A 50885-nucleotide genomic window follows, 5' to 3' on the forward strand; every position below is an offset into this window, starting at 1 on the left:
CAAACGTAGGGTGCTCGACGGCGTCGACATCGGTGTGGCGCAGGGGGAGGTGGTCTCGCTGATCGGCCCGAGTGGGTCGGGCAAGAGCACCTTGCTCCGGTGTATGAATCTTCTCGAGAAGCCCACCGGCGGCAGCCTCGATATCCTTGGAGATCGCGTGGTGGAGGGTGGCCGTTGCACGCTCGACCGCGCCGGCATGCAGCGCATGCGTACACGAGTCGGGATGGTCTTCCAGTCCTACAACCTGTTTCCGAACATGACGGCCAGGCAGAATGTCGTCTTCGCGCAGATGAGGTCGCTGGGTCGATCCCGCGGCGAGGCGGAGGAACGGGCCGACGATCTCCTGCGCCGGGTCGGACTTGCCGAGGTCGCCGGAAACCGTCCTGCGCAGTTGTCCGGCGGGCAACAGCAGCGGGTGGCGATCGCGCGATCGCTGGCGATGGACCCGCAGGTGATGCTGTTCGACGAGCCGACGTCGGCGATCGATCCAGAACTCCGCATCGAGGTCCTCAAGGTCATGCAGGATCTGGCTCTGGGAGGAATGACGATGGTCGTTGTCACCCATGAACTCCGATTCGCCGAACGAGTCGCTTCGAAGATCGCCTTCCTCGCCGATGGCCACATCGTCGAGACAGGTTCGCCCGAACAGATTTTCGGGGATCCGACGCACGAGCGGACGGCGAAGTTCATCGCTGCGATCAGTGAGACAGAGCTATGAACATCCTGGCAGGCCTATGGGAAGGAATCCCGGTGGCGCTTGGTGTCTGGGCCGGTGCGCTGGCCATCGGCATCGTCGTCGGGACGGTGTGCTCGGCAGCTCTCGGGTCAGGGCACCGGATGCCGCGTGGCATCGCACACGTGTGGGTCTCCCTCTTCCGCGGAGTGCCGCCGTTGGTGGTGCTCTTCATCTTCTTCTTCGGGATCGCCACCGGAGAATGGAGTCCGAGCGCGATGGGTGCCGCGATCCTCGGGCTGGGGTTCGTCGCCTCGGCGTACCTGGCGGTGGTCTTCCGCGAGAGTCTCGACGCGGTGCCGACCACGCAGGTCGAAGCCGCACATGCACTCGGCGTCGGGCGGATCGACACGCTGCGGTTCATCATGATCCCGCAGTCGATGCCGCTCATCGCGGCCTCAGGCGGGTCGTACGCGATCCACCTGCTCAAGGACACGGCCCTGGCGTCGCTGATCGGTGTCGTCGACATCACCTACCTGGCGAACTATCACGTCGAGCGCGGCGCGAACGGGATCACCGAGTTCCTCGTCGTGGGCTGCATCTACCTCGTGATGAGTCTCGGTATCGCGGTGATCGCCCGGCTGATCGGCGCGCGACGTACTGAGGTGGCGGCCCGATGACCATGTCGATGATCGCCAACCTGCTCCCAGGACTGGCCACCACCCTGGTCTTGTGGATCTCTGTGCTGCTCATAGGAATTCCGATGGGCCTGTTCGCTGGTCTCGCCCTCCAGTCAGGACCGCGGGCCCTGCGGTGGCCGATCATGCTGGTGACCCAGATCGGCCGCGGATTCCCCGCTCTGGTGACCTTGTACCTGGTCTACTTCGGACTCCCGGAGTTGAACGTCACGGTGACCGGGTCGGTCGCGCTCGTGGCGGCGTTCAGTCTCACGACGGCGAGCTACTTAGCCGAGGTATTCCGGTCGGCCATTGCGGCCGTGCCCGGCGGGCAGCGGGAAGCCGCAATGGCACTGGGCGTCCCGGTCTGGAGCGCAACGACCTTCGTCGTCCTGCCACAGGCCCTCCGCATGGTCATCGCCCCGGTCCTCGGCTTCGCCGTCCTCGTCCTCCAAGGGACATCGCTGGCATACAGCATCGGCGTCCAGGAACTGCTCGGCGTCGCGTACAGCGAGGGCACGATGAACTTCGACGTCTTCGACTACCTGCTGATGGCGGGGGCGTTCTACCTGATCGCCTATCTCCTCCTGATGTGGGCTACCTCGGCCGTGCGGCGAAAAGCAATGTCGTTCCAAGACAAGAGAACCCGCGTTCTGACGTGAATAACCGCATCTCGAGAAAGAACATGATGATGAAGAAACTCCCCCTCGTCGGCGCGGTGTGCGCCGCAACGCTCATGGCAGCCGCGTGCAGCAGTACCGAAAGTCAGGTTCCCGATAACTGCAAGTCCGAGTGGAACTTTCCGACTGTGTCTTCGGGAGTGCTCAAAGTTGCTGCCGTCCAGCAACTACCGTCAGTCGACGTATCGCCGAACGGTGATGTCCAGGGTATCGACTCGACACTGCTACCCGATTTCGCGATGCAGGCATGCCTGACCATCGCCTGGCAGCCGCTGGCCGGGCCGGCCGCGGTCTCGGCGTTGAGCGAAGGCAAGGTCGACATCGGTGCCGGAGGTTGGTACAAGACACCGGCCCGCGGCAAGGTGGTCGGACAGACCGACACCGTCTGGTACGACAGCCCCGCGATCGTGTCGAACTCCGGTTACCGCAGCATCGAGTCCCTCTCGGGCAAGAAGATCGGTGTGGTGGGCGGCTCGTTGTTCGAGGCGCCGATCAAGGAGGCGGTCGGCGACAACAACGTCGTGGTCTTCCAATCCATCGACGCGGTGTTCCAGGAACTGGCGTCAGGACGGATCGACGCGGGCCTGGGCAGCGGGGCGGTACTGACGCACCAGGTCTCGACGCGAAACTCCGACGCGAAGGTCGAGACGCTGAGCCCGGACGCGCGGTATCCGAAGCTTACGAGTCCCGGTGAACCCAACTATCCGTACACCAAGTCGAACACGGAGCTCGGTGCGGCGCTGAACTCCTTCATCACCGCTGCCCGAGAGGATGGCACGGTCCGCGACGCCCTCGAGCAGAACGGACTGTCTGCGCCGAGCTACTTCACGGGACCGCAGTCATGACGACGGCCACGCCGGGTACCTCCCTCACCGGACGCATCGCGCTTGTCACCGGCGCCGGGGGCGGAGCGCAGGGCGGGATCGGTGCCGGAATCGCGCGGTGCCTAGGTCTTCGTGGCGCCGCGGTCTGCGTCAACGACATCTCGGATGAGACGGCCCAGCGCACCGTGGACTGGCTGACCGACGACGGTATCCCGGCGTTTCCCGTCGTCGGGAATGTCGCGGACTCGGACGATGCCAGCGCCATGATCGGACGGGTCGAACGGGAGGTCGGGCCGATCGACGTCCTGGTCAACAATGCCGGCATCGTCGGGCGGAGCTCGGTGCTGAACACAACCGACGACGAATGGAGTCGGGTGCTCCGCGTCAACCTCGACGGCCCCTTTGTGATGTCCCGCGCCGTTCTGCCGCACATGCGGTCCCGCCAACACGGCCGCATCGTCAACATCTCGTCGATCGCCGGGACCCGCACCAGCTATCTCGGCGGAATCGCCTACACCTCTTCGAAATCCGGCCTGCTCGGGCTGACCCGGCACTTGGCTGCCGAGGTCGCGCAGTACGGGATCACCGTGAATGCGATCCTCCCCGGCATCACCATGACGCCGCTCGTGGAGTCGGCGACGACCGAGGAATCCATCGCCGCGATATCGCAGATGGTGCCGTCCGGCCGCGTCGGGCGACCGGCGGACATCGGGTGGACGGTGTGCTTTCTGGCCTCCGACGAGGCCGGCTATGTGTCGGGGACCGCAGTTCCCGTCGACGGGGCCCTCACCGTTCTCCCCGGCGATTTCAGTGGATACCGAACCAATTCCGGCAAAGATGTCGGCTGACCAGATCGCGAGTACACAGAAGATGAACGACACACTTCACCAATCCCATCCGTGTCCGACCGTCCAGCTCCGTGACGGGGAATGGACCATTCCCGGGTACCGCTGCACGTCGTGCACATACGCCAGCGTCCTCGACACCCGGCGCTGCCCCGCGTGTGCAAGTGAGGTCGTACCCGCGGCTTTCGGGCCCGAGGGTGAGATCTGGAGCCACACGGTCGTCCGGATTCCGTTCAACCACCGTCGGCCGCCCTACGCGATCGCCTACGTGGATCTCGATGGCGGTCCCGCTCGGGTGGTGGCGCACATGGCGTCGGACACCGACGCTGTCAGCGTCGGTGCCCGGGTGCGGCTCAGCGCGCCCGCCGACAACGGGGACGTCATGGTCGAGGTGATCGCATGACACCGGAGGTCGTCATCGCCGGTGTCGGCACGTCCGGCTTCGGCAAACAGGAAGCCGGTCTCGAAGAGCTTGCGTGGCAGGCGATCAGCGAGGCCCTGGATGCAGCGGGCACCGATCCCGGCGAGATCGATGCCGTGGTGGTCGGTACCGTGTTCAGCTACCCGGGGGTGGCCCATCGAGTGCTCCGAGCGGCGGGAATCGCCGCGACACCGATCATCACCGTCGAGAATGCCTGCGCCAGTGGGACACTTGCGGCACACACCGCGATCGAGGGAATTCGTAGCGGAACCTACACGACCGTTCTGGCACTCGGGATCGAGAAGATGTCCGATTCCATCTCCGGGGCCATACCGTCGGATCCCGGTGACGCCGACGGGGCAAGTGGGCTGGCGCTACCCGCGATGTATGCGATGACCGCCCAGCGCTACCGGGCGCAGTACGGCGTCACACCGGAAGAGCTGGCAGCGGTCTCGGTCAAGAACCACGAGCATGCGATCGCCAACCCCCGGGCCCAATACAGCGGCTCGTACTCGGTGGACGACGTACTCGACTCCCGGATGATCGCTGACCCCCTGACCTTGCTCCAGTGCAGCCCCATCTCCGACGGTGCGGCAGCGGCGGTGTTCCGTGCCGGTCGCCCCACCGACGGGCCGGGCACGGTGAAGGTCCTGGCCAGTGCCCTGGAGAGTGGGAGCCCATGGCCGGGCAGCGACGGTCACGTGTGGAACTACGAGCTGATCCAGCGCACCGCCCAGACGGTGTACTCCGCGGCGGCGATCACCCCCGAACAGATCGACGTCTTCGAAATCCACGACGCCTTCACGATCGGTGAGATCGTCACCATCGAGGCCCTGGGCATCTGTCCGCCGGGTACCGGAGCCAAGGCCGCGGTCGAGGGCACCACATGGCGGGGTGGCAGAGCTCCGGTCAACCCGTCCGGTGGCCTGCTGTCACGGGGGCATCCACTCGGCGCAACGGGAATGGCGCAAGTCGCCGAGATCTTCTGGCAACTGACCGGTCGAGCGGATAAGCGTCAGCTCACCGACCCGCGTATCGGCGTGGTGGAGACCATGGGCGGCAACGTCACCGGGTTGAACGGAAACGGTTGCGTGGTCATCGCATTGAGCGCGAACTGACAATCGACAACACAATCGAAAGAAGCAGAAAGCACCATGACCATCCTCGATCGTCCCTGGAATCTCCTTCGCCCCGGTCTCACCGAGAACTCACAGCGGGTCGCAGCCCGGTTCGGTTCGGACACCTACACCTACCGGGCTCTTGACGACGCGTCCGCGGCGCTGGCCGCGGGACTGTCGGCCGAGCTCGCGGTCGGCGACCGCGTGGCCCTGCTGTTGGGAAACCGATTCGAATATCTCGCCGCAGACCTTGCCATCATGCGCGCCGGTCTCGTCAAGGTTCCGCTCAACCCGATGCTCCCCGCTCGGGACATCGTGCACATCCTGGGCCACAGCGGCTCGCGCATCTTGCTGGTGTCCTCGGCCCTCACCGCAGTGGATGAGGACCTTCTGACAGAAGTCGCGACTCAATGCCCTGACCTCCAGGTCATCGACGTCGACACCGAACGCTACGCCGAACTCGTGACTCCGAGCCGGTCCGCCGCCGAGCGTGAGGTCGGACCGGGCGACGCTGCCGCCATCTACTACACCGGCGGCACCACCGGAAAGCCGAAAGGCGTTGTCCACTCCCAGAGCTCGATCGCGACCAATCTCCTCGCCCATATCCTCGAGCCCGAGATCCGGCGAGACGAGATCATGCTGCTGTCCACGGCGCTCTCGCACTCTGCGGGCGCGTTTGCCGCGGCGGGCCTGGCCAGAGGGGCGACGCTGGTCATCCTGGACAAGTTCGCGCCCGAGGAATTCTGTTCTGCTGCCGCTACCTTCGACGTGTCGTGGGCCATGGTCGTGCCCACCATGCTCTATCGGCTTCTGGACCACATCGAACAGCACCAGGTCGATGCGCCGGCACTCGACACCTTCGTCTATGGATCGGCACCCATCACTCCCAGTCGGCTGAAAGAGGCGATCGATGTCTTCGGACCGATCTTCATCCAGCTGTTCGGCCAGACCGAATGCCCCAACTGGGGAACAACACTGACCAAGGGCGATCACCGGAGCGCGGCCGACCAGCCCACCCTCCTCGAGTCGGCCGGTCGGCGCAGCACCATGGCCGAGGTCCGGGTGATCGACGACCAGGGACAGCCGCTGCCATCAGGGCAGGTCGGCGAGATCTGCCTGCGAGCCCCATACGCGCTCATCGAGTACCACAACAATCCCGAGGCGACTGCCGCAACCATCGTCGACGGGTGGGTCCACACTCGCGACGTCGGATATCTGGATGACAACGGTTACCTCTTCCTCAAGGACCGAACGTCGGACATGATCATCTCCGGGGGGTACAACGTGTACTCCTCCGAGGTCGAGTCCGTGATCGCGACCCTGCCCGGCGTACGGCAGGTCGCGGTGATCGGTATCCCCGACCCCGATTGGGGGGAGGCCGTATGCGCCGTGGTCGTCCACGATCAGGCCGACAAGCTGACCGAGGACCAGTTCCGAGGCATCTGCCGCGACGCGCTCGGCGGGTACAAGTCACCCAAGTCCGTCCGGTTCGTGCAGGACATCCCCATGACGCCGTTCGGCAAGGCCGACAAGAAAGCGTTGCGGGCGCCGTTCTGGGCAGCCGAGAGCCGGGCGATCTGACATGGCGCACGCACCGACCGAGCGACGCGTCGTCTGTGGAAACGTACCCGTCTTCCTCGCCGACTCCGTGTCCTTCCTCTCCGAGGACGACCGCGGCGGATATGTGGTGTCCGCATCGCACGGTGGGATCAGCGCGGCGGAGCACGCGCTGATCTTCGCTCCCGCGGTGATCTCGTTCAACGATGCGGGTGGCGGCAAGGACGATGCCGGGTTCCGGGCACTGGACATCCTCGACGGCCACGGCATCTCTGCCTTCTGTGTCAGCCACGAGACAGCCCGGATCGGAGATGCCCTTGACCATTGGGAAAACGGAGTGGTTTCCCGGGCGAACCGGTGTGCCGAGAGCATCGGGATTCGATCGGGCATGACGACCTTCGACGCGATCGCTGCGGCGGTGTCCGTGCCCGGTCAGGCCGCCGGCGTCGGGCGGTGACGCCTGCAGCCGAATCTCACATGTCGGGCCACGGGTTCACATGCGGGGCGCGGTTCGCTACGGTTCTAGTATGTGGGCTCACCGTTTCACTATGTGAGAAATGCACGTTCGGGGATCAACGAGGGAGGTGGAGGGATGGTGGCGACCCCCACGGTGTCGGCCGCGCGACGGTGGAGCATTCTCGGCTGTTCGCTCATGGCGGCGTTGGCGACCGCCTCCATCGCCGGCGGAGTCGCCTTCCTGATCCCGGAATTGCAGAGCTCGGCAGGTATGTCCCTGCCGCAGGCCTCCACTCTCGCGGCTGCCGCCGGCGTGGGTCTGTTGCTCACGACGGTGCCCTGGGGATGGGCGCTGGATCGACGCGGCGAGCGGGAGATCCTGCTCATCTCGCTGTCGGCGACGGTGGTGGTGACCGGTGCGGCCGTCGCCGCGGCTGCGACCCACCAGGCCTTCTGGATCATCGGACTGCTGTTGCTGCTTGCCGGAGCCGTTTCGGCCTCGACGAACGGGGCCAGCGGACGGATCGTGGTCGGCTGGTTCCCGCCGGATCAACGGGGGACCGCGATGGGCATCCGGCAGATGGCCCAGCCGTTGGGCATTGGTGTGTGCGCGCTGACGGTTCCCGTGCTGGCCGAGCAGTTCGGCGTGGCCGCCGGACTCTCGGTCTTCTTGGTGGTGGCCGTGGTCGCACTGCTCGGGACGGTCGTGGGGATCATCGATCCACCGGTGCACGCGCCGGTCAGGAAGCCCGACGGCTCACCGGCTGTCGCCGAGAACCCCTACCGGCGAAGCTCGTATCTCATCCGTATCCACCTCGTCAGTGTGTTGTTGGTGATCCCGCAACTGATGCTGTGGACGTTCGTCCCGGTGTGGTTGATCGACGATCGGGGCTGGGCGGCGGCGACCGCAGGCGTGCTGGTGACCGTCACCCAGATCCTGGGTGCGCTCGGACGTATCGGGGCAGGCCGCTGGTCCGACGTCTGGGGTTCGCGGATGCGGCCGGTGCAGGTGATCGCCATCGTGGGCGCGATCCTGATGGCCGGTCTCGCGGTCACCGATCGGATCGGGAGCCCTGTCGCGGTGATCTTCATGGTCGCCGCCTCGATCGTGGCCGTCGCCGACAACGGACTCGCCTTCACCGCGATCGCCGAGTACGCCGGACCGAGGTGGAGTGGCCGGGGTCTCGCGATCCAGAACACCGGGCAATACCTCATCGCGTCGCTCAGCATCCCGGCGATCGGCGCCATCATCGCCGCGGCCGGCTACCCGGCGGCGTTCGGATTGGTAGCGCTGGCACCGCTGCTCGCCATCGGCATCGTCCCGGTCGCGCTCGAGGTCCGTGACGACGCCAACGACTGAGGGCGACGCCGCTGAGGCAACGACTGAGGTCGACGCCCGCCGAGGCGGCCGTCGGCGGACCGGATGCGGAAGTCCTTTCGGCCATGGTCACGCTGCGTGACCCGGTCTTGGGATCCTCCTGGATCGTCCTCAGGGAACGAGTCGGAGCTGATGCCGGGTGGCATGTCGCCACGGTGCAATAAGTGTCTCGAAGTGTGCAGGGGTGAAACTCGAGCCGACGAGATCGCCAACCGACAGCGCTGCCGCCGCATCCCTTATCGTCGCCACTGCTTCGGGCGTGATCAGGTCCTCGGGTCGCGGTGCCGCGAGGTTTCCGAATCGAGGTTCCCAAGCCGCGGCCTGCGATCGATACCACTGGTCCAGGCGACCTGATGCGGCAGCGACTTCGCGGGCATGCGCCCACGCGCCGAGTCGTCGGTGACTATCGGCGCCGAGATCGAACGTTGCAGACCCGGTGTCATCCATCTGCTCGGAAACCTCGAGTGCGTGGATGACCACGGCGCGCCAATTGGGTCCGAACGCGCGATGACACTCGACGTCGGAGATCTCGAACCGGTCCAAGAGGTCGAGCACATCGGCGACCGTGTCCGGACGGAGGTCGTAGCTGCCGGGCAGATGTGGTGAGAGAAGCTGGAAGACGACGAAGGCTTCCCCACGTCGCGGAGTGCTGCGTAGGAGAAGATCGAGAACACCCGTGTGGACGTCGGTGATGAAGACACCCCGCGGCGACGTCGACTGCCGCAGAAACCGTGCGGCGTTTCCCGGCAGCGACCATAGTCGGTCGATCATCTCGGCGTCTGCAATCATCGGGCCTCTCATTTCTGGATGGGTGCACGATCAACGTTCGATGTGTGGACGGGTCGTTCAGGGCGACTCCCACGGTCGAGGTCTCCGTACACCTCCGGCGCAAACAGCTGCGATCGACTGGGGATACGGCCCCTCGGCTTGGCGCTGATGCGCTTATGATATATGAGTCGTGTATCGACGATAGTTCAGGCGTTCCGGGAGGTCAAGGGATCGGCCGCAGTCTGGTGCATTGCGCGAATTCATTCGGCGTGACGCTTGACCGATGCGTGTGGGTGACATACCTTGCAAGCAGAATGATGTGTTAGAGGGCACATCAAATATTTCAGAAGGTCGGACCGGAATGTCACACCAGCTCATCGACCCGCTGCTTCAGCCCTTCACCTTGAAGAACGTCACCCTGCGCAACCGGGTGGTCAGCACCTCGCATGAACCCTCCTACACCGAGGAGGGCATGCCCAAGCGGCGCTATCGCCTCTACCACGAGGAGAAGGCGAAAGGCGGGCTCGGGCTGACCATGATCGGTGGTTCGGCGGTTGTGGCACCGGACAGTCCCGCGGCGTTCGGGAACCTGCACGTCTACAAGGACGAGATCGTGCCGTGGTTCCGCGAACTCGCCTACGGAGTGCACGAACACGGCGCGGCGGTGATGTGCCAGATCACCCATCTCGGGCGTCGTACGAGCAACTATGACGGCGACTGGCTTCCGGTGATCGCGCCTTCGCCGATCCGGGAACCGGCACACCGTTCCTTTCCGAAGGCGGCCGAGGAGTGGGATATGGACCGCATCGTCCGTGCCTATGCCGACGCCACCGAACGTTGTCGCGAGGCCGGCCTCGACGGCATCGAACTCGAGGCGTACACGCACCTCCTGGACTCCTTCTGGTCGCCCTTGACCAATCATCGCGACGATGAGTACGGAATGGCCAGCCTCGAGGACCGGCTGCGCTTCCCGCTGCGGGTCATTCGCGCTGTACGTGAAGCTGCCGGACCGGATTTCGCCGTCGGCATCCGGATGTCGCTCGACGAGGACATGCCCGGCGGGCTGCAATGGGACGACGGCGTCGCGATCGCGCAGCGCGTCGTCGAGGAGGGCGTCGACTTCATCAGCGTGATCAAGGGATACATGGCCAGCGACGAAGCGCTGTCGCGAGTCATCCCTCCGATGGGCACCCCGGTCGCACCGCATCTCGAGTTCGCGGGCGCGGTCAAGCAGGCGGTCTCGGTCCCGGTGATGCATGCCTCGCGTATCAACGACGTGGCGACTGCCCGTCACGCGATCCGCGACGGACTCGTCGATCTCGTCGGCATGACCCGCGCGCACATCGCCGACCCCCACATCGTCGCGAAAATCCAAGCGGGTCAGGAAGATCGGATTCGTCCCTGCGTGGGGGCGAGCTATTGCCTCGACGAGATCTACCAGAATCGCGATGCGAAGTGTGTCCACAATCCGTCGACCGGACGTGAGGATCGGATTCCGCATGATGTCCCAGCGGCCACCTCCCCGGCGAAGACCGCAGTGGTCGTCGGGGCCGGCCCTGCCGGACTCGAGGCCGCGCGCGTGCTGGCCGAGCGTGGGCACCGCGTGGTCGTGTTCGAGGCCGCCGACGCCGCGGGTGGGCAGATCCGTCTCGCCGCGTCATCGCCGCGCCGCCGCGATCTGATCAGCATCGTCGAATGGCGGCTGGACGAGTGCAAGCGACTCGACGTCGATATCCGCACGAGCACCTATGCCGAGTCCGACGACATTCTTGCCGAGAACCCGGACATCGTGGTGATCGCGACGGGCGGAATGCCGAACAACGAGTTCCTCGCCGAAGGGTCCGCGTTGGTGACCGACGCCTGGGACATCCTCTGCGGTGCGGTTCGGCCGCGCGGTGAGGTCATGTTCTACGACGACAATGGCGGGCATCCCGGCCTGGACGCGACCGAGATGATCGCGCGCACCGGGACCCCGGTCGAGTTCGTGACGCCCGAGCGAACGTTGGCGCCAGACGTGGGTGGGGTGAACTATCCCGGCTATTTCAAGGTCTTCGCCGAGCACGACGTCCGGGTCACCCTCAATGAACGCGTGACCGGGGTCCGGCGCAAGGACGGCCGCCTCGAGGTCGACCTCTACAACGAGTACGCGCATGCGACCCGCCAACGCGTGGTGGATCAGGTGGTCGTCGAGCACGGCACGCTGCCGCTTGATGACCTGTACTTCGAATTGGTGCCGGGATCGACCAACCTGGGCGAGGTCGACCAGCAGGCACTGATCGATGTGCAGCCGCAGGAGGTCACGCGGAACCCGGAGGGAGGCTATCAGCTCTTCCGGATCGGAGATGCCGTCGCCAGCCGCAACATCCATGCCGCGGTCTACGACGCGTTCCGTCTCTGCCTGGTGCTCTGAACCTGTTCCCCACTGACCGGATCGCAGCATCAGTCGACCCCGGCGCTCGTCTTCTCGCCCCGAGGGAGAAGACGAGCGCCGGGGTCGACTGATGTCGTCAGAACATCTGTCGGATGCCGTCCTCGAACTCGCGGACATGTGTCTCCGCCAGGAGTCGGGCCCGCTCGCCATCGCGATCCAGGATCGCCTGTAACACCTCGGACTGTCCGTGGACGTGGTGATTGAGGTCCGGAAGTCGCTCGAGGGCGAGATTCCACATCCGGACCGAGAGGTCGAGGCTCTGACTGAGCATGTCCAGCAGATACGGGTTGTGTGACATGCGATGGATGGCCCGGTGCACGTCGACGTCGAGTGCGAGCAGTTCTTCGGGGTCAGTTGTCGCGTCGAGTTCGTCCACCAGTGCCTGGAGTTCCTGACGCTCCTCATATGTGGCCTCGGCGGCGGCGCGCTCAGCCGCCAGCCCCTCGAGCCGCTCACGGATGTCGCAGATGGCCTGCAGGTCGGCGAGGTGCAGGTCGGCGACATAGCTGCCGCTCCGCGGGTAGACGACGACGAGACGCCCGTAGGCGAGGCGTTTGATCGCCTCACGGACGGGAGTGCGTCCGACGCCGAGTTCGGAGGCGAGTTGTTCCTCCTCGATCGGCGCACCGGGCGGGAGTTCGAGCGACACGATCTTGTCTCTGATCGCGTCGAAAGCCCGATCTGAGAGCAGCCGTGTCCCGGCAGGCCGACGGTGGTCCGAATGAGCCGAACGTGCACCTGTCATGCTCAGGCCTTCCTTGCGAGAAACACAATGCAGTCCCACTGAGATGTCAGTGTGTATCGAACGTACATCAGTCCGGCGAATTGTCGAGGGCTGCCGCTCCTCCGACCGTGTGATCGGCTATTAATATATCAACTATGTGCCAAACGTGGTATGCGCAGGTCCGCCGGCACGTCCCGCGGCCCCCGTGGTCGGTGCGGTGGGGCGGTGGGGCGCGCGACGACGTCTCCGGGGTTACCCCGGGCGGCAGGCTTCATCGACATTGATATATCATTGTTCGCGCAGAACACTGCCAGCTGGTGAGAAGCAGGATCCACTACGTACGGAAGGGGCAGGTGATGACAGTTCTGGGAGCGGACATGTTGGACGTCGATCCGGAGACCATGTCGTTGGCGGACCGCGCGTACCTGACCATTCAGGACAAACTGATCATGCTCGACATCCGGCCAAACGAGGCGGTCGTCGAGAGTGAACTGGCCAGTCAGCTCGGTGTGGGACGTACGCCGGTCCGCGAGGCGCTGAAGCGACTGGAGGCCGATCGGCTGGTCGTGTCCTTCCCCCGGCGAGGAACCTTCGCCACCGGCGTCGACGTTGCCGACCTGCGGCACATTTCGCAGATCCGCATGAGCCTGGAGCCGGTTGCAGCACGAACTGCCGCCGAGTCTGCCTCGTCCGCTATGCGTCAACAGCTGATCGAGCTGGCTGACCGGACCGAGGCCCTCGATCTCGAGAACATCGAGCGTCATGAGCTGATGCGCTGGGATTTGCGCGTGCATCGCGCGATATACCGCGCCACGGGCAATCCGCACCTCGAGGATGTGCTGGTCCGCTACGACAATCTCGCCAGCCGAATCTTCTGTCTGTTCCTCGACCGGCTGCCAACGGTCGCCCAGCATGTGGCAGAGCACACCGAACTCTTGCGCACCATCGCGGCGGGCGATGCCGATGCCGCTGCGCAGATCGCTCTCGACCACGTGACCGGCTTCGAGGAATCCGTCCGCGCGATCGTCTGAGCGCGGCACCGCCCCACCCGCACGCCGAAAGTCCGAGCCGGTCGCACCAACGGTGTCCATCCGGACTCTTTCCACGCCGGCGATCCCTGTGTCGGGCATGCGTCGTTTGTCGGATTATGGCTCTCGCCAGTGATCGACAGCTGGTATATCTTCTGGTAGTTTGGCAGCCAGCCGCTGGTCAGCCACTTTTGTGCGATTTGACGCACCCCGTGCGACGTGTTGCCGTTTGAGCGACGTGGCGCAATGTGCGTATGGTTGCGTTATGAGCAACCCGAGTTCTGAGGCCACCGGCGGTGGCGTGCAGTCGGTCGACCGCGCCATCCAGGTGCTCGAGATTCTGGCCCGACTCGGGGAGGCCGGTGTCACGGAAGTCGCCGCCGATGTCGGGGTGCACAAATCAACCGCCTCGCGGCTCCTGTCTGCTCTCGAAGAGCGCGAGATGGTGGAGCAATCGCAAGACCGAGGTAAGTACCGGCTGGGTTTCGGAATCCTTCGTCTCGCAAGTGCCGTACCCGCCCAGCTCGACATCACCCACCAAAGCCGTGTTGTCACCGAGCGACTCGCCGCCGACCTCGGGGAAACCGTCAATGTTGCCGTTCTCCGCTCGCACTATGCGGTCAACGTCGATCAGGCCAAGGGTCCTTCCGCGGTGTCCACGCAGGACTGGCTCGGCGAGCTGACGCCGTTGCACGCCACGTCCAGCGGAAAGGTCTTGTTGGCCTATCTTCCGGAAGGCTCCCGGCATGCGCTCCTCGAGGCGGGTGGCCTGGAGCGTTTCACGAAACGAACGATCACGTCGATCGATGATGTCGATCGGGAGCTCGAGTCGGTGGTGGGGAATGGCTTCGCCGTGTGCATCGAGGAGTTCGAAGAAGGCCTCAACGCGGTTGCCGCTCCGGTACGTGATCATCTGGGCGAGGTGATCGCGGCGATCAGTGTCTCGGGTCCCGTCTACCGCCTCAACGAGGCGAAGGCCCGGGAGTGCGCGCCTGCGGTCGTGTCGGCCGCGGCCGAGATCAGCTGGCGGATGGGTTATCAGGGCTGACTGCTCCAAGGATCGATCCGGACCCATCTCTCCTCGGTGGCGCTCAGTCGTGCGGTTTCCGTTGGTGTGTCGAGAGCGGCTCTGACCCAGGCGGCTTGTGTCCTGGATCATGAACCTTCTGATACTTGACACAGATCACATTTCCCGTGGATCATTCCTAGGTACGCAAAGGGTTGCGCATTGCGCAACCGAGTATCTGTTAGGCGAAGAGTTCTGGCGGCCCAGTGGCGATGCGGGCCGGTGTCCACCTTTTCGCTGAGACCGCCATCGCCGCCCGGTGAGATAGACGAAGGACCGGTTGGCCACTGGTGGTCCATGTCCCCCTGCGATTTCGGCCGCCGTTCATGTCCGGGATCGATGCACCGACTCCCGCGGTGATCGATGTGCCGGCCGGCCCGCACGCCGTCGGTCCGAGGTGTTGGTGTCGCTCTCGTCGGATATCTCGGCGCTTTTCTGTTCTCATTCGACAGATCGATCAAACACTCTGCAGTTCAACGGATTTCACCCGCCGTCCGATGTCCCTGTCGGCCGGTGGGTGTCGTCGTGTGCCGGGCATGTCGGGGTCTGGGATCGCACCCGAATGGGGGGCGAAAAAGTTCTCTGAAACTCCTTGACAAGCCCCCGGGCGACCCACAGACTGTTGCGTAATACGAATCACGTTTCGTTATTCGCACTCGTTACGTCTCACAGATCCGTCACCCGAACTTATTGAGAGGCTGCGACCATGATCGAAGTCTGTCCCCTGTCCGACCTGCCTCCCGGTGAGGCAATCCGGGTCGAGGCCGATCCGGCGATCGCCGTTTTCCACACCGAAGACGGCGAGATCTACGCGATCGACGACACCTGTTCTCACCAGGACGCCTCGCTCGCGGACGGCTGGCTGGAAGGCTGTGAGGTCGAGTGCCCACTGCATGCCTCCAAGTTCGACCTGCGCACCGGTGCGGTCGACGCGCCTCCGGCAAAGCGTCCCGTCCGCACGCATGTCGTGCAGATCGAGGACGGCATCATCTGGGTGGAGCCGAGCACCGAGGTACCGAATCTGCCTCCCGACGTCCGTGCGCGTCTCGGGGAAGGGGCACAGAAGTGAAGCATGTAGCCATCGTCGGTGCGTCACTGGCGGGTCTGTCGGCCGCTCGTGCGTTGCGCGCCCAGGGATTCGCCGGTCGGCTGTCGGTGATCGGCGAAGAGGCCCGTCGGCCGTACGACCGTCCGCCGCTCTCCAAGGCATTCCTGACCGGCGACATCGCCGAGATGGATCTCGCACTCGAGGACGAGGACGACGAGCTGGACGTCAACTGGATCCTCGGCAACGCCGCCACGCGCCTCGACACCTCCTCGGGTGCAATCGAACTCGCCGATGGCACCCGGATCGACGCCGACGGCGTCGTGCTCGCCACCGGATCGCGAGCCCGCCGCTGGCCCGGCTGCGAAACGATGGCCGGCGTGCACGTGATCCGCACGATCGAGGACGCCATCGCGCTCCGCGGGGACCTTCGTCCCGGCGCTCGGCTGGTCGTGATCGGAGCCGGGTTCATCGGCGCCGAAGTCGCCTCCACCGCTCGCAAGCTCGGACTCGAGGTGACGGTCGTCGAAGCCGCACCGACGCCGCTCGTCGCCCAACTGGGCGGACACTTCGGATCGATCGTCGCCGCGGCCCACGCACACAACGGAACGACGCTGATCTGCGGTGTCGGGGTGGCCGGTCTCGCGGGCGGCGACCGAGTGACGTCCGTCGATCTCGTCGACGGACGTTCACTGCCGGCGGATGTGGTAGTCGTCGGCATCGGTGGCATCCCGAACATCGAGTGGCTGGACGGCAGCGGACTGACACTGGGCAACGGTGTGATCTGCGGCCGCGGCGGCGAGACCACCATCCCCAACGTCGTCGCGGTGGGTGACTGTGCCGCCTGGTTCGACGAATCCACGGGCGCCGCACATCGGGTGGAACACTGGACCGGTGCGCTGGAACGACCCGCCATTGCGGTCTCCACGCTGCTCGCGGGCGGTGTCCACCAGGGCACTCCGGCCAAGCCGCCGTACTTCTGGTCGGACCAGTACGGTTCCCGAATCCAGTTCGCCGGCATGTCCCGGCCGGGTGACGAGATCGTCGTCGAGGCCGGCAGCTGCGAGGAGCGCAGCTTCGTCGCGACGTACCGACGCGACGGTCGAATCGTTGCGGTGCTCGGTGTCGACCAGCCGCGCCTGTTCAACCGATTGCGCCGTCAGCTTGTGAGTACTCCTGCTGCCGCCTGATCCGGCCGCACCACCCCTCAGTCCCATCACCATCGAACTCGCTCGACAAATCCGAATCGGAGGAAACCGTTCCATGACGACAACCCCCAACGCTCCCAGCCTGCCCGACAGCCTCATCTCCACGCTGGCCGGGCACTACTACACCGATCCCCAGGTGTTTGCGCTGGAGCAGGAGAAGGTCTTCGAGGCCATGTGGTTCTGTGCGGTCCGCTCGGCCGATCTCGACAAGCCGGGTGCCTTCAAGACCGTCGAGGTCGGCCGTGAGAACGTATTGATCAGCAGGTCCCGCAAGGGCGAGATCCGTGCCTTCTACAATGTGTGCCGGCACCGCGGAGCGCGTCTGTGCACCGAAGAGAGTGGCGAGGTCAAGCGCTCGTTCCAGTGCCCCTACCACGCCTGGACATACGATCTCGACGGCAAGCTGATCGCGGCCCCGAACCTCACCAAGATGCCCGACATCGATCGTGACGAGTACGGTCTGAACAAGATCGCGGTCCGCGAATGGCTCGGGTACGTCTGGGTTTGTCTTGCCGACGAGCCGCCGTCCTTCGAGGATTCGGTCATGGCGGACGTCGTCGCCCGCCTCGGCGATGTGGAGTCGATCGACCACTACACGATCGCCGATCTGTCGCTCGGTCGCCGGATCGTCTACGACGTCAAGGCCAACTGGAAGCTCATCATCGAGAACTTCATGGAGTGCTACCACTGTGCGACGATCCACCCCGAGCTGACCGAGGTGCTCCCGGAGTTCGCGGATGGGTACGCGGCCCAGTACTACGTGGGCCACGGCGCCGAGTTCGGTGAGGACGTCAAGGGATTCACCGTCGACGGGTCGGAAGGACTCGACCACATCCCCGGCGTCGGCGAGGATCAGGACCGTCGCTACTACGCGATCACCGTCCGCCCACAGGTGTTCATCAATCTCGTCCCCGACCACGTGATCATCCACCGGATGTTCCCGATGGCCGCCGACCACACCATCGTCGAGTGCGACTGGCTGTACATGCCGCACGTCGTCGAATCGGGTAAGGACGTGAGCCGTTCGGTCGAACTGTTCCACCGGGTGAACTCGCAGGACTTCGAGGCCTGCGAGCGCACCCAGCCGGCGATGGACTCGCGTACCTACCGCAACGGCGGTGTCCTGGTCCCCAGTGAGCACCACATCGGTGAGTTCCACGACTGGCTGAAGAGCAAGCTGGCCGAGTGACCCGTCGGCGTGTGAGGCCATCGACCGGCTGAACCAGACGCACTCCCGCACAAGGCATCGATCCCGGGCCCCGCATGGGCCCGGGATCGATGCCTTTCCGGCGTTTGCCGGCCCGGCCGAGCCGGGAGCGTGCGGCATCCAGACTCGAACGACTCGCGATCACCGACTGCGGTGCACAGACCGGTGCCGAACGCATGCCGACCTCCACTGCCGGAGTCGTGGATTCTCTCTGGCGCGTTCCGCGGAACGCTCCTACCGGTGTGCGCGCCGATCTGCTCGATGGCTTCGGCCTTGATCAACACTGTGGGCCGGCCTTGATCAACGCGGCCACACTGCTCCGCTCTGGTATCGGCTGCGGTGAGTGCATCGAGTTGATCGAGCAGGACAGTCGCACCTGGGTAGCCGATACGACGAAAGAGAGGAACCCGCCCGCCGGGGTGGCGGACGGGTTCCTCTCATCGGATTCCGAGAACGTCAGGTCAGGTTTGCCGTCTCGGTACGATCATCACCGGAACCGGGACATGACGGATGATCTTCGAAGCCGCCGATCCCATGAACACCTGGGTGAAGGGACCTGCGGCACCCGATCCGAGCAGCACCATATCCCCGGGCTTCCACGTGATGTCTGCGACCGCGGACGGCCAGTCGGTGCCGGTGCCGACGACGAGATCGACATTCGGGATCGACAACGTTGCACGGGCTTCGTTGAGTTGTCGACGAACCGCGTCGGTCGTCTTGTCTATCCATTGTCGGGTGACCAGGTTTTCCGCCGAGCGCTCGATGGCGCCGCTGAACATCACAGGTGGGCGCACCGTGAACGACGCGATCCGCAGCCTCAGGTTCCACTTGGTCGCGATTTCGGCGCCGGTCTGGATGAGGTGTCCGGTCGCGGCGGCCCCTCCATAGGAGATGGTGAGCCGCTGTACGGGCACCGGGGACGACGGATACCCACGCGGGGCGATCGCCACCGCGACTGCGGCCGTGTGCACCAGACGTTCGGTGACGCTGCCGAGAGCAATGCGGCCGAGCAAGCCCGACGACGACGACCCGACAACCACGACGCTCGCATGGTGTTGACCTGCGAGTTCCATCAGTCCCCGGGGGATCGAACTCGCCTGGTGGATCACAAGCGAGATGTCGAGGTCCGTACGCATCGCAGCCACTGCCTGCTCGAGTGCCCGCATGGTCTGCTTCCCTAGATATGCCTGGTATTCGCGCTCGACCGGGTCGTTCTCCAGTACTTCCGAGCGTTCGAGAACCGCGGCCGCGATGATCTTCTCGCCTGTGGTGCGCGCGATCTGCGCGGCGAGATGAAGCGGCGCGCTCCCGTGGCTCCGGGCACTGAAGCCGGCGATGATCGTCATTTGGCCAGCTCCGCGTGGACTGCTTGGTTCGCGACCACGTGGGTTACCGGGATATCAGGGTGCTCGGAGCGGGCGCGATCGACGACCTCGAACCGGTGCCACACCGACGCCTCGGCGGGCAGGGTGGCGATCACGATCTGGTCGGGCCGGAAGGAATCGACGGCATCGGCAAGCGCCCGGAGCGGGCGGAAGTCGCCTCGGACGCCCTCGACATCGAGGTTCTCCGACCGCATGGTGGTGACTGTGTGATCCAGGCGTACCTGCGCTGCCTCCTGGGTGGCCTCGAGCACGTCGAGAGGTCCGTGCGTTGCCGCTACGCCGGTCTCGATCGGGCTGTCCGGAACAACAACCAGATACTTGGCAGTGCTGGCGGCGCCGATGCTCCGCAGTTCGTCCAGCAATTCTGTGGAATCGGCGGTTTCGTTGGCCAGGACCAGAACCCGCTGCGCCTCCTTGGCGGGTCCGGCGCCTTCGATCTCGGGCCGGCGATTGAGGTACCACTTGTTGGAGAAGTAGAGCGCGATCACCACGGCCCATGACAGCAGGCTCAGCACCAACTGCGATCTCGAATCCGACTCGATCCCCATTTGCATGAGGATGGCGACGATCGCCACGACCGTGAATATCGACAGCGCGGGGAACAGCCACATCTTGACGCGGAGATTCTCCGAACCGGTCCGGTAGCGCAGCACGACCTGCGAGACCCCGATCAGGCAGTAGACGAACAGGATCACCGCGCCGCTGGAGTTCAGCAGGAACGAGAAGACGTGATTGGGGGAGACCGCGGCGGCGATCACGCAGAGGAAACCGACAACCGAGGACACGAGGATCGCCACGGCGGGCACGCCTCGTTGGGTGACCCGAACGAATTGCTGAGGAGCTTCGCGGCGTGCGGCGAGCACGAACAGCATCCGAGATGCTGTGTACATACCCGAGTTGAGGCAGCTCAGTACCGCCGTCAACACGACTGCGTTCATGATGTGGTTCGCGTAGGGCACACCCATCTCGGTGAACGCAGCCACATACGGGGAAGCGGCAACCGAGTCACTGTTCCACGGAACGATCGTGACGAGCAGGAACATCGAACCCACGTAGAAGATGGCGATCCGCATGATCACGGAGTTGGCCGCCTTGGCAACGGCACGTTCGGGGTCGTGCGACTCGGCCGCAGCGATTGTGGCCACCTCTGCGCCGGTCATCGAGAAGATCACGGTGACGATGGCAGCGGTGATCGCCCAGGCACCATTGGGGAAGAAGCCGCCATGGGAGGTCAGATTCGAGAAGTCCATGGACTTGTGGGGCCAGATGCCGAATATATAGCAGGAGCCGATTGCCAGGAACACGATGATCGCGGTGACCTTGATTCCGGCGAACCAGAACTCGAATTCACCGAAGGAGGATACCGAGAACAGGTTGGTAACGGTCATGGCGGTCAGCAGGATGAGCGAACACAACCACAAGGGGATTCCGGGAATCCAATACTGGACGATCTTGGCACCGGCAATTGCCTCGAAACCGACGATGATGACCCAGAAATACCAGTACAGCCATCCGACGGAAAAGCCCGCCCAACCGCCGAGCGCGTTGCGCGCATAGTCGGCGAAAGAGCCGGTCGAGGGATTGGCAACGGCCATTTCGGCGAGCATCCGCATCACCATGATGACCAGGAACCCGCATAGAGCGTAGGGGATGAATGCGGCCGGTCCGGTGGCGTGGATAACGACTCCGGAACCGACAAACAATCCAGCTCCGATGACGCCGCCGATGGCAATCATCCTCAATTGTCTGTCGCTGAGGCCCTTTTTGAGGGCTGGCGAAGTACCCATGGCGCGACTCCATTCTCTTAGAAATCGAAGCGCGAGTGCGCTCCTGTTGGCTATGGGTTGGGAATTGATGTTGTCATCGCGATCTACCGGCAGACCCGAGAAGGTCGTCGCCTTGAATCCAACTGATACATCAGTCATATACTGTAGTGCGGATCACTCGTTCCCTACAAGGGATCGGGGCTATTACGAACATTGTCCGATTCTCTGACCGGCCCCTCGAGAATTGGACCGTCCCCGACCTGTCAACACACAAAACTCGCACTTACACACGAGACTTCGTGTGTAAGTGCGAGTTCTGTGTGTCGACCGGGACTCCCGTCAGTCGTCGATCTGGGTCAGCATTCGACGAAATTGACCGGAACGTTGACCGCCAGGCCTCCGGTGGAGGTCTCTTTGTACTTCGAGTGCATGTCCTCACCGGTGGACCGCATCGTTTCGATGACCTGATCGAGACTGACACGATGGTCACCGTCGCCGCGAAGTGCCATCCGGGCGGCGTTGATAGCCTTGCCCGCCGAGATGGCGTTGCGCTCGATGCACGGAATCTGCACGAGCCCCTCGATCGGATCGCACGTGAGGCCCAGGCTGTGTTCCATTGCGATCTCGGCAGCGTTCTCGACCTGCTCTGGTGTGCCGCCAAGGATCTCGGCGAGTCCCGCGGCGGCCATCGACGCAGCGGACCCGACCTCTCCCTGGCAACCGACCTCGGCGCCGGAGATCGAGGCGCGTTCTTTGTAGAGCGATCCGACAGCCCCCGCGGCAAGCAGGAACCGGATTGTGGTGTCGTCGCGGTCGCGCCTACCTGCCGGGGTGTAGTTCATCGCGTAGTGCAGGACGGCCGGCACGATGCCTGCCGCGCCGTTGGTGGGGGCGGTGACGATGCGCCCGCCCGACGCATTCTCCTCGTTGACCGCCAGCGCGACGAGATTGACCCAGTCCTCGGCGAATTCCGGTCGGCGATCCGGATCTTCCTGGTCGAGTCGTTCAAACCAGTCCTTGGCCCGCCGACGGACCCTCAGAGCGCCCGGAAGCAGTCCGTCGCGGCCGATACCACGATTCTCGCAGTCGACCATCACGTCGCGGATATGGAGCAGCCGGTCGTGAATTTCGGTGGTGGTGCGGGTTTCGCGCTCGACGTCGAGCATCACATCACTGATGCTGCATTTGTTCATGGCGCACAGCTCGAGGAGCTCTTTGCCGGAGGTGAAGCCGAGCGCCTGTGTTTCCGTCCGGTTCCCGACTGCATGGCGGCTCTCGGCCTCGGTCACCACAAACCCGCCGCCGACGGAGAAGTAGGTCTCACGGTGCAGCTCAGTGCCGTCGGCGCCGAAGGCGGTGATCGTCATGCCATTGGGGTGGAACGGAAGGATCGTCAACGGCCGTAGCACCATGTCCGACTCGGTCAATGCGATGTCACGCACTCCTCCGAACCGGATGTGCCCGGTGGCGCGCATCCAGGCGAGCCGTTCTTCCATATGTTCGGTCTCGAGTTCGTCGGGCTGATGTCCTTCCAGTCCGAGGAGTACCGCTGTCATCGTTCCATGGCCGGCGCCCGTGGCGGCCAGCGAGCCGTACAAGTCCACGCGCAGGTCGGTGGTGTCGTCGAATGCGCCGAGGGTGCGCAGGTCGGACACGAAGCGAGCCGCGGCACGCATGGGGCCGACGGTATGCGAGCTGGACGGTCCGATGCCGACGGAGAAGAGGTCGAACACGCTGATGGTCATAAGATCGCCGATCTGCTACGGAGTGCGTGGGCCAAGGGATCGGACAGGGCCGGAGTGCACTTCCAACACCTACTGATGGTCACCAAGCACAACACTGTGCTGATAGCCAAGTGATATATTAGTGACGTCGTCAACCGTAGGTCAGGTTGGGCGGTTCGGTCAACCCCTGACGAGCGCATCGATACCGTCCTCGATGGCGGAGAGCAGCAAAAAGGATCCGCTGACGACGACCGGTCCGTGACTCATCTCCAGCGCGATGTCGAGCGCCTCGCGAGGGTCATCGACGGAGGTGACGGGCAGGCCGGCTGTCCGCGCGACCTCGGCCAGCTGCCATGCGGCCAGCGGATCGGTGTCGGCCTCGGGTATCCGGGTGACGACAACATGCTCGGCGACCGGAGTAATGGCGGCGATCGCCCCCTGCGGATCCTTGTCGCCTTTCATCGCCAGCACCCAGGTGGCCCGTTGTTCCGGGTGTACGGCGCGAAAGGTGTCGACGAGCGCGGCAAATTTTATGTGATTGTGGGCGCCGTCGAGGATGACCTCGCGACCGCGCACAACATGCCGCTGGAATCGGCCCGGCAGTGACGCGCTGGACAACCCACGATGCACCGCATCGGGAACCAGATCCCATCCGTCGCGGGCGGAGAGGTGTTCGGCTGCGCGGAGGGCAAGCATGGCGTTGTTGCCTTGATGGTGACCCGGCAGTCCCAGTGGGTAGTCCGCACCGTCGAGGTGAAGGACGGTTCCCTCAGGCGTGACCGTGGTGACCGCATCGTGGTTGCCGACCTCGGTAAAGGTGCATCGTCGGGTTCGCGCAGCATCGAGCAGCGCGGTGTGCACGCTGCTTTGATGGGGCCGCAAGAAGATGCCGTGACCTCCCACGGGGAGGATGCCGGCCTTGTGGTGAGCCACCTGGGCGACGGTGTCACCCAGTAGGTCGGTGTGATCGAGACCGATGCGGCCGATGACCGCGAGCTTGTCGGTTCGGGAGATGGTGTTGGTGGCATCGCGTAGTCCGCCGATTCCGGTTTCGATCACCGAGTAGTCGACAGACATCGATGAGAAATGATGGAAGGCAATGGCGTTCGCAACTTCGAAAAACGTCGGTGTGCCCATCGTGGACCTGCCCAGGCGCGCCACCGACGGTGCGATCGAGGTGACCGCCTCGACGAAGGCGGCATCACTGATCGGTTGCCCGTTGATCTGGAATCGCTCGAGGATCGACCGCACGTGCGGCGACATGTGTGCGCCGACCCGCAGGCCGTGGGCCGTCAGAATCGAAGACAGAAATGCGCTGATCGAGCCCTTTCCGGCGGTGCCGGCGATGTGAATGGTGCGGACCTGATCCTGGGGGTTATCCAGTGCCCGGAAGAGCGCCGTCGCGCGGGCGAGGCCAACGGACTTGCCACCGCGGGGCAACGCGTAGAGGTACTCGGTTACGTGATCGAGGTCGGCGAATGCGGTCCGGGGCATTGAAGAACACATGATTGAACTATCATATATCACCAACCAAAAGACTGATATATCAACTCGGAATCAGTCTGCTCGCGCATCGAACCCACGAGAGGTGGCATGGCGATGGTCCGCACGCTGCTGATCGACAACTACGACTCCTTCACCTACAACCTGGTCGACCTGGTGGCCGCGGTCAACGGGTCGCCTCCGGTGGTGGTGACCAATGACGTCACATGGGAGTCGATCGATTTCTCCGCATTCGACAATGTCGTGATCTCGCCCGGCCCGGGACACCCGGGTGTGCCGCGCGATTTCGGTATCGCGGCGCGAGTCATCACCGAGTCGGGTCTGCCGGTCCTCGGGGTGTGTCTCGGTCATCAGGGGGTGTGCGCGGCCTTTGGCGCTCGGGTGGTGCATGCCCCGGAGCCGATGCACGGGCGCGTATCCGCGGTGCACCACGACGGCGTGGGCTTGTTCGCCGGCGTCCCGTCGCCGGTGCTGATGACCCGCTACCACTCATTGATGGTGGTCGACCTCCCCGCGGAGCTGCAGACACTCGCGACGACCGACGACGGAGTGGTCATGGCCGTACGGCATCGTGATCGACCTCTGTGGGGCGTGCAGTTCCATCCCGAATCCATCGCCAGCGAACACGGACTCACCATCCTGAAGAATTTCCGCGATCTGAGTCTCGCCGACTCGGTGCCGACACTGACCGCGCCACAGCAGGTTTCACCGGAGGTGCCGGATTCACCGGGCCGGTTTGTGCTCGAACATGTCGCCATCGATCACGAGCCCGATCCCGCCCGTCTGTATGAGCGACTGTTCGCCGACCGCCCCGGGGCCTTCTGGCTCGACGGCACCGCGCGCCGTGATGCGGGAGCGCGGGTCACCATCATGGGGGATTGCACGGGTCCCGACGCCGAATACCTCACCTACGACGTGACGACCAGGTCCGTGCGGATCGACCGGGGCCTCGAGAGCCGGACTCACCGGGTGCCGTCGCTCTTCGATTTCCTCGAGAAGTCCCTGCGCGACCGCGCGATCGTTCCCGACCCGGCACTGCCGATCGACTTCCACCTCGGATACGTCGGATATCTCGGCTACGAACTCAAGGCCGAGACCGGCGGGCAACTCGTGCATCGATCGCCGCACCCGGACGCCGCGCTGGTTTTCGCCGATCGCGCGGTCGTCATCGATCATGATCGCGGCTGTACATATCTGCTGACCCTGCGTGCGCAGCACGGTGCGGATGCGCACCGATCGTGGCTCGACGACACGGCGGCCGCGGTCGTCGACGTCGATGCGTGTGCACCATATGAGCGGCATGCGCCGCTGATGACCGCGGCCGAGCACGCACCGCCGCGACTGCGCCACGACGCTGCGGCCTACCGCGCGCGGATCGAGGCAAGCATGGATCTGATCCGCGACGGTCAGACCTACGAGGTGTGTCTGACCAACTGCGCCACCGTCGACGGGCCGGTCGACGCGGTGGACGTGTTCGATCGGGTACGCGCACTCAATCCCGTCCCCTATGCCGCGCTCCTGCAATTCGACGGTCTGTCGGTGATCTCTGCGTCCCCGGAGCGCTTCGTTCGCGTGCGCCCCGACCGCACGGTGGATTCGGCGCCGATCAAGGGCACCCGGCCGCGCGGGCAGAACGAGTCAGAGGACGCGCTGTTGCGGCACGCGCTGCGTAGTAGCGAGAAGGAGCGGGCCGAGAATCTGATGATCGTCGACCTCGTGCGCAACGAATTGTCACGGGTGTGCGAACCGGGTTCTGTGCACGTTCCGGAGCTGTTCGCGATCGAGTCCTACGTCTCGGTCCACCAGCTCGTGTCCACTGTCGCCGGCACCCTGCGCCGCGATACCCACCCCGTTGCCGCCGTTCGGGCGCTTTTCCCCGCCGGATCGATGACGGGAGCCCCGAAACTGCGCACCATGGAGATTCTGGATCACCTCGAAGCGGGGCCTCGCGGTGTCTACTCGGGTGCGCTGGGTTACCTGTCCCTGTCGGGTGACGTCGATCTGTCCGTCGTCATCCGGACGATGGTCGCTACCGACTCAGGCGTCGAGTTCGGTGTCGGCGGCGCCATCACCGCTCTGTCCGATCCGGCCGAGGAATACGCCGAGATCCTCGTCAAGGCTACCTCCTCGCAGCGTGTGCTGTCCGAACCTGTGCTGTCCGAATCCGTTACGGCTGACGCCCGGTCGGTGCCCGTCGCGGGGTGATCCTTCCCCGAGGCGACGTGTCCCTGGGGAACTACCGGTTCCGGTGGCTCCCGAGGACGGCCTGTCCGACCGCGACGGCATCGACGGTGGCTGCGACATCGTGAACGCGCAGGATGGATGCGCCGTTGGTGGCCGCGATCATGGCTGCGGTCGCCGACGCCACGGTGCGCTGGTCCACGGCGCGGTCGGTGATCGCGCCGAGCATGCCCTTTCGGGAGAGCCCGGCCATGACCGGCAGTCCGAGATCGGCGAATCGCGGCAGGGCCGCGAGCAGCTCGATGTTGTGGGCCAATGATTTTCCGAATCCGAAGCCAGGGTCGATGATGAGGTGGTCGGTCGGGATTCCTGCTTCGCGGCAGGTGTTGACGCGGTCGATGAGGAATGCCATCACCTCGTCGGCGACGTCGGTGTAGGTGGGCGCCACCTGCATGGTTCCAGGTGTGCCCTGCATGTGCATCAGGCACACCGGCACACCCAGCTCGGCGGCGGTGGCCAGTGCCCCGGGGGCGCGCAACGCGCGCACGTCGTTGATCACCGACGCGCCGGCGGCGACCGCCGCACGCATGACCTCAGGCCTCGAGGTATCGACCGAGATCGGCACATCGAGCGTGCGCGCCAGGGCGCTGACCACGGGAACGACGCGATCGAGTTCCTCGGCCGGCGACGGCGGCGTCGCTCCCGGCCGCGTCGACTCACCACCGATGTCGAGCATGTCGGCTCCGTCGGCGATCAGCACTCGCGCGTGCTCGACAGCGTCGGCGACGGCGCGGTAACGCCCTCCGTCGGAGAACGAATCGGGAGTCACGTTGACGATGCCGCAGATCATGGGCGCCGGCTGGGCCAGTCGTTCGAGCAGACGGGCCACAGGCATCGCTCGTGGAGGGTGGACTACCGAAGTCATCGTGACAAGCATTCCTGTCGCTGCCGTGCGGGCAAAGTGTGGGAGAGCAGTCGGCCCGGTGAACCCTTCCGAAGAGTTCACCGGGCCGACATGGGGGAGTGACTACCAGGCGACGGAGTACTCCGTGGCCGCGTCGAGCAGCCAGTCGGCGAGATACCGTGCGAACGACGACCGCACGATGATGCGGTAGTCGGTACCGGCGTCGTCGAGCGGGATCAGCACGACGGCGGCCAGTCCGAGCATCGTCTGGGCGGCAGCGCCCACGGTGAACACCGACGGATGCAGGTCGAGCGAACATCCCTTGGCGAGCACGTCACGGGCCCGCGCACCGCGCAGACGTAGTGTCGTTCGTTGGGCCGAGACGTCGACCGCTGCGCCGCTGTGGTCACCGATCGCCTCGCGCAACTGCGTCTCGAGTTCTTCCCCGCCGCGGGTGGTGCTGGTGACCAGCCACTCCTGCGGACCGAACCAGATCACGCTGGTGTCGGGCCCGTCCACCACCGTCGACGGCGCGACGGGAAGTCCGGCGATACCGACGGCGGTCGCGGCTGCGGCGCCTCCGGGATCCGACGGGTCGGCCCAGAGATCGACCATGACCACATACGGTTCTTCGGTCAGCGACACCGTGTCCGGCAGTGTCGCGAATCGAGATTCGTAGTCCTGCAGGGGGCTACGAGCAATCAGTGTGTCAGCCATCGCGGCGTGCTCCTTCGGGATCGACCAGGACGGTGCCGGTGACCTCGACGGGTACCAAGGTGCCGTCCACGGGGACATGCAGGGTTTCGCCGATGCGGGCGCGACCCCCCTTGAGCAGCGCCAGCCCGAATGGGCGATCGAGTTCGGCGCTGCGGTAGCTGGAGGTGACGTGACCGAGCATCGGGACCGGTGCCGGCGGGAGCTGTCCGTCGGCACTGAACTCGATGATCTGCGCGCCCTCGGGCAGTACGGTCTGCTCATCGGTGGGGAGCAGGCCGACGAACTGCTTGCGCAGCGGATCGACGTTCTCCTCGCGAGTGAACGACCGCTTGCCGATGAAATCGGCCTTCTTCTTCGACACCGCCCAGGACATACCCAGATCTTGGGGGGTGACGGTGCCGTCGGTGTCCTGGCCGATGATCGGATAGCCCTTCTCGGCGCGCAACACGTGCATCGTCTCGGTGCCGTAGGGGGTGATCCCGTAGCGCTCACCTGCCTCGATCAGCCGCTCCCACACCGCTTGTGCGTGCCAGCCCGTCACGTTGACCTCGTAGGCGAGCTCGCCGGAGAAGCTCACCCGGCCGATCCGCACGTGCACGCCGTCGAGCGCGGTGTCGCGCCACGCCATGAACGGGAAGGCGTCGTTGCTGACGTCGAGGTCTCCGAACACCGCACCGATCACGTCGCGCGACTTGGGCCCGACGACGGGGAAGGTGTGCCACTGCTCGGTCACCGAGGTCATCCGCACCTTCAGATGCGGCCACTCGGTCTGCAGCCACTCCTCCATCCAGTCGAGGATGTGGGCGGCCCCGCCGGTGGTGGTGAACACCTGGAAGCGGTTCTCCGCCAGGCGCATCACCGTACCGTCGTCGATGACCATGCCGTCGACGCCGCACATGACGCCGTAGCGGACCATCCCGACCTTGAGAGTGCTCATCATGTTCGTGTAGAGCATGTCGAGGAATTCGCCGGCATCGGGTCCCTGGACGTCGATCTTGCCCAGGGTCGAGCCGTCGAGGATACCGACTCCGGTGCGCACGGCGGCGCATTCGCGCAGTACCGCCTCCTCCATGTTCTCACCGGCCAGCGGGTAGTAGCGGGGCCGCTTCCACTGGCCGACGTCCTCGAAGATCGCGCCTCGTGCGACATGCCAGTCGTGTACCGCTGTCACACGTTCGGGATCGAACAGGCTGCCCTTGAAGCGCCCGGCCAGCGCCGCGAACGGTACGAGGGCATACGGGGGACGCAGCTTGGTGGTGCCGAGCTGATCCACAGTGGTGCCGAGAAGCTCGGCGGTGATCCCCGACGCGATCACACCGGAGGTCTTGCCCTGATCGTGTGCGGTGCCGATCGTGGTGTAGCGCTTGATGTGCTCCATGGATCGCAGGCCGGCGCCGACCGCATGCTCGATGTCGGCGACCGTCGCGTCACGCTGGACGTCGACGAATTGACGTTCCGACGTGCCCTGGCCCGGAACCCGCCAGAGAACTGCCGGCGGTGCGGTCTCGACCACCGCTTCGGACTCTCCCGGAAGTGCGGTGTCCGACACCGTGAATCCGAGCGATTCCGCGGTCTCGGAGGCCGCGGTGCGGCCCGACCGGATGCAGCCGGGCAGATCGAACACGCCGGTGGCCGAGCCGACCACGCTCATACCGTCGACCGATTCGTCCGGAACGAAGGCGCCGAGGGACTCGTCGAACCGCAGGGCTCCCCGAGCATGGCTGAACAGATGGATCGCCGGGTTCCAGCCGCCGCTCACCAACAGGGCATCGCAGGCCAGGACCGGAGATCCGGTGGATCCGGCCACCATCGCGTGGCTGATCCGGCCGTTACCGCGGGTGCCGGTGACGACCGATCCCGTGCGCACGACGATGCCACGCTCCGCGCACTGGTCCTGCCAGTACTGCGATACGGACTCGCGGGCGTCGATGATCGCGTTGATCTGCACCCCGACGCTGTGCAGGTCGAGCGCGACGGCATACGCGCTGTCGTTGGTGGTGAACACCACGACCTGGGAACCGACCTTGACGCCGTACCGGTGCAGGAAAGTGCGGGCACTGGACGCCAGCATGATTCCGGGCCGGTCGTTGTCGTCGAAGACCACCGGGCGCTCGTGGGCTCCGGTCGCCACGATGATCTCCCTGGCGCGGATACGCCAGACACGCTGCCGGCTGATGTCGGCGGGAGCGTCGAAACCGAGATGATCGGTACGCCGTTCCAGCGCGAGGACGAAGCCGTCATCGTAGAGACCAAACGCCGTGGTGCGCTGGAGATGAGTGACCTCGGGGAAGGCGGCCAGCTCGGCGACCGTGTCGGCGACCCAGTCGAGGGCCGGACGCCCGTCGATGGTGTCGGTGGTACCCAGCAGGGCGCCGCCGGCTTCGGTGTGTTCGTCGATGACCACGACCCGTGCCCCTGAGCGGGCCGCGGTCAGTGCTGCAGCCAGCCCCGACGGCCCGGTCCCGATGACGAGGACGTCCGTGTGGACGTGGGTGGCGTCGTACTGTGCGGTGTCGGGGATTTCGGCGAGGCGGCCCTGGCCGGGGATGCCGCGGGCGGCGAGGCCCTCGAACAGTTCGATCGTGTTCGCCAGCAGCATGGGCTCCGGGAAGGGTGCCTCGATCTGGACGAGGCCACCGGTGTCCTCGGCCCAGGCGCCGGTGATCCCGCGCGGCCGACCCAGTTTGACGCTGGTGGTCACCTGGTGAATTCCGTTGGCCAGCAGGGCTGATCCCAGGGAATCGCCAGGGTGACCGGCCAGTTCCCGGTCTCCGAAGGTGAAGGTGAGAGTGGTGTCGCGGTCGATACGGCCGCCGGTACGGGTACGAAATGGTGCGGTCACGAGATTGCCGGTTTCTGCTCGTCCACGCGGTACACGCGCTGGAATTGGTAGGTTGCCGTGTCACGGATCGCGTTGAACCACCGCCGGCATCCGGCGCTGTGGCTCCAGCGTTCCGCGAAGAGTCCCTTGGGGTTGTCGCGGAAGAACACGTAGTGCGCCCACTCCTCGTCGTCGAGGGCTTGGGGATCGGACGGGTAGGCCACATGAGCCTGCCCGCCGTAGTGGAACTCGGTTTCCTCGCGGGGCCCGCACCAGGGGCATTCGATGAGTTGCATGGTGATTCCTCGGATCAGTGGGCGACGCCGGCAGCGCCGTGTTCGTCGACGAGCTTGCCGGTGACGAAGCGGTCGAGGCTGAATGGGGCGACGTACTCGTGGGGACGGTCGTTGGCGACGGTGTCGGCCAGGCACCACCCCAGCCCCGGGGTGGCCTTGAATCCGCCGGTGCCCCAACCTGCGTTGAGGTACACGTTCTCGTACTGTCCGGCCCGGCCGACGATCGGCGAGGCGTCGGGGCAGACGTCGACGATGCCGGCCCAGGTCCGCAGCAGGTGTGCGCGAGCGAAGACCGGGAACAACTCGACGGCGGCAGCCATCTGGCGTTCGATGATGTGGAAGGCACCGCGCTGCCCGTAGCCGTTGTACGAGTCGACGCCGGCACCCATCACCAGTTCGCCCTTGTGGGCCTGGGACACGTAGACATGCACCGCGTTGGACATCACGATGTTCGGGTGCACGGGCTCGAGCAGTTCGGACACGAGTGCCTGCAGCGGATGGCTCTGCAGCGGAGTGCGAATGCCGAGCATGTCCGTCAGTGTCGAGGTGTGCCCGGCCGCGCACAGCGCGACCTGTCCGGCCGAGATGTCGCCGCGGGTGGTGCGCACCCCGGTGACACGGTCACCGTCGGTCACGAATCCGGTGACCTCGCAGTTCTGGATGATGTCGACGCCGGCCTCATCGGCGCGGCGCGCGAATCCCCAAGCGACGTAGTCGTGTTTGGCGATACCGGCGCGGGGCTGATACGTCGCGCCCAACACGGGGTAGCGGATGTCGCTGGAGGTGTTGACCAGCGGACACAGCTTCTTGACCTCGTCGGGGTCGACCCACTGGGCGTCGATGCCGTTGAGCTTGTTGGCCTCCACCCGGCGCACGCTGTCGCGGACGTCCTGCAGGCTGTGGGCGAGGTTGAGCACGCCGCACTGCCGGAACAGGATCGGGTAGCCGAGGTCGTCCTCAAGACCTTCCCACAGCTTGAGAGAGTGCTCGTAGATCCGCGCGCTCTCGTCCCACAGATAGTTGGACCGGATCAGCGTGGTGTTGCGGGCCATGTTGCCGCCGGCCAGCCAACCGCGCTCCAGGACCGCAATATTGGTGATGCCGTGGTTCTTCACCAGGTAGTGGGCGGTGGCCAGTCCATGGCCGCCGCCGCCGACGATCACCACGTCGTAGGACTTCTTGGGTTCGGGAGTGCGCCAGAGGAAGCGGGGGTGCTCGGGCAGATGAGCGCCGGGGGGCTGTGTGGGTGCGGTCACGACTAGGCCTCCGTGAGGGTCGGGTAGAGGGGGAAGCGGGCGGCGAGGACGTCGACGCGGTCGCGCAGGTCGTCGAGGGCGGCGTCATCGGTCGCGGGACGCAGGGCGTGGCTGATGACGTCGGCGACCTCGGCGAAGGCCTCGAGGTCGAAACCCCGGGTGGCCAACGCGGGGGTGCCGATGCGCACACCGGAGCTGATCATCGGCGGCCGTGGGTCGAAGGGCACGGCGTTGCGGTTCACCGTGATACCCACCCGGTGCAATCTGTCCTCGGCCTGCTTTCCGTCGAGTTCGGAGTTCCGGAGGTCGACCAGCACGAGATGGACGTCGGTACCTCCCGACACCACGCTGATACCGGCCGCCTTCGAATCGGGCTGCAGCAGGCGGTCGGCGAGAATCTTCGCGCCGTCGAGCGTCCGCTGCTGACGCTCAGCGAAGGCGGGTTCGGCGGCGAGCTTGAAGGAGACGGCCTTGCCGGCGATCACGTGTTCGAGCGGACCGCCCTGCTGGCCGGGGAACACCGACGAGTTGAACTTCTTGGCGAGCGCCTCGTCATTGGTGAGGATGATGCCGCCACGCGGGCCGCCGAGGGTCTTGTGGGTGGTGGAGGTGACGACATGCGCGTGCGGAACCGGCGAGGGATGCAGGCCCGCGGCCACCAGACCGGCGAAGTGGGCCATGTCGACCATGAGGTAGGCGCCCACCTCGTCGGCGATGCGGCGGAACTCGGCGAAGTCGAGCTGCCGCGGATAGGCCGACCAACCGGCCAGGATCAGCTTCGGCTTGTGCTCGTGCGCAAGCCGTTCCACCTCGGCCATGTCGATGCGATGGGTGTGCTCGTCGACCTGGTACGCGGCGACGTCGTACAGCTTGCCGGAGAAGTTCAGCTTCATGCCGTGGGTCAGGTGGCCGCCGTGGGCCAGGGCGAGGCCGAGGATGGTGTCCCCCGGCGTCAGGAGTGCGGCCATCGCTGCGGCGTTGGCCTGTGCGCCCGAATGAGGCTGCACGTTGGCGTATTTCGCACCGAACAGTGCGGTGAGTCGATCGATCGCCAGCTGCTCGATGACGTCGACGTGTTCGCAGCCGCCGTAGTACCGGCGGCCCGGATATCCCTCGGCGTACTTGTTGGTGAGGACCGAACCCTGCGCCTGCATGACCGCGAGCGGTGCGAAGTTCTCGCTCGCGATCATCTCGAGGGTGCCCTGCTGCCGGCCGAGCTCGGCGGCGATCTGGGCGTGGACGTCGGGGTCGAGCGTGGCCAGCGATTCACTGAGGAGGGGATTGCCTGCGGTTTGCGCAGCTGTCGTGGTGCCGAGAGTCATGATCACCTTTCTGACACGTCAGTTACGGGGTTACTGATATATCAATGTGGTGTTAGAGTAGGGCCAGTGGTCAACCACGTCAATAGCTCTGATCGAACTTCAGTGGAGGCGGTGATACGTGTGACGTCCTTTCTGTCCGCGGACGTCGAGAATGGCAACCGGACCAATGCCGATCGCGCCTACGATCACATCCGGGAGCAGCTGATCATGCTCGACATCCGTCCCGGCGATCCCATCAACGACGACCAACTCGCGGCCGCACTCGGATTGGGTCGCACCCCGGTCCGTGAGGCACTCAAACGGCTGGAGCGCGAGCGCCTGGTGATCGCCTATCCGCGCAGGGGCACATTTGCCACGATGGTCGACTTGACCGATCTCGCCGACATCTCCGAGATCCGTAAGCAACTCGAACCCACCGCCGCCGCGCGTGCGGCGCGGACCGCCACGAGTCAGGCCTGCGATGAGCTGTCGAGGCTGGCGGCCGAGATCTCCGCCGTCACGGACGATGACGAGCCGCACGAAGTGCTGCGTAAGGACGTGCATGTGCACCGGGCGATCTATCGAGCGTCCGGGAATCCGCACCTCGAGGACATCCTGGTGAGTCTCGATGCGCACGCAACGCGGATCTGGTGCCTGTTCCTCGATCGTTTGCCGGGTGTGGCAGACCATGTCCGCGAACACATCCCGTTGATCGAGGCCATCATCGCCGGAGACCCCGAGGCGGCCGCGGCACAGACTCTTGCCCACGTCACGGGATTCGAACAAACCATCCGCTCGCTCCTGTGAGCTCGCCGTCGGCGACAACCGCCACCCTGCTCGGCGGAAGTCGTCGTGAGTCTCGCCGACCGATCCTCTCGGAGCACGATGCACAGCAGCGATGAGCTCGTACCGGACATGTTCGACGTGGTGATCGCGGGCCGGCCCGCAGCCATCGGTGATCCACGCCATGTTCGACATCTTTCGCTCGCACAAGGAGGTCGTGGTCGCCGACGACCCCGAATCGATCCTGGAGGCGGTCAACGACCGCGCCATCACCCGACTACTCGTCGACGACGTCGCAGAGCATCCGGCCGACGTTCTCCCCGACACACGCGCCAGTGCGGCCCGGCGAATCCAGACCGTTCTGGCCTACCGGCCCAGCGGGCGCGTGGCCGATGCCGATGTCACGGTGACCGGCAACGACGTCTCCGAACACTACGTGCGCGCCGTCATGACGGACTTGCGCGACTCACCTCGTCGGACACTCCAGCCGCCCCCGGGTCGGCAGGTCGTGGTGGGGCATCGTCTGACTGATCTCACATTCGGTTATCACCTCATAGAAACAGCGACGGCCCCCGCACAGTGCGGGGGCCGTCGCCGTTGTGGGTCGGTCTTGCCCCGTGAGAACCGAGATCAGACCCGGTCGTAGCGGTCGAGTTCGGACACCTTGGTCCACGCCGCGACGAAGTCGGTGACGAACGCCTCCTTGGCGTCGTCCTCGGCGTAGACCTCGGCGAGCGCGCGCAGCTCGGAGTTGGCCGCGAAGACCAGGTCGACGCGGGTACCGGTCCACTTGTCGGCCCCCGACGACCGGTCCTTGCCGACATAGGTGCCGTCCTCGGACGGCGATGTGGCCCAGACGGTGTCCATGTCGAGGATGTTGACGAAGAAGTCGTTGGTCAGCTGACCGACGTTCTCGGTGAGCACGCCGTGGGTGCTGTTGCCGTGGTTGGCCCCGAGCACGCGCAGACCACCCACGAGCACCGTCATCTCCGGCGCGGTCAGGGTGAGCAGATTCGCCTTGTCGACCAAGTTGTACTCGGCCTGCAGGGCATTGCCCTTCCCTTCGTAATTGCGGAAACCGTCGTAGGCGGGCTCCAGATGTGCGAACGACTCGACGTCGGTCGACTCCTGCGACGCATCGGTACGACCCGGGGTGAACGGTACCGAGACCTCGATGCCGGCATCCTTGGCCGCCTTCTCGACCGCCACGACACCACCGAGTACCACCAGATCGGCGAAGGAGACCTTCGTCCCGGAGTCGCCATTGAACGACTTCTGGATCTGCTCCAGGGCGGCGATCACCTGTGCGAGGTCGTCGGTCTCGTTGGACTCCCAGCCCAGTTGCGGCTGCAGACGGATCCGGCCGCCGTTCGCGCCACCGCGGAAGTCGCTGCCGCGGAAGGTCGCCGCCGCCTTCCACGCCGTGGACACCAACTGCGGCACGGTCAGACCCGACGCCAGGATCTGCGCCTTGAGGGACGCCACATCGGCGTCGGAGACGACGGCGTCCTCCTGGGCGGGAACGTTGTCCTGCCAGACGTACGTCTCGGTCGGCACCAGCGGGCCGCGGTAGCGGATCGCCGGACCCATGTCACGGTGCAGCAGCTTGAACCAGGCCTTGGCGAACTCCTCAGCCAGTTCCTCCGGATGGTCCAGCCAGCGGCGGGTGATCTTCTCGAAGGCGGGGTTGCGAACTGCTCGACGTTCTGTGATCAAACGTGCTCGAATGTGGTTTTCCACGGGATGTCGGGTTGGCTGTGCGGGTGCAGGGTGTGCATCCGGATGCTGCGTACTGCTGGTTTCGTGGGGGCCCGATGCCGGTGCATGCTCGGCGGTTGGCGTCGGGCACGATCGGGGTGGATGCGGCGCGAAGCGCGGTCTGATGGCCGGGTGATGGGGTACGCGTGGGTGTCCTGGCCTGATCGGCGTGCTGATCTGGACCGCCAGGTAGCCCGGCGTACGCGGTGGGCGACGGCGAACGGGCGCCTGGTCGGTGAGGTCGTGTGAGGTCGGGTCTTGGATGGATGGGAAGCGACGAAGATTCGGCGGGTCTTGTCGGACCCATCTGCGAGGGTGGTGGTTGTGCAGCATCGTGACCGTCTGGCCGGGCTCGGGGTTGAGCATCTGGACGCGGCGCTGGCGGCGCAGGGCGGCGCGATCGTGGCGACCGGGGATGGTGAGACCGGAGATGATCTGGTGCGCGACATGATCGAGGTGCTCACCGGGATGTGTACGCGCCTCAGCGGTCGTCGGGGTGCGCGCGACCGGGCGGTGGGTGTGGTCACCGCCACCAGTCACGACGGCCGGGTGGAGAGGAGTTGCTGATGGCCAGGTTCGAGGTCCCCGACGGGTGGACGGTGCAGGCCTACCGGTTCGCGCTGGATCCCACGCCCGCCCAGGTGCGGGCATTCCGATCGCACGCGGGCGGGGCACGCACAGCGCACAACACCATGCTCGCCGTGGTGAAGGCCGTGATGAACCAACGGGCGGCCGAACGCTCCTACGGTATCGCCGAGGCCGATCTCACCCCGTCGTTGAACTGGTCACTGGCCGGGCTGCGCAAAGAGTGGAACGCCCGCAAAGACGAGGTCGCGCCGTGGTGGGCGGAGAACTCCAAGGAGGCCTACAACACTGGCCTCGACGCGTTGGCGCGGGGTCTGCAGGCGTGGCACACGTCCCGCACCGGTGAGAGGGCGGGGAAGGCTGTCGGGTTCCCTCGTTTCAAGAGTGTCCGGTCTCGGCGGTCGGTGCGATTCACCACCGGTGTCATCCGGGTCGAGACCGACCGGCACCACGTCACTCTCCCGAGAGTGGGGCGGCTCAAAACGCATGAGTCCACCCGCAAACTCGCCCGCCGCCTCCACGCGGGTACTGCTCGGATCGTGTCGGCCACTCTGTGTGAGGATTCGGCGGGTCGTTGGCACGTGTCCTTTCACACCCTCGTGCAGCGCGGGCACGGCCGTGTCGGGGCCGGTGAGCCGGTGGTCGGGATCGATGTCGGTGTGAAAGCCGACTCCCTGTGCGTTGTCGCGACACCGGATGGTCGTGAACTCGACCGCGTCGCGGCCCCGAAGTCACTCACGAAAGCCCACGCACGACTGCGGGCACTGCAACGTCGGGCGGCCCGCCAGCAGGGGCCCTACGATCCGGTCACGCGAACCAGACGGGCACCGTCGAAGCGGTGGATCACACAGCAGCGCAGGATCGCCCGCACCCACGCCCACGCCGCCGCCGTGCGCCGTGACGTGCTGCACAAGCACACCACTGCCCTCGCCCACCACCACCAGGTGATCGTGGTGGAAACGTTGAACGCTGCGGGGATGCGCGCGGCGGGCGGGGCGCGCAAGCGTGGCCTGAACCGGTCGCTCGCTGATGCCGCGGTGGGCGAGATTCGACGGATGCTCGACTACAAAACCCGCTGGTACGGCTCCACACTCGTGGAAGCTGACCGGTATTACCCCTCCAGCAAGACGTGTTCGGGATGTGGCAGGCGAAAACCAAACCTGACCCTCGCCGAACGCGCCTACGTGTGTGAACACTGCGGCCTGCAGATCGATCGTGATCTCAACGCCGCGATCAACCTCGCCCGCCTCGGCGACACCCCGCACACGGGTGACACGGGGACCGGTACCGGGAGTAGCCCGGCCGCCACCCATCGGGGTGGACACGGACGTGGAGCCACGCAGGAGTCCGCGACCACACCAGTGGTCAACGCAGCAGGCGACGAAGCGTCAACCCGGCACCAGCACCCGCTGGACAAGACCGGGACTGCCTCGCCGCAAGGCGAGGCTGCCCAATGACGAGCATGCTCACACTTGCTCACCAAAAGGCAACGGTCCATCCGCATGGTCAGGTCGGTGGTCAGCATCGAGGGATGCGTCTTGCCGTCGCCCTGAGCCATCGGGGCCGTGTTGGCCCAGCCGTTGTCCTTGGGCTTCCACTGGTAGGCGCCGGCCGGGCTCGTGGTGAGCTCCCACTCGTTGCCGTAGAGAATCTCCAGGAAGCTGTTGTCCCACTTGGTCGGCGTATGCGTCCAGATGACCTCGAGGCCGCTGGTGACGGTGTCGTTGCCGATTCCGGTGCCGTTCGGATTGGTCCAGCCCAGTCCGACCTGCTCGAGTGGCGAGGCCTCGGGCTCGGGCCCGATGAGGTCGGCGTCGCCGTTGCCGTGCGTCTTGCCGAAGGTGTGGCCGCCGATGATCAGGGCGGCGGTCTCCACATCGTTCATGGCCATCCGCCCGAAGGTGTCGCGGATGTCCTGGGCGGCTGCCAGCGGGTCCGGCTTGCCTTCCGGCCCTTCGGGATTGACGTAGATCAGACCCATGGTGGTGGCGCCCATGGGCTTGGCCAGGTCACGTTCACCCGAGTAGCGCAGGTTCGTGCCCAGCCACACCGACTCGGCTCCCCAGTAGACTTCTTCGGGCTCCCACTCGTCCGGGCGGCCGAACGCGAAACCCGCGGTCTTGAAGCCCATGTCCTCGAGTGCGACGTTGCCGGCGAGCACCAGCAGATCGGCCTACGAGATCGACTTGCCGTACTTCTTCTTGATCGGCCACAACAGACGACGGGCCTTGTCGAGGCTCACGTTGTCCGGCCAGCTGTTGAGCGGCGCGAACCGCTGCATGCCGGTGCCTCCGCCGCCACGGCCGTCCTGGACGCGGTAGGTGCCCGCGGCATGCCATGACATGCGGATGAACAAAGGACCGTAGTGGCCGAAGTCTGCCGGCCACCAGGGCTGCGATTCCTTCATCACCGACTTGAGGTCGGAGACGAGGGCATCGACGTCGAGGCTTTCGAGTGCTTCGGCATAGTCGAAATCGGCGCTACGCGGATTGATGACATCCGGGTTGTGGGCCAGGACCCGCAGATTGAGCCGCTCCGGCCACCACTGGTTGTTGCCGCCGCCCTCGACCGGGGGCTTGATGCGCATCGGACAGCCGCTGTCCGCGGGCTCGGTTTGGGCCTCGCTGATGGGCAGGGTGTCGACGGGGTGGACGGGACATTCGTTGGACACGAGACTCCTGAACGATTATTGGGGAAAGGGGGTCACGCGCGGGGCGTGGTGGCCGAATGCCGATCGGTGCTCAGCTGAAGACGACGGTGCGGTGCCCGTGGAGCAAGACGCGGTTCTCGCAGTGCCACCGGACTGCGCGGGACAGTGCCAATGCCTCGGCGTCCTGGCCGACATGGGCCAGACGTGCGGGATCGTAGGAGTGGTCGATGCGGATGACCTCCTGCTCGATGATGGGTCCCTCGTCGAGGTCCGGGGTGACGTAGTGCGCGGTGGCGCCGACCTGCTTGACACCACGGTCGTAGGCCTGGTGGTAGGGCTTGGCACCCTTGAAGCCGGGCAGGAACGAGTGATGGATGTTGATCGCCCTACCGCGCAATGCCCGGCATGCTTCGTCGGAGAGGATCTGCATGTAGCGGGCGAGGACGACCAGATCGGCGTCGAGTTCGTCGACCAGCGCGAGCAACTGTGCATCGGCCTCCGGCTTGGTCGCCGGGGTCACCGGAATGTGGTAGAAGGGCAGACCGGCGGCCTCGGCCATCGGGCGCAGTGTCTCGTGATTGGAGACGACCGCCACCAGATCGCCGCCGAGCGTTCCGGCACGCCACCGGAAGATGAGGTCGTTGAGGCAGTGACCCATCTTCGACACCATCACGACCACTCGGGGCAGCTCGGAGCCATCGAACCGGAATTCCATGCCGAACTCATCGGCGACCGCGGTGAACTGCTCGGTCAGTTGCGCGGCATCGACGGTGTCGTCGATGCAATGGAACGTGGTGCGCAGGAAGAAGGCGTGGCCGCGGGTGTCGTCGAACTGCTGGTGTTCGGCGATGTCGCAGTGGCGTCCGAACAGGAACGAGCTGACGGCATGGACGATGCCTGGCCGCTGAGGGCAGCTCAGCGTCAGGGTGAAGGTCTTGGTCATCGGTACGTATCTCCTGGGTGGCGATCTCCGTTGGCAGAGACCGAGGTGGTGGTGCGTGAAACGGTCACGCCGGGACGGGGGAGTCGATCAGCTTCGCGGTGAGGAACTGATCTTGGATGTTGGCGCGTTCGGCGGCGGTCACGGTGTTCGCGAGTAGCAGCGCGGTCGTGACCGGTCCCACACCTCCGGGGACGGGCGTGAGGCCGCCGGCGTGACCGATGAGCGCGTCGGCGTCGACGTCGCCGAGGAGCCGACCATCGTCGGTCGCGGTCGTGCCGACGTCGATCACGGTGCTGCCCTGTGCGATGTGCTCCTGGGAGATCAGTCCGGGTACGCCGACCGCGACGACCACGATGTCAGCGTGGCGCGTGGTGCCGGCGAGGTCGGGCGTGTGACGATGGCACACGGTGACCGTGGCGTTGCGCTGGACCAGCATGTGGGCGACCGGGGTGCCGACCACCAGGGACCGACCGACGACCGCTGCGGTTCGACCCTTCAGCTCGATGTCGTGGTATTCGACCAGATCGATGACCGCTTGCGCGGTGGCCGGGGCAAAGGCCGGCTGACCGGCCATGAGCCGACCCAGGCTGACCGGGTTGGCGCCGTCGACGTCCTTCTCCGGAGCGATGGCGTCACGCAGGACCGACAGGTCGGTGCCGTCCGGGAGCGGTGTCTGCAGGATGATGCCGTGCACTCCGGGGTTGTTGCTCAGCTCCACGAGTGCGGCGTGGATGGTGTCTGTCGGTGCGTCGGGGCTCAGAGCCACCGTGTCGCAATGGATTCCGGTGCGCGAGGCCGATCCGGCGATCGACCGTACGTACCAGGCGGTGGATTCGTCATCGGTGGCGGTGACAACGGCCAACGTGGGCGTGATGCCGCGCTGGGTGAGCACGGCCGCACGGGCGGTGACGTCGGCGCGTATCGTGCGGGCCATCTCGGAACCGCCGAGGGAGGTGGTCATGAGGTCAGTAGCTCTCGTACTCGTGCGGTGACCGCGTCGGCGCGGGCCATGAGGTCATCGACTCGGCGGGCGCGGGCGGTCAGGATCGTGTGGGTCTCACCATCAGTGATCGAGCCCAGGTTGATCTCGACGTTGACGCGTGCGGTGGTGGCGGCGGCGCGAGCAGCATCCGCTGCGGCCGCGACATCACTGATCACGTTGCGATTGGCCACCGGCAGGAGCCGCTCGGCGAGCTCGAGCACCGCGGCGGCGCCGTCGACGACATCGGCCGGTACCCCGGCTGCGCGGGCGGCCGCAGCGCTGATGGCCTCCGCCCGCGCCCGCACCTCTGCCTCGGTGCCCTTGGGGAGCCGGTAGGACTCGATGACACCGGTGAAGGCGGCCATGTCGTCCTCGGCCAGCTGTAGGGCATTGCTGCGTGCCGTGTCCGCGCGATCGCAGATGACGGTGACCAGATCCTCATGCTCGGCGTACTTGGCTCCGGTCGTGTAGCGGGCGACCATGGCCACCAATGCGGCGGCCTGCGCGAGATGCAAGGCGGCCGAGGCGCCCCCGCCGGGGGCGGGGACCTTGGCGGCCAGCGTGTCGAGGAAGCCGGTGATCGATTGCTGCCGTAGCGGCAGCGCCGTGGTGGCGGTCACGCGCGGATCTTCTTCATCTCGGGGTCGACGAGCGGCTCCGCGACAACGGTGGCGGGGATGCGACGATCGAAGTACTGGATCTCCACCCGGGAACCCACGCCGGCCGATGCGGGCAGCCACGCATAGGCGATCGGTGCCCTGACGGTGTGTCCGAACGCGGCGCTGGTGACGTAACCGACGGGCTCACCGTCGACGAACACCGGCTCCGAGCCGAGAACCACCGAGCGGCCGTCATCGATCGTCAAGCACGACAGGCGGCGCTCAACGGTGTCCGCGGAGATTCCTTCGAGGGCATCACGGCCGACGAACTCACCCTTTTGCGGTCGGACGGCAAACCCGACGCCGGCCTCGTAGGGGTTGTGCTCGGTGGTCATGTCGGTGCCCCAGGAGCGGTACCCCTTCTCCATGCGCAGGCTGTTGAACGCGGCGCGGCCTCCGGCGATGATGCCGTGCTGCCGGCCCTCGGCCCACAGCACATCCCACAACCGCTGACCGTTGTCGGCGGTCGTGTAGAGCTCCCAACCGAGTTCACCGACATAGGACAGTCGCATCGCCGTCACCGGCACGCCGCTGATCCGCACCTTCTTGGCACGGAAGTACTTGAAGCCCTCGTTCGAGAAGTCGTCGTCGCTCAAGACCTCGACGAGATCGCGGGCGAGCGGGCCCCACAGGCCGATGCAGCAGGTGCCACCGGTGATATCGCGGACCGCGACGCTGCCGTCCTTGGGTGCCTCACGCTGGAAGTAGTCCAGATCCAGGTTGCCGTTGGCGCCGATCTGGAAGGTGTCCTGCGACAGTCGCGCCACCGTGAGATCGCTCTTGACTCCACCGGCGGAATCCAGTGCGAGCGTATAGGTGACGGCCCCGACCGACTTGTCCATCTTGCCGCTGGTCAGCCGCTCCAGCAGCGCCAGAGCGCCAGGTCCGGAGACCTCGAGTCGCTTGAGGGGGGTCATGTCATAGAGGGCCACCGCGGTGCGGGTGCGCCAGGCCTCCGCGGCCGCGATCGGGGAGTGGAACATCGCCGACCACGAGTCGCGCTCGGGCTCCTGCCATTCGGTGGGCAGCTCGTCGAGCAGGGAGGCATTGGCCTCGTACCAGTGCGGGCGTTCCCAGCCGGCACCCTCGAGGAAGAACGCACCGAGTTCTACCTGACGCGCATGGAACGGGCTCACGCGTAGGTTTCGCGGGGATTCCTTGGGCTGCAGGGGATGCAGGACGTCGTAGATCTCCACGAAGTTCTGTTGAGACGTCTCGCTGACGTAGCCGGGGTCGCGCTGGAACTCTTCGAAGCGATGCACGTCGCAACCGTGCAGCTCGATCTCGGAGCGACCGTCGACCAGCAGCTGCGCCACCGAACGGGCGACACCCGCGGAGTGGGTCACCCACACCGCTTCGGCGATCCAGAAGCCCGCCACCTCCGGCGATTCGCCGATCAGTGGTCCGCCGTCCGGCGTGAAGGAGAAGATGCCGTTGAAACCGTTGTCGATCTTCGCCGTTTCCAGGCAGGGCAGAAGCTTCTGGCACTCAGCCCACGCGGGCGCGAAGTCCTCTTCGGTGAAGGTCAGCATCGAGGGCATGGCGTTGTCGTCGATGTCACCGCCGGGCAGGTCGCGCAGATCCACCGGCATCGGACGGTGTGCGTAGGAGCCGATACCGAGACGGTCGACGTGCTCCCGGAAGTACAGATCCTGATCCTGGTGGCGGAGGATCGGGAATCCTGCCTCGTTGAGTTCGCTATTGCGGCCGGCGAGTTCGGGGATCTGGTCGGTCTTGGCGTACTGGTGGGCCAGCGGAAGCAGCGGCGTGTCCATGCCGACCAGCTGTCCGAGCTCCGGGCCCCAGAAGCCGCCGCAGGAGACCACGATATCCGCGGGAATGACGCCGGCCGAGGTGGCGACGCCGGTGACCTTCGAGTTCTTGTGCTCGATTCCGATGACCTTGGTGTTGCCCTGGAAGACCGCTCCGCGGCTCTCCGCGCGTCGAGCGAGGGCGACCACGATGCGGGAAGCCTTGGCCAGGCCGTCGGTCTCCACGTGGAGACCACCGAGGATGCGGTCGGCGTCGAGCAGCGGGTGGATCTTGGCGCATTCCTCGGGGCTGATCACGCGGCCTTCGACACCCCATGAGGTCGCCCAGCCCTGCTTGCGGTGCAGGTCGGCCAGGCGCTCTTCGGTCGTGGCCACCTCGAGGCCACCGAGCTGCCGGAAACACCACTGCCCATCGACATCGAGCGAGACGAACTTCTCGACGGTGTAGCTCGCCAGCTCGGTCATCGTCTTCGACGAGTTGGTCTGGAACACGAGCCCGGGCGCGTGCGAGGTCGAACCGCCGGTCAGCGGCAGCGGTCCCTGGTCGAGAACGGTGATGCGGTCCCAACCGCGGGCGGTCAATTCGTCGGCAAGGTTCGCTCCGACGATGCCGGCGCCGATGATTACTACGCGCGGTGATGCCATGTGTTGTTGCTCCTAATTGCGGGCTACGGGGTGAGTGGCTGATCGGGCCCGGGTGAGTTGACGTTGCAGTTGCCAGGTATGTCGATTACTTGTCGGCAACTGATATATCTAAGGTAAGGTGATGCTGTCCACAGGTCAACCCCCCTCGGCCGAAATTCGAGAACATGGGGAATCGTGGCACCGCCGCGCCTGCGGGCCCGAAGGTCCCGACGGAGAGGAACGCATGAGTACCTGTGAGCCTCGCGCAAAGGAAGCGTGGCGTGAGCGCCTGCTCCTCGCTCGCGCTGCGCGTTCGGAGTCCGACCGCCGGCATGACGCCGAGCGCCTCCGAGGCGCGGTTTCGGATCTGGTGCGGCCGGGTGCCACGGTGGCCGCCTACATGCCCATGCGTGCCGAACCCGGGGATGCGACACTGCTCGATGCGCTCCGCGGCAACGGTGTGACGGTGCTGCTGCCGATGGTGCGTGAGGGTCGGGCACTGTCGTGGGGCGCGTACTCGGGTTGCTCGCGTATGACCAGTGGGCCTTACGGTCTCCGGGAACCGGATGACCGGGACGGCAGGCCTCGCGGCCTCCGGGACGCGGACCTGGTGCTGGTTCCCGCGCTGGCGATCGATCGACGGGGTGTGCGACTCGGCCGGGGCGCCGGGTATTACGATCGCGCGCTGTCCGCGCTCCGAGACCGCGAGATCCCTAGGGTGGCGGTGGTTCACGATGACGAGTTGCTCGACGAGTTACCGTCCGAATCCCACGACGTGCGGATGACGCATGTGATCACTCCGTTGCGGGGGCTGTTGGAGATCCCGGTCGACACGATTCCGCGATTTCACGTCACCGTCGTCTCGAACCCGTGACGATGCGCTCGGGATGTGTGTAGACGTTCATCGATTCACCGCGCAGGAAGCCGACCAGTGTCATGCCGGTCGCGTCGGCAAGGTCGATGGCGAGTGAGGACGGTGCCGACACAGCCGCGAGAACCGGGATCCCCGCCATCGCCGCCTTCTGCGTCAGCTCGAACGAAGCGCGGCCGGACACCAGCAAGATCGTGTGGCGCAAAGGGAATCGGCCGACTTCCATACCCCACCCGATCAGCTTGTCGACCGCGTTGTGGCGACCGATGTCCTCCCTGACCGCGAAGGGAGTCCCCTCTGCATCGAACAGTCCCGCGGCGTGCAGGCCCCCGGTGGTGCTGAAGACCCGCTGCGCTTCGCGCAATGTGCTCGGGAGTGAGACGAGGGTGTCGATCGGCACCGAGATGTCGTCGCCGGCCGGCTCGAACCGGGTGCGTTGTCGCACGGCATCCAGCGAGCTCTTGCCGCACACGCCGCATGACGACGTGGTGTAGAAGTTCCGCTCGATACCGACGTCGGGGAGCCGCACTCCGGGGGCGAGCGTTACATCGAGCACGTTGTAGGTGTTGCGACCGTCGTCGTCGAAGCTGTTGCAGTAGCGAATGGATTCAATGTCATCGCGGGCCCCGATGAGCCCTTCCGTCATCAGGAATCCCTGGGCCAGCTCGAAATCCGAGCCGGGGGTGCGCATCGTCACCGAAATCGGGGTGCCGTTGATGCGGATCTCGAGTGGCTCCTCGACCACCACCGCGTCGGGTCTGCGCGTCGTGCGTGTGTTCTCGATGCGGGTGACCCGGGTACGAGTGCTGAGCCTGCCCATCAGTGTCTGGCTTCCAACCGGATGATGACCGCCTTGGAAACCGGGGTGTTCGACTTGAGGGCGACGTGGTCGAGTGGGATGAGCGGGTTGGTTTCCGGGTAGTACGCAGCCACATTGCCGACAGGGGTCGGATACGGCACGAGCCTGAAGTCCTCGGCGCGCCGCTCCTCGAGCGAGCCATCCGGAGACGTCCACTCCGAGACCAGGTCCACTCGATCGCCGGCGCGGTAGCCGTGCGATTCGATGTCGGCGGCGTTGATGAGCAGCACCCGTCGTCCGCCCTTCACCCCGCGATAGCGGTCGTCAAGACCGTAGATGGTGGTGTTGTACTGGTCATGACTACGCATCGTCTGCAGGATCAGCCGTCCCGTGGGCACGGGAATCCAGACGAGCTCGTTGACGACGAAGTTCGCCTTGCCGCTGTAGGTTTCGAATCGCCGTTCGTCACGCGGCGGATGCGGCAGGCAGAATCCGTCGGGCTGACGGACCTTGGTGTTGAAATCCTCGAACCCGGGGATGACGCGGCCGATCGAGTTCCGGATCGAGTCGTAGTCGTCAGCGAATTCGCGCCACGGGACCGGGTGGTTCGACCCGAACAGGGCGAGAGCGAGTTCGCAAACGATGGCGACCTCGCTGCGCAGATGCTCACTCGCAGGCTTGAGGCCGCCCCGCGACAGGTGCACCATCGACATCGAATTTTCCACGGTCACTTGCTGTTTGCGTCCGGCGCGAACGTCTTTGTCGGTGCGACCAAGGGAGGGGAGGATGAGGCCGATCTTGCCCGTGACGAGGTGTGACCGGTTGAGCTTGGTGGAGACCTGGACGGTGAGTGCGCAGTTACGCAGGGCGGCTTCGGTGACCGCGGTGTCCGGGGTGGCCGAGACGAAGTTCCCACCCATGGCCATGAAGACCGAGGCGGCGCCGTCGCGCATCGCACGAATCGAGTCGACCGCATCGAGCCCGTGATGGCGAGGCGATTCGATACCGAATTCGGTGTCGAGTGCATCGAGGAACTCATCGGGCATCTTCTCCCAGATACCCATCGTGCGATCGCCCTGCACGTTGGAATGGCCGCGGACCGGACACACGCCGGCGCCGGGCTTGCCGATCATCCCGCGCATGAGCAGCAGGGCCACGGCATCCTGGATGGTCGCAACGCCGTGGGTTTGTTGGGTGAGTCCCATCGCCCAGCAGATGATGGTGCGTTGCGAGGTGATGACGGCGTCGGCCGTGGACTGCAACTCCTCGCGGGTCAGCCCGGTGGCCTCGAGCACGGTGGCGAGGTCGACGGTGCGGATGTACTCGGCGAACTCCGGCCAGCCGGCGCACGAGCGTCCGAGGAAGTCGTGGTCGAGCACCGTCCCCGGTGCCCGGTCCTCGGCCTCGAGGACGAGTTTGGCCAGCCCCTGGAAGAGTGCCTGGTCGCCGCCGATGCGGATCTGCAGGAAGTCGTCGGCGATGGCGACGCCGTCACCGATGACGCCGTGAACCTTCTGCGGGTCCTTGAAGCGGAGCAGCCCGGCCTCGGGGAGAGGATTGACCGCGATCACCCGAGCCCCGTTGCCCTTGGCCTTCTCGAGTGTCGAGAGCATGCGGGGATGATTGGTGCCGGGGTTCTGGCCGGTGATGATGATCAGTTCGGCGTGTTCGATGTCGGGTACCGACACCGAGCCCTTGCCGATCCCGATCGTCTCGGTCAGCGCGGAACCGGAGGACTCGTGGCACATGTTCGAACAGTCGGGCATGTTGTTCGTCCCGAATGCGCGAATCATCAACTGGTACACGAAGGCCGCTTCGTTGCTGGTGCGGCCCGAGGTGTAGAAGACAGCCTCGTCCGGCGACGCCAGATTGCGTAGTTCGTCCGCGATGAGCGCGTACGCTTCGTCCCAGTCGATGGGTACGTAGTGTTGCGCTCCGGGCCGCAGCACCATCGGGTGTGTCAGGCGCCCCTGCTGACCCAGCGAGTATTCGGGCTTGGTGAGCAGTTCGTCGACCGAGTGGGCTGCGAAGAATTCAGGGCCGACGGTCCGTTTGGTGGCTTCCTCCGCGACCGCCTTCGCGCCGTTCTCGCAGAACTCGGCGTGCTTGCGATGGCCCGGGGTCTCCGGCCATGCGCACCCGGGACAATCGAACCCGTTGCGCTGGTTGAGCTTGAAGAACGTCCTGGCCGTTCTTCCGAGACCCATCTGCTCACGGCCGCGAAGCAGGGAGACCATCACCGCAGGAACGCCGGCAGCATAGGACTTGTTCGGGGAGACGACGAGATCGCTCTCGTCGTAGTCGTACTCGTCGGCGACGTTCAACATCACTCCTGTATGCGAATTGTCCTGACCCGAAACGAATCTGACGGTCGAAGGCGACGATTTCGCATGCTAGCATCGCTCGTCCGGCCCGCCGAGAAGAAGGTCTGGCCCGGGCTTCCACTCTTTGATATATCAGGTGGATGTTAGAGCGTGTCGAACCGGGCCGTCAAGGGGCGGTGAACGATGGGTGTGGGAGCGTGGGCGGGCTGTGGTGAGCGCCTGTCGCGGGCTGCCTCGGCGGGCCGGTGTCCCGCTGAGGCCTGGAGCCGATAATCGCCGATCAGGAACTCGTGTCGGGGCGATGCACGGCGGTCTCGGTGGAGAGGAACCAGCTGAGGCTTTCGATGAAGTCCTCTTCGTGTTCGCGCAGCGCGTCGGCCTCGGGCGACGCGAACGCGCGTGCGACCGCGCCGACCGACGGGAAGTACAACTCGGCGAGGCCGTCATAGGGCCACGTGCTGTGGTGCTCGATCGCCGGGCTCTGGAAATATCGCTCGACCTCGGGGAGCCGCCAGACGAACGCGGGATGCTCGGATTGCCACTTGTGGAGGAACTGTTCGCGGCTGATATCTGGCCGGGCTTTGATCAGGGCGACGACTTTGACGGACACTGAGATTCCTTTCAGCAGGGAGTTTGTGGGACGCGAATGCTGCCGGTGGGCCGCGGTGGGGCGTGGGCGGACGCAACACTTCTCGCCGGCCCACGACCCACCGCAGTGTGGTCTGCTGCGACTAGACCGCTTCCAACGGCGACCACTCGGCGTAGTCGATGTAGCCGCGGTCTCCGCCCGTGTAGAAGGTCGACTCGTCGGGGACCGTGAGCTCGAGGTCGTCCCGCAGGCGGCGGACCAGGTCGGGGTTCGAGATGAAGTAGCGTCCGAAGCTGATAAGGTCGGCACCTCGCTCGATGGAGTCCTTCGCAGCGTCCAGGCTGGCGTAGCGAGTGCTTCCGACGGTGGCGGGATTGACGATCAACGGACCCGACCACTTCTGCCGAATCAACTCCGCCACATCGGGTGCGGCGGTCTCGAGGGTGTGCAGGTAGGCAAGATCCAGCGGGTTCAGGGCATCGATGAGGGCCGCGTACAGCTCGGCCGGGTCACTCTCGTTCATGTCGTGGAACCGGCCGCCGGGGGAGATGCGCAGTCCCACCCGGTCCGAGCCTATGGCATTGCTCACGGCGGTCGCGACCTCGGTCACAAACCGGACCCTGTTCTCCGCCGAGCCTCCGTACTCATCGGTTCGCTGATTGCTGTTGTCCGACAGGAACTGTTGGATCAGGTAGCCGTTGGCACCGTGGAGTTCGACTCCGTCGAATCCCGCCTCGATCGACCGTTCGGCGGCCTTGACGAACACATCGATCTCTTCGCGGATCTGTTCGGTCGTCATCACGATCGGTGTGACGAACGCGAGTCGTCCACCGGAGTTGAAGATGGTCCCCTGAGCGGCGATGGCGGAGGCGCCGATCGGCTGCATCCCGTTGATCTCGGGGTGTCCGATCCGCCCGCCGTGCATGAGTTGGGCGAACACCGTGCCGCCGTTGTCGTGCACGGCCGCGGTGATCGGCTTCCACGCTTGCACATGTTCGTCTCGGTACATCCCGGGGATGTTGGGCTCGGATTGTCCCTGGCGGGAGGGGGATAGGCCCTCGCTCACGATCAGTCCCGCGGACGCGCGCTGGGCGTAGTAGTCGGCAGCAGACGCCGATGGCAGCCCGTCGCTGGTGGCCCGAACTCGGGTCATCGGAGCCATGACGACGCGGTTGGCGAGTCGTAGGTTGCCCAGTTGGTAGCTATCGAACAGCACGATTCTTGCTTCTCCTCACGACCGCTGTCTGCGGTCTCGACGACATCTGCACGGCACGACTTGGGGGGTAGTAAAACGTACGTGCGTTCGTTAGTATTAACGACCAGATCCGGTGTGTCAACGGTCACGTGACGGCGGGAACGTGACGTGCGGGGCGTGAAAGGTGGAGGTCCATGGAAACAGCGGTGTCCGGCGGTGGTGTCAATGGCTCGGGCGTAATCGATTCCGGTCCAGCCGGTTGGGGTGCGGTCGATTCCGGTGTGGTTGATGCTGAGGCGAGCGCGGTCCGTGAGTTGGTCAACAACCTCATCGACCGGTTCGCGGGACCCGAGGTGACCGGCCGCCTCGATCGCGAACATGCGTTCAACTT

42 protein-coding genes and 3 pseudogenes are annotated in these 50885 nt (G+C 65.5%); 23 read left to right on the forward strand and 22 right to left on the reverse strand.

What is annotated here, in order from left to right; translation table 11 throughout:
• Positions 1 to 10: 10 nt before the first annotated feature.
• The 10 genes from GORHZ_RS24200 (at position 11) to GORHZ_RS24245 (ending at position 8611) form a co-directional block, all read left to right on the forward strand.
• Positions 11 to 718 (forward strand): amino acid ABC transporter ATP-binding protein, encoded by a 708-nt coding sequence (locus tag GORHZ_RS24200; protein WP_051999053.1) that lies wholly within the window; start codon positions 11 to 13, stop codon positions 716 to 718.
• Positions 715 to 1353, forward strand: coding sequence for an amino acid ABC transporter permease (locus GORHZ_RS24205; RefSeq protein WP_006337790.1), 639 nt, complete (start codon positions 715 to 717; stop codon positions 1351 to 1353). Before GORHZ_RS24200 ends, GORHZ_RS24205 begins: the two co-directional genes overlap by 4 nt.
• Entirely contained in the window at positions 1350 to 2012 is a 663-nt protein-coding gene (locus GORHZ_RS24210; protein ID WP_006337791.1) for an amino acid ABC transporter permease, read from the forward strand. The genes GORHZ_RS24205 and GORHZ_RS24210 overlap by 4 nt, the downstream gene beginning before the upstream one ends.
• 146 nt (positions 2013 to 2158) lie before the next feature.
• Complete coding sequence (locus tag GORHZ_RS24215) at positions 2159 to 2875, forward strand: substrate-binding periplasmic protein (protein ID WP_157205345.1); 717 nt, start codon at positions 2159 to 2161, stop codon at positions 2873 to 2875.
• The gene (locus GORHZ_RS24220) at positions 2872 to 3702 is read left to right on the forward strand and encodes an SDR family NAD(P)-dependent oxidoreductase (protein ID WP_006337807.1); all 831 of its coding nucleotides are present in this window, start codon (positions 2872 to 2874) and stop codon (positions 3700 to 3702) included. Before GORHZ_RS24215 ends, GORHZ_RS24220 begins: the two co-directional genes overlap by 4 nt.
• Before the next feature lie 22 nt (positions 3703 to 3724).
• The gene (locus GORHZ_RS24225; RefSeq protein WP_006337808.1) at positions 3725 to 4102 is read left to right on the forward strand and encodes a Zn-ribbon domain-containing OB-fold protein; all 378 of its coding nucleotides are present in this window, start codon (positions 3725 to 3727) and stop codon (positions 4100 to 4102) included.
• A complete protein-coding gene (locus tag GORHZ_RS24230) occupies positions 4099 to 5238 on the forward strand; it encodes a thiolase family protein (protein WP_006337809.1) in 1140 nt (379 codons plus the stop codon). Before GORHZ_RS24225 ends, GORHZ_RS24230 begins: the two co-directional genes overlap by 4 nt.
• Positions 5239 to 5274: 36 nt before the next feature.
• On the forward strand, positions 5275 to 6819 hold the full coding sequence (locus tag GORHZ_RS24235; protein ID WP_006337810.1) for an AMP-binding protein: 1545 nt from the start codon (positions 5275 to 5277) through the stop codon (positions 6817 to 6819).
• 1 nt (position 6820) lies between these two features.
• Entirely contained in the window at positions 6821 to 7252 is a 432-nt protein-coding gene (locus GORHZ_RS24240; RefSeq protein WP_006337820.1) for a hypothetical protein, read from the forward strand.
• A 135-nt stretch (positions 7253 to 7387) separates the two neighbouring features.
• A complete protein-coding gene (locus GORHZ_RS24245) occupies positions 7388 to 8611 on the forward strand; it encodes an MFS transporter (RefSeq protein WP_006337821.1) in 1224 nt (407 codons plus the stop codon).
• A 129-nt stretch (positions 8612 to 8740) separates the two neighbouring features.
• On the opposite strand, the gene GORHZ_RS24250 is transcribed toward GORHZ_RS24245, so the two are convergent.
• On the reverse strand, positions 8741 to 9418 hold the full coding sequence (locus GORHZ_RS24250; RefSeq protein ID WP_006337822.1) for a hypothetical protein: 678 nt from the start codon (positions 9416 to 9418) through the stop codon (positions 8741 to 8743).
• 340 nt (positions 9419 to 9758) lie between these two features.
• Here GORHZ_RS24250 and GORHZ_RS24255 point away from each other — a divergent pair, with 340 nt between their 5' ends.
• Complete coding sequence (locus tag GORHZ_RS24255) at positions 9759 to 11807, forward strand: NADH:flavin oxidoreductase (RefSeq protein WP_006337823.1); 2049 nt, start codon at positions 9759 to 9761, stop codon at positions 11805 to 11807.
• A gap of 97 nt (positions 11808 to 11904) precedes the next feature.
• Here the strand turns inward: GORHZ_RS24255 and GORHZ_RS24260 are convergent, their stop codons facing one another.
• Entirely contained in the window at positions 11905 to 12573 is a 669-nt protein-coding gene (locus GORHZ_RS24260; RefSeq protein WP_006337825.1) for a GntR family transcriptional regulator, read from the reverse strand.
• Positions 12574 to 12908: 335 nt separating this feature from the next.
• Between GORHZ_RS24260 and GORHZ_RS24265 the strand changes: the two genes are divergently transcribed.
• From GORHZ_RS24265 to GORHZ_RS24285, 5 genes are all read left to right on the forward strand, one after another.
• Positions 12909 to 13583, forward strand: a complete 675-nt coding sequence (locus tag GORHZ_RS24265) for a GntR family transcriptional regulator (RefSeq protein WP_006337828.1) — start codon at positions 12909 to 12911, stop codon at positions 13581 to 13583.
• Between the two features lie 262 nt (positions 13584 to 13845).
• Positions 13846 to 14628 (forward strand): IclR family transcriptional regulator, encoded by a 783-nt coding sequence (locus GORHZ_RS24270; RefSeq protein WP_006337829.1) that lies wholly within the window; start codon positions 13846 to 13848, stop codon positions 14626 to 14628.
• 724 nt (positions 14629 to 15352) lie between these two features.
• Positions 15353 to 15715 carry a bifunctional 3-phenylpropionate/cinnamic acid dioxygenase ferredoxin subunit gene (locus tag GORHZ_RS24275; protein WP_006337830.1) on the forward strand — a complete coding sequence of 121 codons (363 nt, stop codon included), beginning with the start codon at positions 15353 to 15355 and terminating at the stop codon, positions 15713 to 15715.
• Positions 15712 to 16881, forward strand: coding sequence for an NAD(P)/FAD-dependent oxidoreductase (locus GORHZ_RS24280; protein ID WP_006337831.1), 1170 nt, complete (start codon positions 15712 to 15714; stop codon positions 16879 to 16881). The genes GORHZ_RS24275 and GORHZ_RS24280 overlap by 4 nt, the downstream gene beginning before the upstream one ends.
• Positions 16882 to 16954: 73 nt before the next feature.
• Entirely contained in the window at positions 16955 to 18088 is a 1134-nt protein-coding gene (locus GORHZ_RS24285) for an aromatic ring-hydroxylating oxygenase subunit alpha (RefSeq protein WP_006337832.1), read from the forward strand.
• Between the two features lie 479 nt (positions 18089 to 18567).
• Here the strand turns inward: GORHZ_RS24285 and GORHZ_RS24290 are convergent, their stop codons facing one another.
• The 4 genes from GORHZ_RS24290 to GORHZ_RS24305 form a co-directional block, all read right to left on the reverse strand.
• Positions 18568 to 19452 (reverse strand): universal stress protein, encoded by an 885-nt coding sequence (locus tag GORHZ_RS24290; RefSeq protein WP_006337833.1) that lies wholly within the window; start codon positions 19450 to 19452, stop codon positions 18568 to 18570.
• Complete coding sequence (locus GORHZ_RS24295) at positions 19449 to 21278, reverse strand: amino acid permease (protein WP_006337834.1); 1830 nt, start codon at positions 21276 to 21278, stop codon at positions 19449 to 19451. The genes GORHZ_RS24290 and GORHZ_RS24295 overlap by 4 nt, the downstream gene beginning before the upstream one ends.
• Before the next feature lie 335 nt (positions 21279 to 21613).
• Positions 21614 to 23002, reverse strand: a complete 1389-nt coding sequence (locus GORHZ_RS24300) for an L-serine ammonia-lyase (RefSeq protein WP_006337835.1) — start codon at positions 23000 to 23002, stop codon at positions 21614 to 21616.
• A 159-nt stretch (positions 23003 to 23161) separates the two neighbouring features.
• Entirely contained in the window at positions 23162 to 24487 is a 1326-nt protein-coding gene (locus GORHZ_RS24305; protein ID WP_083877425.1) for a bifunctional folylpolyglutamate synthase/dihydrofolate synthase, read from the reverse strand.
• An 87-nt stretch (positions 24488 to 24574) separates the two neighbouring features.
• On the opposite strand from GORHZ_RS24305, the gene pabB reads away from it, so the two are divergent.
• Complete coding sequence (pabB, locus tag GORHZ_RS24310; protein WP_006337837.1) at positions 24575 to 26689, forward strand: aminodeoxychorismate synthase component I; 2115 nt, start codon at positions 24575 to 24577, stop codon at positions 26687 to 26689.
• Positions 26690 to 26720: 31 nt separating this feature from the next.
• Here pabB and folP read toward each other — a convergent pair whose 3' ends face one another.
• The 6 genes from folP to glyA all read right to left on the reverse strand — a co-directional run bounded on the left by folP (position 26721) and on the right by glyA (position 33981).
• Positions 26721 to 27560: a dihydropteroate synthase gene (gene folP / locus GORHZ_RS24315; RefSeq protein ID WP_217998357.1), complete on the reverse strand. Its 840-nt coding sequence runs from the start codon at positions 27558 to 27560 to the stop codon at positions 26721 to 26723.
• Positions 27561 to 27692: 132 nt separating this feature from the next.
• Positions 27693 to 28286 (reverse strand): sarcosine oxidase subunit gamma, encoded by a 594-nt coding sequence (locus tag GORHZ_RS24320; RefSeq protein ID WP_006337839.1) that lies wholly within the window; start codon positions 28284 to 28286, stop codon positions 27693 to 27695.
• Positions 28279 to 31128, reverse strand: a complete 2850-nt coding sequence (locus GORHZ_RS24325) for a glycine cleavage T C-terminal barrel domain-containing protein (RefSeq protein ID WP_006337840.1) — start codon at positions 31126 to 31128, stop codon at positions 28279 to 28281. Before GORHZ_RS24325 ends, GORHZ_RS24320 begins: the two co-directional genes overlap by 8 nt.
• Positions 31125 to 31403 carry a sarcosine oxidase subunit delta gene (locus tag GORHZ_RS24330; protein ID WP_006337841.1) on the reverse strand — a complete coding sequence of 93 codons (279 nt, stop codon included), beginning with the start codon at positions 31401 to 31403 and terminating at the stop codon, positions 31125 to 31127. The genes GORHZ_RS24325 and GORHZ_RS24330 overlap by 4 nt, the downstream gene beginning before the upstream one ends.
• 14 nt (positions 31404 to 31417) lie before the next feature.
• On the reverse strand, positions 31418 to 32659 hold the full coding sequence (locus GORHZ_RS24335; protein WP_006337842.1) for a sarcosine oxidase subunit beta family protein: 1242 nt from the start codon (positions 32657 to 32659) through the stop codon (positions 31418 to 31420).
• Positions 32660 to 32661: 2 nt separating this feature from the next.
• Positions 32662 to 33981: a serine hydroxymethyltransferase gene (glyA, locus tag GORHZ_RS24340; RefSeq protein ID WP_051999057.1), complete on the reverse strand. Its 1320-nt coding sequence runs from the start codon at positions 33979 to 33981 to the stop codon at positions 32662 to 32664.
• A gap of 120 nt (positions 33982 to 34101) precedes the next feature.
• On the opposite strand from glyA, the gene GORHZ_RS24345 reads away from it, so the two are divergent.
• Together GORHZ_RS24345 and GORHZ_RS29720 are read left to right on the forward strand one after the other, a co-directional pair.
• Positions 34102 to 34767: a GntR family transcriptional regulator gene (locus GORHZ_RS24345; protein WP_245551504.1), complete on the forward strand. Its 666-nt coding sequence runs from the start codon at positions 34102 to 34104 to the stop codon at positions 34765 to 34767.
• Between the two features lie 160 nt (positions 34768 to 34927).
• Entirely contained in the window at positions 34928 to 35389 is a 462-nt protein-coding gene (locus GORHZ_RS29720) for a hypothetical protein (protein ID WP_006337845.1), read from the forward strand.
• Here GORHZ_RS29720 and GORHZ_RS31060 read toward each other — a convergent pair.
• Positions 35374 to 36414: pseudogene (locus GORHZ_RS31060) on the reverse strand (peroxidase family protein); the annotation flags it as partial. The gene GORHZ_RS29720 and the pseudogene GORHZ_RS31060 sit on opposite strands and share 16 nt — an antisense overlap.
• An 80-nt stretch (positions 36415 to 36494) precedes the next feature.
• Between GORHZ_RS31060 and GORHZ_RS31065 the strand changes: the two are divergent.
• Both GORHZ_RS31065 and tnpB read left to right on the forward strand, forming a co-directional pair.
• Positions 36495 to 37068, forward strand: a pseudogene (locus tag GORHZ_RS31065) (IS607 family transposase).
• Positions 37068 to 38543 (forward strand): IS607 family element RNA-guided endonuclease TnpB, encoded by a 1476-nt coding sequence (gene tnpB / locus GORHZ_RS24365; protein WP_006337848.1) that lies wholly within the window; start codon positions 37068 to 37070, stop codon positions 38541 to 38543. The pseudogene GORHZ_RS31065 and the gene tnpB overlap by 1 nt, the downstream one beginning before the upstream one ends.
• 35 nt (positions 38544 to 38578) lie before the next feature.
• Here the strand turns inward: tnpB and GORHZ_RS30615 are convergent.
• The 5 genes and pseudogenes from GORHZ_RS30615 to GORHZ_RS24390 form a co-directional block, all read right to left on the reverse strand.
• Positions 38579 to 39673 (reverse strand): annotated as a pseudogene (locus GORHZ_RS30615) (peroxidase family protein); the annotation flags it as partial.
• A gap of 154 nt (positions 39674 to 39827) precedes the next feature.
• The gene (purU, locus tag GORHZ_RS24375; protein WP_006337851.1) at positions 39828 to 40679 is read right to left on the reverse strand and encodes a formyltetrahydrofolate deformylase; all 852 of its coding nucleotides are present in this window, start codon (positions 40677 to 40679) and stop codon (positions 39828 to 39830) included.
• A gap of 64 nt (positions 40680 to 40743) precedes the next feature.
• Positions 40744 to 41640, reverse strand: coding sequence for a bifunctional 5,10-methylenetetrahydrofolate dehydrogenase/5,10-methenyltetrahydrofolate cyclohydrolase (locus GORHZ_RS24380; protein WP_006337852.1), 897 nt, complete (start codon positions 41638 to 41640; stop codon positions 40744 to 40746).
• Entirely contained in the window at positions 41637 to 42281 is a 645-nt protein-coding gene (locus tag GORHZ_RS24385) for a cyclodeaminase/cyclohydrolase family protein (RefSeq protein WP_006337853.1), read from the reverse strand. Before GORHZ_RS24385 ends, GORHZ_RS24380 begins: the two co-directional genes overlap by 4 nt.
• Positions 42278 to 44737: a GcvT family protein gene (locus GORHZ_RS24390; RefSeq protein ID WP_006337854.1), complete on the reverse strand. Its 2460-nt coding sequence runs from the start codon at positions 44735 to 44737 to the stop codon at positions 42278 to 42280. The genes GORHZ_RS24385 and GORHZ_RS24390 overlap by 4 nt, the downstream gene beginning before the upstream one ends.
• A 223-nt stretch (positions 44738 to 44960) precedes the next feature.
• Here GORHZ_RS24390 and GORHZ_RS24395 point away from each other — a divergent pair, with 223 nt between their 5' ends.
• Positions 44961 to 45590, forward strand: coding sequence for a 5-formyltetrahydrofolate cyclo-ligase (locus tag GORHZ_RS24395; RefSeq protein WP_006337855.1), 630 nt, complete (start codon positions 44961 to 44963; stop codon positions 45588 to 45590).
• On the opposite strand, the gene fdhD is transcribed toward GORHZ_RS24395, so the two are convergent.
• The 4 genes from fdhD to GORHZ_RS24415 form a co-directional block, all read right to left on the reverse strand.
• Positions 45568 to 46407, reverse strand: coding sequence for a formate dehydrogenase accessory sulfurtransferase FdhD (gene fdhD, locus GORHZ_RS24400; protein ID WP_006337856.1), 840 nt, complete (start codon positions 46405 to 46407; stop codon positions 45568 to 45570). The two genes, GORHZ_RS24395 and fdhD, sit on opposite strands and share 23 nt — an antisense overlap.
• Positions 46407 to 48713 carry an FdhF/YdeP family oxidoreductase gene (locus tag GORHZ_RS24405; RefSeq protein WP_006337857.1) on the reverse strand — a complete coding sequence of 769 codons (2307 nt, stop codon included), beginning with the start codon at positions 48711 to 48713 and terminating at the stop codon, positions 46407 to 46409. The genes fdhD and GORHZ_RS24405 overlap by 1 nt, the downstream gene beginning before the upstream one ends.
• A gap of 277 nt (positions 48714 to 48990) precedes the next feature.
• The gene (locus tag GORHZ_RS24410) at positions 48991 to 49320 is read right to left on the reverse strand and encodes an EthD family reductase (protein WP_006337858.1); all 330 of its coding nucleotides are present in this window, start codon (positions 49318 to 49320) and stop codon (positions 48991 to 48993) included.
• 121 nt (positions 49321 to 49441) lie between these two features.
• Positions 49442 to 50515 (reverse strand): alkene reductase, encoded by a 1074-nt coding sequence (locus GORHZ_RS24415; RefSeq protein WP_006337859.1) that lies wholly within the window; start codon positions 50513 to 50515, stop codon positions 49442 to 49444.
• Between the two features lie 173 nt (positions 50516 to 50688).
• Between GORHZ_RS24415 and GORHZ_RS31070 the strand changes: the two genes are divergently transcribed.
• A partial coding sequence (locus tag GORHZ_RS31070; RefSeq protein ID WP_157205347.1) for a hypothetical protein occupies positions 50689 to 50885 on the forward strand: 197 nt, incomplete at its 3' end.

Origin of the sequence: Gordonia rhizosphera NBRC 16068, from assembly GCF_000298195.1 — a bacterium.
Lineage (GTDB): Bacteria > Actinomycetota > Actinomycetes > Mycobacteriales > Mycobacteriaceae > Gordonia > Gordonia rhizosphera.

Excerpts from the sequence above, each read along its gene's own strand:
- GORHZ_RS24205 (WP_006337790.1), top strand. The coding sequence starts at position 715 with ATGAACATCCTGGCAGGCCTATGGGAAGGAATCCCGGTGGCGCTTGGT.
- GORHZ_RS24210 (WP_006337791.1), top strand. The coding sequence starts at position 1,350 with ATGACCATGTCGATGATCGCCAACCTGCTCCCAGGACTGGCCACCACC.
- GORHZ_RS24220 (WP_006337807.1), top strand. The coding sequence starts at position 2,872 with ATGACGACGGCCACGCCGGGTACCTCCCTCACCGGACGCATCGCGCTT.
- GORHZ_RS24225 (WP_006337808.1), top strand. The coding sequence starts at position 3,725 with ATGAACGACACACTTCACCAATCCCATCCGTGTCCGACCGTCCAGCTC.
- GORHZ_RS24230 (WP_006337809.1), top strand. The coding sequence starts at position 4,099 with ATGACACCGGAGGTCGTCATCGCCGGTGTCGGCACGTCCGGCTTCGGC.
- GORHZ_RS24235 (WP_006337810.1), top strand. The coding sequence starts at position 5,275 with ATGACCATCCTCGATCGTCCCTGGAATCTCCTTCGCCCCGGTCTCACC.
- GORHZ_RS24240 (WP_006337820.1), top strand. The coding sequence starts at position 6,821 with ATGGCGCACGCACCGACCGAGCGACGCGTCGTCTGTGGAAACGTACCC.
- GORHZ_RS24245 (WP_006337821.1), top strand. The coding sequence starts at position 7,388 with ATGGTGGCGACCCCCACGGTGTCGGCCGCGCGACGGTGGAGCATTCTC.
- GORHZ_RS24250 (WP_006337822.1), bottom strand. The coding sequence starts at position 9,418 with ATGATTGCAGACGCCGAGATGATCGACCGACTATGGTCGCTGCCGGGA.
- GORHZ_RS24255 (WP_006337823.1), top strand. The coding sequence starts at position 9,759 with ATGTCACACCAGCTCATCGACCCGCTGCTTCAGCCCTTCACCTTGAAG.
- GORHZ_RS24260 (WP_006337825.1), bottom strand. The coding sequence starts at position 12,573 with ATGACAGGTGCACGTTCGGCTCATTCGGACCACCGTCGGCCTGCCGGG.
- GORHZ_RS24265 (WP_006337828.1), top strand. The coding sequence starts at position 12,909 with ATGACAGTTCTGGGAGCGGACATGTTGGACGTCGATCCGGAGACCATG.
- GORHZ_RS24270 (WP_006337829.1), top strand. The coding sequence starts at position 13,846 with ATGAGCAACCCGAGTTCTGAGGCCACCGGCGGTGGCGTGCAGTCGGTC.
- GORHZ_RS24275 (WP_006337830.1), top strand. The coding sequence starts at position 15,353 with ATGATCGAAGTCTGTCCCCTGTCCGACCTGCCTCCCGGTGAGGCAATC.
- GORHZ_RS24285 (WP_006337832.1), top strand. The coding sequence starts at position 16,955 with ATGACGACAACCCCCAACGCTCCCAGCCTGCCCGACAGCCTCATCTCC.
- GORHZ_RS24290 (WP_006337833.1), bottom strand. The coding sequence starts at position 19,452 with ATGACGATCATCGCCGGCTTCAGTGCCCGGAGCCACGGGAGCGCGCCG.
- GORHZ_RS24295 (WP_006337834.1), bottom strand. The coding sequence starts at position 21,278 with ATGGGTACTTCGCCAGCCCTCAAAAAGGGCCTCAGCGACAGACAATTG.
- GORHZ_RS24300 (WP_006337835.1), bottom strand. The coding sequence starts at position 23,002 with ATGACCATCAGCGTGTTCGACCTCTTCTCCGTCGGCATCGGACCGTCC.
- GORHZ_RS24305 (WP_083877425.1), bottom strand. The coding sequence starts at position 24,487 with ATGTGTTCTTCAATGCCCCGGACCGCATTCGCCGACCTCGATCACGTA.
- pabB (WP_006337837.1), top strand. The coding sequence starts at position 24,575 with ATGGCGATGGTCCGCACGCTGCTGATCGACAACTACGACTCCTTCACC.
- folP (WP_217998357.1), bottom strand. The coding sequence starts at position 27,560 with ATGCCTGTGGCCCGTCTGCTCGAACGACTGGCCCAGCCGGCGCCCATG.
- GORHZ_RS24320 (WP_006337839.1), bottom strand. The coding sequence starts at position 28,286 with ATGGCTGACACACTGATTGCTCGTAGCCCCCTGCAGGACTACGAATCT.
- GORHZ_RS24330 (WP_006337841.1), bottom strand. The coding sequence starts at position 31,403 with ATGCAACTCATCGAATGCCCCTGGTGCGGGCCCCGCGAGGAAACCGAG.
- glyA (WP_051999057.1), bottom strand. The coding sequence starts at position 33,981 with ATGACTCTCGGCACCACGACAGCTGCGCAAACCGCAGGCAATCCCCTC.
- GORHZ_RS29720 (WP_006337845.1), top strand. The coding sequence starts at position 34,928 with ATGTTCGACATCTTTCGCTCGCACAAGGAGGTCGTGGTCGCCGACGAC.
- tnpB (WP_006337848.1), top strand. The coding sequence starts at position 37,068 with ATGGCCAGGTTCGAGGTCCCCGACGGGTGGACGGTGCAGGCCTACCGG.
- purU (WP_006337851.1), bottom strand. The coding sequence starts at position 40,679 with ATGACCAAGACCTTCACCCTGACGCTGAGCTGCCCTCAGCGGCCAGGC.
- GORHZ_RS24380 (WP_006337852.1), bottom strand. The coding sequence starts at position 41,640 with ATGACCACCTCCCTCGGCGGTTCCGAGATGGCCCGCACGATACGCGCC.
- GORHZ_RS24390 (WP_006337854.1), bottom strand. The coding sequence starts at position 44,737 with ATGGCATCACCGCGCGTAGTAATCATCGGCGCCGGCATCGTCGGAGCG.
- GORHZ_RS24395 (WP_006337855.1), top strand. The coding sequence starts at position 44,961 with ATGAGTACCTGTGAGCCTCGCGCAAAGGAAGCGTGGCGTGAGCGCCTG.
- fdhD (WP_006337856.1), bottom strand. The coding sequence starts at position 46,407 with ATGGGCAGGCTCAGCACTCGTACCCGGGTCACCCGCATCGAGAACACA.
- GORHZ_RS24405 (WP_006337857.1), bottom strand. The coding sequence starts at position 48,713 with ATGTTGAACGTCGCCGACGAGTACGACTACGACGAGAGCGATCTCGTC.